Source organism: Alcanivorax sp. 24, from assembly GCF_004360225.1.
Lineage (GTDB): Bacteria > Pseudomonadota > Gammaproteobacteria > Pseudomonadales > Alcanivoracaceae > Alloalcanivorax > Alloalcanivorax xiamenensis.
In genome coordinates, this window is record NZ_SNUA01000019.1 from 1 (window position 1) to 55,984 (window position 55,984).

A 55,984-nucleotide genomic window follows, 5' to 3' on the forward strand; every position below is an offset into this window, starting at 1 on the left:
AAAACCCAGGCCTTGGTCATACTCGCCCGCAAACTCGCTCGTATCGCCTTTGCCCTGATGAAGCACAAAACCCTCTATCAATCGGAGGGCCAAATCGCTTGATCTCCAACATAGAATCTCCCACAGCAGCTTCGTAGCGTGATCCATGGGCGCCAGCCTGCTGGCGAAGGGAGCGTTAGAGCTTGCAAGACACCATCGAAGCTCCCACAACGGCTTCGTGGAACCTTCCGAGGACAATGCCCGGGCAGGGAGTCCAGGGAACAGACCCTTGACATCTAATGCCTTCTTCATCAAATATTCAATAAATCAATTGAATATTATTTTCATTAAGCAGGAATCACTGCCATGACCGATATCCTTGAATTCGTCATCCGTACGCTGCTGATCGGGGTCGGGGCCACCGCGATAACAGATGGTTATGCCCTGGCTGCGCGGCGCTTTCTTGGTTTGCCGGCGCCAAACTGGAGACTGGTGGGGCGTTGGGTGGGGCATCTGCCTCGCGGTCAATGGGTCCACGACAACATCGCCACGGCCACTCCCATCAGTGGCGAAACGAGACTCGGCTGGCTTACCCACTATCTCATAGGCATTGGTTTCGCAGGGCTGCTGCTGGCACTGACGGGGTTAGCCTGGGCCAGAGAGCCATCCCTATGGCCGGCGTTACTGTTCGGAGTGTGTTCCGTGGCGGCGCCTCTGTTGATTCTGCAGCCGGGCATGGGCGCCGGCGTGGCGGCCTCGAAGACCCCCAACCCGAATCAGGCCCGTCTCCGCAGTCTGGTCAACCACACGGTATTCGGAATCGGTCTGTTTCTGGCCGCCCGGCTGGGGCTTCTGCTTTGGCCCTCTCCCTAGCCCCCGCCTGCTACCCGAGCGACGTTTTACCTTTGTTGCCTTTACCTCACACGATAGGCGATTCTAGGGTGAATAAAGACTGATAGAGGAAAGGATCCGCCCATGAAAGCACTCAGCATCATCATTCTGATCCTGGATATTTTCGCCATCGTGAAGATCCTGCAATCCGGCGCCGAGGTGCCACAAAAGGCTTTGTGGATCGCGCTGGTGGTCATCGTGCCGGTGCTTGGCCTGATTCTCTGGGCCCTGCTGGGACCGGGCTCTCCGGTGAAACAGTGACCCGGCCGTGATCAGCCTCCCAATCCCAGATTCAGCAACAGCTGATTATCCCGGCTAAGCAACCAGAACATCACGCTGGCCAGAGACACCATTTGAAACTGCATGTGTTGCCGCCGTCCCCGTATCCAGGCTTCCGGCCAGTGTTCGCGGATAGCGGCCACCTTCTCCATCAGAAACAGCAACATCACGGCGACGATCATCAGCAGCGCGGCGACCAGCGCCGGCACGAACGGCGTGGCGCTGGCCAGTAACCACAACAGCAGTACCGCCGGTGTCAGCGTCGCTTCCCCCCTTTGAACCTCCGCCCCCAGATACAATCCCGGGGGCAGCAACAGGAAAATCGCCACCAGCAGGGGCACCAGCGGTAACCAGCCGTGCGCCACCGCTGGTGCCGGCAGCCAGATTGCGGTGGCCACCGCCACCACCAGCAGGCCATGCAGGAATTGCAGACGAATCAGGGTAACCAGATGGGCGGGCAGTTCCGCATCCCGGGGCAGACGCATGGGGGTTCCTCTCAGCCTCTCAGAGATAGGGTTCCAGCATATGGGCCAGAGCATTACGCACGTTGCGCCAGGCTGCCATGGCCTGGAAGTCGGTATCGTCCATGCGCCTGGCGCCGGCGATCCGGCCGTCGATCAGGGTATTGACCTGTTCCGACAGCGGGCCATCGTAGCATTCCAGATCGAACTCGAAGTTCAGCCGCAAACTGCGCGCATCCCAGTTCCCCGAGCCAAGCTGTACCCAATGGCCGTCGACCGTCATCACTTTACTGTGATCGAACGGCGGGGCCGAAAGATACAGATGCGCGCCACCGCGCACCAGCCATTTCAGCGCGTGAATGCTGGCCCACTGCACAAGACGCAGATTGTTCTTGCGCGGCACCACCAGTTCCACCTTGACGCCTTTGAGCAAGGCCAGCTGCAACGCCGCCATCAAGGTCTGGTCCGGCACGAAATAAGGCGTGACGATGCGGATTTCCCGCTCCGCCGAGCCAATGGCGGCGAGCAGGGTCAGACGGCGTTTGTCGAAGTCCGCGTCCGGACCTGCGCTGATACCACGGGCACGCACCGTCCCCGGCGCCGGTTGCCCCTGATATTCCACCGTCAGGTTCTCGCCACAGGTGAACATCCAGTCCGCCGCGAAGGTACGCAGCAGATGCGCCACCACCGGCCCTTCCAGACGGGCATGCAAGTCGTGGGTCCGGGCCGGCTCCCGCACATAACCGGCACGCACATTCATGCCGCCGGTAAAGCCCAGGGTATGATCGACGATCATCAATTTACGGTGATTTCGCAGGTTCATGTAAGGCATGCGCCACGGCGCCACCGAGTGCAGGAACCGCTCCACCCGTACTCCTCCCTTGCGTAAACGGCGGGTCACCGAGGGCAAGGAGTACAAGGCGCCGACGCCATCCAGCAAGACTCTCACCTGCACGCCACGGGCGGCGGCCCGTGTCAGTGCCTCCACCAAGGGCTTGCCGGCCGCATCGTTGCCGAAGATATAGGTGGCCATGAAGACACTGTGCTGTGCTTCCTCCACCGCCTGTGCCATCAAATGCAGGGCCTCGCGGGCCTCATGCATGGTGATGCGATTGCCGGCGGTCAAAGGCAACCGCGTAAGGCGCCCCACCAGCCGCGACAGCACACGCAATTGCGGTGCCTGCACCGTGTCCTCGGCAACCGATTCCGTGCTCTGCAGAGTATCAATGCCGCCGCCGGTAAGCTGCCGGGCTCGGCGCTGGATACGATTGACCCCGAGCAGCAGGTACAACAAGGCGCCCAGGAACGGCACCAGCCAGACCAGGCCGGTCCAGGCCGCGGCGGCACGGGCGTCCCGTTTGTGCTGGGCCACATGGACGGTCACCCACACCGCCAACCCCACGCCCACCGGCGCGACAATCGCCAGCCAGAACGCTTCCAGCCAGGCCGAGGCCTGCTCCACCCACAGCAAAGCCGTATGTATAAAGTCGTTCACCTCATCGCCTCGCCCAGAGCCTGTTCACGATCTTTACGCCACCGCGCCGGGCAAACATAGCATATTGCCTTACTCGAGGCTTGCGGCCGTAATTTTGCTCTTTTATTTTCAATAACTTACAATCGTCATCCGTTTTTCACCCTCCGCGTCCAACAGGCGCACCGGGTCGGAATCTTCCGCCCATTTGAAGTGCCATCATCGCCCGGTCATCCGTGTCGGCGATCATCGGCGAACTCCAGGATCGGCCTCGCCGGTCACTCTGAAAGCAGAAACCTGCTGGTCCCTTGACCAGTGTACCGACCCCTTTGCGGCGTCGGCACGGCATGAGGAACACAAGCATGCAAGAAACCAACACCGTGATACCGCTGCGCGAGCATCACGACACCGACTTCGGCGAACCCCGTCGCTTCAAGGTGTATACCGCCCGCCAGTTGGACAAGATCGAGCCGCTCCAGCGGTTGGACGAGGAAGCCCGTTTCGCCATGGACGTGGTCGCCAGCGTCCTGCCCTTTCGGGTCAATGAGTATGTCATCGAGGAACTGATCGATTGGGACAAAGTGCCCGACGACCCGATCTATCAGCTCACCTTCCCGCAGAAGGGCATGCTCGCGCCGGAACACTTTGACCGGGTGGCGGCAGCCATGCGAGGCGGCGACAAGGACACCCTGGACCAGGCCATCGCCGAAGTCCGCGAGGCGCTCAATCCGCACCCCGCCGGGCAGATGGAACATAACATCCCGGAAGTGGACGGCGAACGCATCAACGGTCTGCAGCACAAGTACGATGAAACCGTGCTGTTCTTCCCCAGCCAGGGCCAGGTGTGCCACAGCTATTGCACGTTCTGCTTCCGCTGGGCTCAGTTCATCGGCGACAACGATCTGAAGATCGCCGCCAAGGAAGCCGGGCAACTGAAGAAGTACATCCAGGCGCACCCGGAAATCACCGATGTGCTGATCACCGGCGGCGATCCGCTGGTGATGAAGACCAAGAACCTGCGCGCCCACATCGAACCGCTGCTGGAACTGGAGCAACTGCGCACCATCCGCATCGGTTCCAAGGCGTTGACGTTCTGGCCATACCGGTTTGTCTCCGACAACGACGCCGCCGACCTGCTGGACCTGTTCCGCGAAGTGACAGCTTCCGGTAAGCATCTGGCCTTGATGGCGCACTATAACCACTGGAAGGAACTGGAGCCGCCCATCGCCCGGGAGGCGATCCGCCGGGTTCGTGCCACCGGTGCCCAGATCCGGGCCCAGGGTCCGCTGCTGGCGCACATCAATGACGATGCCGATGACTGGGCGCGCCTGTGGCAAACCCAGGTGGAACTGGGCGTGGTGCCCTATTACATGTTCGTGGAACGGGACACCGGCGCCCGTCATTACTTCGAGGTGCCGCTGGCCAAGGCCTGGCAAATTTACCGGGGCGCCATGAAACAGGTGTCCGGCCTGGCCCGCACCGCCCGCGGACCGAGCATGTCCAGCCACCCGGGCAAGGTGGAGATTCAGGGAGTAACGGAAATTCACGGCGAGAAAGTGTTCGTGCTACGTTTCATCCAGGGCCGCAATCCGGATTGGGTGCAACGGCCGTTCTTCGCCAAATACAACAACGAGGCCACCTGGCTGAACCATCTGGAACCGGCCTTCGGCGAAGAGAAATTCTTCTTCGAGGACGAACTGGCGGCGATGGAGAGCTGAGCTTCTCAAACATCTCGGTCCGGGGACCGATGAGTCCCACGAATTTGGCAGTCCCCAGCGCTTGAACGCCTATGCACTGGCAAGCCAGCTTCCCACGGAAGGGCCACGAAGCCGCTGTGGGAAGCCTGCTTGCTCGCGAATCGGCGTGCGGACATGCTGGCGTGACTTGTCTGTCACAACAACGCCGCCAGCCGCGCCAGGCCCTTCTCCACCCGATTGTCCCAACGCACCGCGCAATTCAACCGCAGGCAGGATGAGAACTTGTTGCCAGTGGAAAACAACGCCCCCGGCGCGAAGCTCACCCCCTCCCGCAAGGCCTGTTCCGCCAATTCAGTGGTATCGGTCTGCCCCGGCAGTTCCACCCACAGCACGAAACCGCCCGCCGGGCGGCTGATCCGGGTCCCCTCCGGAAATAGCTGTTCCACCCTCGACGTCATGCGCGCCACCGCCTTGGCGTGCTCACCACGCAATTGCCGCAGGAAGCGGTCGTAATGGCCGCGCTCCAGATAGCGCGCCATCGCCAACTGCGAGGCCGTCGCCACCGACACCGTATTAATGAACTGCAAATACTCGGCACGCCTTTGCTGATCGCCGGGCACCAACCAGCCCACCCTCAATCCCGCGGACAATGTCTTCGAGGATGACGCGCAGTAATACACCAGCCCGTCCCGATCCCAGCTTTTCACCGGCCGCGGACGCGGCCCGGACAAGGGCAAATCACCGTAGATATCGTCTTCCACCAGAGGCACCCGATATTGGCGCAATAATGACAGCAACGCCTGCTTGTCCTGATCGGCAAGACACGACCCCAATGGGTTGGCGAAATTGGTGACCAGCACACAGGCCTTCACCGGCCAGCGCTCCAGCGCCTGTGACAACGCCTCCAGGGAAATCCCCCGCCGCGGGTCGGCGGGGATCTCCAGCGCTTTCAGCCCCAGTGACTCCAATACCTGCAACAACCCGTAATAGGTGGGTGATTCCACCACCACGGTATCGCCGGGCTTGGTCAGCAGTTTCAACGCAATGGTCACCGCCTCCTGGCAACTGTTGGTAATCAGCACCTGATCCGGCGACACCGGACATTGCAACGCCACCAGACGACGGGCAATGGCCTGACGCAATTCCAGAGCGCCCGGAGGAAATTCATAGCCGACACAGCGGCGCCGCTGCTCCCGCAGCACCGAATGGAAGGCTCGCTCGATCGCCGCCACCGGCATGAAATCCGGGTCCGGAACCGCCGCCCCGAAATTCACTAGCGACGGATCATTGACCGCCTGGATCAGCTCCAACACCCGATCTTGACCACTCACCGCCCTCGGTCCCGCGCTGGCACGGCGCATACGCGGCGCATCGAAACGCGCCGGGGGTCGCGACACGTAGTAACCGGATCGGGGACGCGCTTCCAGCACACCGCGTTGTTCCAGTTCACGACAAGCGCTCACCGCCGTGGCCACGCTGACATTGTGCTGGTGGCTCAGTCTTCGCACTCCCGGAAGGCGCTGCCCGACATCGTAGACGCGCTTCTCAATCAGCGTCTGCAACTGGTCGGCCAGTTGGTGATAGAGGGTCATGACAGCAGTCTCCAATTCAGGCGGCGTGCTCCACCAGGGAGCCTCCGAAAAACGCTCCGCCGTCCATGGCAGCCCCCCTGCGGGCCGTCGCCACCACGACGTCAAAAATCGTTCCTGACGATTTTTTTGGGCTCCCTGGCACAGATGGCCCAGCCCGAAACTGTACCGGTTCAAATTGTCATTTTTATATCTGTATCCCTGCCTGACGCAAGCTTAATCTGACCTTTCTTGGCACCTGCTTTAAAGAGGTCACATGGGATATTGGGAAACACTGCTGCCTTTGGCCGGATTCGTGACGGTGATGACCGGCACCCCCGGCCCCAACAACCTGATGCTGATGGCTTCCGGCGCCAACGCCGGATTCCGCCGCTCGCTGCCACACATCATGGGCATCCTGGTGGGCTGCCAGATTCTGCTGTTCTGTGTGGCGCTGGGACTCGGGCAGCTACTGAGCCGCTTTCCGCAACTGTCTCTGACGTTGCGTATTCTCGGCGTGCTCTTTTTGCTCTATCTGGCCTGGCAACTGGTACGGCACCGCCATACGCCACTGCGCGGCGATCACCGTGGCGCGCCCCTGACGTTCTGGCAGGCCGCGTTGTTCCAATGGGTCAACCCCAAGGCCTGGATGATGATGGTTACCGCCGTGGCCACCTATACCGATCCGGTGCATTTCTCCGCCAGCCTGGCTCTGGTGGCCTTGTGCTTCTTCTTTCTCGGCCTGCCACTGATTTCCCTGTGGAATCTCGGCGGCGTGGCCTTGCAGGGTTGGCTGCAGCACGGACGACGGCTGGGCCACTTCAATCTGGCCATGGCGGCCCTGTTGTTATTGTCGCTTTACCCCACGTTCATGCCGTGATGCCAGGGCCGCGCTGACGTACACTGACGTGATCGTCGAATCAGTCCTGGGAACCTGGCATGCAAAACGGCCTGATGGTGCTGCACAGCAACCGTCTGGAGACACTTACCGACCTGCTTATAGAGTGGCTGGAGCGCTATCCGCTAATGCCGCTGGAAACGGAAACGGTGCTGGTGCAATCCAACGGCATGGCGCAATGGCTCAAGCTCAAGCTGGCCGGGCCCGATGCCCTGGGAATCGCCGCCGGCACCCGTTTCCAAATGCCCGCCCGCTTTCTTTGGAATGCCTACCGTACCGTGCTCGGCGAAGAGCGGGTGCCGCGCACTTCACCGTTCGACAAGTCACGGCTGCTGTGGCGGCTCTATCGGCTGCTGCCGATGCTGCTGGACGATGATCGCTTCGGCCCCCTGCGCCATTTTCTCGCCGACGACGCCGACGGCCGAAAACGCCACCAATTGGCGGAACGGCTGGCCGATCTGTACGACGCCTATCAAGTCTACCGGGCGGACTGGCTGGAGGACTGGGAGCAGGGCCAGGACCGGCTGCGACGTTCCGATGAGCGTGCCCAGTTTGATGATTTTCCGGAAAGCCAGCGCTGGCAGGCGCATCTGTGGCGAGCCGTACTGGCGGACATGGACGAGACACAAACCGCTCTCAGCCGCAGCGCCATTCATAGCGCCTTCGTCTCCGCTCTGCGCAACGGTGAATGTCCGCCGGGGTTGCCGCGCCGGCTGGTGATTTTTGGTATCAGCGCCCTGCCGCAGCAAGGATTGGAGGCACTGGCCGCCCTCAGCAACCATTGTCAGATCCTGATGCTGGTACAGAATCCCTGCCGCCATTACTGGGCGGACATCGTCGAGGACCGGCATCTGCTGCGCCGGCAATTGGATCATCGCAAACGGCACCTGAGCGCTCTGCCGGAAAATCGCATCAATCCTTTGCTTGCCGCCTGGGGCAAGCAGGGCCGGGACTTTATCGGCTTGCTGTACGATCACGACGACCCGGACAGCTACCGCGCCGCCTTCCACAATCAAATCGATTTGTTCGAAGACAGCGAACCGGAGACGCTGCTGCAACAGTTGCAGCATGACATTCTCGAACTGGAACCGTTGCCTGAACGCGAGCTGCGCCCGGCCCTGCGCCCGGATCACTCACTGCAATTCCGCATCGCCCACAGTGCTCAACGGGAAGTGGAGATTCTTCAGGACGCGCTGCTGGAGCGGTTTGCCGACGACCCGGACTTGAAGCCGCGCGATGTCATCGTCATGGTGCCGGACATCGAGGCCTACGCCCCGCACATCGATGCCGTGTTCGGCCGTCTGGACACCAGCGACCCCCGCTACCTGCCCTACACGCTCAGCGACCGCAGTGCCGGCGCCGCCTCACCTCTGGCCCAGGCGGTGGAGACGGTGCTGCATCTGCCGCAATGGCGCTTCACCGCCTCCGATATTCTCGATCTGCTCGATGTGCCGGCGGTACGCCGTCGCTTCGGCATTGAAGAAAGCGCTCTGCCGCAGTTGACGCAATGGATCGAGCAGGCCCGCATCCGCTGGGGACTGGACGCGGAGCAGCGGCGCAGCCTGGATGTTCCCGGTTTCGAACAGAACAGCTGGGCGTTTGGTCTGAAACGGATGCTGGCTGGTTATTTGCTCGGTGACGCCCCGGCCTGGCGTGGCATCGAGCCCCTGGACGAAGTCGCCGGCCTGGGCGCGGAACTGGCCGGGCGGCTGGCACGCCTGCTGGACACCTTGCAACAACATTGGCGGGCAGTGCGCGAACCCACCGATGTTCAGCAATGGCAAGCCCGTTTCAGTGCCCTGCTGGACGATCTGTTCGAGCCGGACAGCGCCGAGGATCAGGCCCTGGACGCCGGACTGCGGGACGCTCTCAGCGATTGGCGGGCGGCCTGTGAGGAGGCCGACTTCGCCGGCGCCCTGCCGCTGACCGTGGCGCGCCGGCCGCTGCTGGATGCGCTTAACGCCGAGAGTCTGTCACAGCGCTTCATGGCCGGGCGCATCAATTTCTGTACGCTGATGCCGATGCGGGCCATTCCCTTCCGGCACGTCTGCCTGCTGGGCATGAAGGACGGCGACTATCCCCGCCAGCAACAACCAATGGACTTCGACCTGATGCGGCAATGGGGCCGCTACCGCCCCGGCGACCGCTCACGCCGCGACGATGACCGCTATCTGTTTCTGGAGGCCCTGCTCAGTGCCCGCGACGGCCTGTACATCAGTTGGACCGGCCGTAATGTCCGTGACAACAGCGAGCGGCCGCCTTCCGTGCTGGTGGCGCAACTGCGCGACTATCTCAATCAGCGCTGGCACAGCGTCGACGATGATGTGGCCGGCGTCCTGACCGTGCAGCATCCGCTGCAACCTTTCAGTCGCCGTTACTTTGATGCCGATGACAACCTGACCACCTACGCCGACGAATGGCGCCCGCTGCACGCCGACGAAGAAACCACGTGGGAAAACAATCCCTTGCCGCTGCCCCCGCTGGAGAACAACGAACCGATCAGTTGCGCGGCGCTCGGGCGTTTTCTCAAGCAGCCGGTGGCGCATTTTTTCGAACAAAGATTGAAAGCCTTGCTCCGGCAGGACAGTCATAGTCTCGACGATACCGAACCATTCAGTATGCACGGGCTGGAGCGCTGGCAGTTGCAGGACCAGTTGTTGAACGAAGCGCTGCGCGCCGGGCCGGATCTGGCCGGCGAGGCCATGCGCTCCACTCTGGAACGCCTGGCCGGCAGCGGCGCCTTGCCGTTGGCGCCCTTCACCGAGGGCAGCCGCGCCACCCTGCTGATGCCGTTACAACGCCCTCTGCAGCAGTACTTTCGGCTACTGGCACAAAGCGGTGCCCTGCGCCCGCAGCAGGAAATTCAGCTCGACGCCGGTGGCCTGCCACTGGAGGACTGGCTGGTGGACCTGCGCGGCGAGTCCGGTCAGCCGCAGCGTCTGGTACTGAAAACCAGTCGCCTGGAAGGCGCCCTGGAAAAACTCACCACTGACTGGGTGATCCACCTTGCCGCCTGCGCTGGCGGCCATGCCCTGACCACACGGATTCAAGGGCAGGACGGCCTCTACAGCCTCGCGCCTGTTGACCCGGCCACCGCGCAGGAGCAGCTCAACGCCATTGGCCGGGCCTGGCAACAGGCGCTGTGCGAACCGCTCCCCATTGCCTGCGCCACCGCCTTCGCCTGGCTGGCCGGCGAGGAAAAAGACAGAGCCGAGGCCGAGGCCCGCAAGGTCTTCGAGCCCGGTTTCAACAGCGAAGGCGAGCAGTTCCGGGAGCCCGCCATCGCCCGCGCCTGGCCGGATTTTGACACCCTGATGGCGGTCCGGCATGACGATCAACCGGCCTTTTGCTACTGGACCGGGCAGCTCTATGCGCCGCTTTATCAGCAAGCTCAATGGACCGAACAGGGAGGGCCAATTGCATGAGCCCGCCACGCCCTCTGCCGTTGACGTTCCCTTTGCACGGCACCCGACTGATCGAAGCCAGCGCCGGCACCGGTAAGACCTTCACCCTGGCGGCCCTGTATCTGCGACTGGTGCTGGGACACGGCGACCAGGCCGCGTTCCGCGAGCCCTTGCTGCCACCGGAAATCCTGGTAGTGACCTTCACCGAAGCCGCCACCGAGGAATTGCGGGAGCGCATCCGCGATCGGTTGGCGGAAGCGGCACGGGTATTCGCCGATCCCCAGGCCCATAAGCCCGATGTCATTCTGCAGGGTTTGCTGGACGACTACGCCGACGACGAGCAGCGCCACCATTGCGCGCAACGGCTGAACGCCGCCGCCCAGTGGATGGATGAAGCCGCCATCTACACCATTCACGGTTTCTGCAATCGCATGCTCAAACAGCACGCGTTCGATTCCGGCAGTCTGTTCAGCCTGGAACTGCAGGAGGACGCCAGCGACGAACAGCAGCTCGCCGCCTGCGACTACTGGCGCAATGTCATTGCTCGCTTTCCGGTAAGCGCCGCCAACGTGCTGCAGGCCAACAAGCTGGGCCACCCGGAAGCTCTGCTGGCGCAATGCCGGCCGCTGCTGGGGCTCAGTGGCACCGACCCGGACACTCTGCCAGACAGCGTGCAACGCTGGCTCGATGATACCGGCCCGCAAGCGGAGCTGGAGCAGCACGCCCGCGAAACCCTTGGCATGGAGCTGCCGGCGCTGGTCGAATGGGTGCACAACGCCCGCGACAACAAATGGCTCAATGGCAACAGTTACCGCGCCAACAGCCTGCCGGGCATGCTGCTGCTTCTGGAACGCTACGCCGCCGGTGAAGTGCTGAACGACAAGAACTACGACACTCTGGCACGCTTCTCCACAACGGGCATGAAGCTGACAAAAAAAGGCGAGGAACATCGTCCCGGCTTCGCCTTCTGTGATCAATTGGATCAAGTATTGGCGCAACGGGAACAGGCAGCGCTGCCGCGCACCGACCTGCTTGCCCACGCCGCCGCCTGGATCGGCAAACGGGTGGAGCGGATGCGCCGGCAAACCGCCACCATGGGCTTTGACGATATGCTGAGCCGCCTCCATGGCGCCCTGCATGGCGACAACGGGGCCCGGCTGGCCCAAGTGATTCGCGATCAGTTCCCGGTGGCGCTGATCGACGAATTCCAGGACACCGACCCCACCCAGTACGGCATTTTTTCAGCGTTGTATCAGCATCGGGATGACACCGGCTGGTTCATGATCGGCGATCCCAAGCAGGCGATCTACGCCTTCCGCGGCGCCGACGTGTTCACCTACCTGCAGGCCCGTCGCGCCACCGAGGGCCATCACTATACCCTGGGCCGGAACTTCCGTTCAGCGACGCCGATGGTGGCGGCGGTGAATCGCTTGTTCGAATACAGCCAGGACGCCCACGGCGATGTCTTCATGATGGACAACGCCATTCCCTTCGAGGCGGTGGAGGCCCAGGGACGCAAGGATACGCTGCTGGTGGACGGCGAAACGAAATCCGGCGTCACGCTCTGGGTGGAAGACAGTGACAAAGCCATCTCCTCCGGTGTGTATCGGGAAAATCAGGCGGCCCGTTGCGCTACCGAGATCGCCCACTTGCTCAACGGCGCCGAACAGGGCGTCACCGGTTTCCGCCAGGACCAGCGCTTCACGCCCTTGCGCCCCCGTGATGTTGCCGTGCTGGTGCGCGATCGTACCGAGGCCAGAGCCATCCGCGACGCCCTGCTCGCCCGGGGCGTGCGCAGCGTTTACCTGTCCGACCAGGACTCCGTGTTCGCGCAACCGGAAGCCCAGGATCTTTTGTTGATTCTGCGCGCCTGCGCCAGCCCGGAATCCGATGTGCGCGTGCGCAGCGCCCTGGCCTCCGGCACCCTGTCATTGCCCTACCAGGAACTGGACCGTATCAATCGGGATGAGGTGCGCTGGGAAGCCATGGTCAATCGCTTCCACGGCTATCGCGAACAATGGCGGCAACAGGGTGTGTTGCCAATGTTCCGGGGACTGCTTATGGACTTCTCGGTGCCGGCACGGTTGCAGCGCAGTCTCGACGGGGAGCGCGCCTTTACCAATCTGTTGCACCTTGCCGAGCTGCTGCAACAGGCCGCCACCCAGTTGGACGGCGAGCAAGCCTTGATCCGCTATCTGGAGGACACCGTCAACGATCAGCGCGGCAGCAACAACGACAGCATTCTGCGCCTGGAAAGCGACGATGACCGGGTCAAGGTGATCACCATTCATAAGTCCAAGGGCCTGGAATACCCGGTGGTCTATCTGCCCTTCATTTGCAGTTTCCGCGCGGCGGAAAAGAGCAAGCCGCCCCTGCGTTATCACCGTAAGGGGCAGGACAACGCCCATCTCGTCGTCTCACTGGAACCGGACGACGACATCGAACGTCTCGCCGATCACGAGCGTCTGGCCGAGGACATGCGTTTGCTCTACGTGGCGCTGACCCGGGCCTGCCACTCCTGTACTCTGGGTCTGGCGCCCTACGCCAAAGGCCGGGCCCAGCAAAACCAGTTGCCGCGCAGCGCCATTGGCCGGCTGTTGTTCGGCCCCCAGGGCGTGGCCAACGACCGGCTGCTGGCCGAACTGGGGCCTTTGAGCAACGACGCCATCACGGTCATACCCGCGCCGCCAGGCAATGACGAGATCTATCAGCCGGCCAATACGACGTCCCGCCTGCGCCCGCGGACGGCCTTTCCCGAACGTCCGCGCACGCCCTGGTGGATCGCCAGCTACAGTGCCCTGCGGCAAGTGGAGGAACCGCTCGCTCCCGCCGACGCCCGCGCCGATCAATTGGCGGAAGCCGAACCGGAAGTCACCGTGGACACCGTCACCACCGGGGTGCACGCGTTTCCCCGCGGTGCCCTGCCCGGCACGCTGCTGCATGATTTACTGGAGCACGCCGCCAATCAGGGTTTTCAAGCCTGTCTGGACGCCCCGGAAGAAATGGACACAAGAGTCAGCCAGCAACTGGAAGCCCGCCACTGGCAGGAACACGACGCCATTCTGAAGCAGTGGTGGCGACGGACACTGACCACCGCCTTGCCGCTCCAACAGGATCGAATACGCTTGGCGGACCTGGACCGGCCCGTGGCGGAAATGGAATTTCTGTTCCCCGCCGAACAGGTGCCAGTGACACGGCTGGATGCGCTGATCCGCGAACATCTCTATCCCGGACGGCCACGGCCGCGTCTGGAAGCCGATACCCTGAACGGCATGCTCAAAGGTTTCATGGATCTGGTGTTCGAGCACCAGGGCCGCTATTACGTGCTGGACTATAAATCCAACTGGCTCGGCCCGGACGACGACGCCTATGGCGGCGACGCTTTGATCGAGGCGTTGCTGGAGCATCGTTACGAAGTGCAGTACGCACTGTATCTGCTGGCACTGCACCGTTTACTGCACAGCCGTCTCGGTGACGACTATCATCCGGACACCCATCTGGGGGGCGCCGTTTACGTCTTTCTACGCGGTCTCGGCGCGCCCTCCGCCGGCACCGTGTTCAGCGCCGCGCCAACCGCTCTGGTGGAGGCTCTGGACCGGCTGTTCCAAGGAGACGCTCATGCGCAATGATGGACAAGGTGATCTGTTCGCCGCCGTCGACTGGCAAAGCGCCCTGGAACAGTTGCGCGATCAGGGTCAACTGCGTGATCTGGACGTGGCCGTGGCCCGCTTTCTCTATCAGCAGGCTCCCACCACCGATCCAGCGGTATTGACGATCGCCGCGCTCACCAGCGCGCAGCTGGCGGCGGGGCACCTGTGTCTGGACCTGGACGAGCCGGAGTTGAGCCAGCGGCTATGGCCGGCGGGCATGCCGGACAGTCTGGCGCCCTTACTGCCGCCGGACCCGCAACAATGGCATGCACTGCTGCAGGCCAGTGAGCTGGTCGGCGAAGGCTCCGGTCAGCCCTTGGTGCTGGACGGCTCCCGTCTCTACCTGCATCGCAACTGGATCCAGGAGGTCAAGGTCGCTGACTCGTTGCTGGCAAGACTGCGGCAGGAAACCGCCACCACTGCGGGGACCACTCTGGCAAAGCTGTTCACTAACGGCGATGACGAGGTGGACTGGCAGCAGGTGGCCTGCGCTCTGGCCACCCGTGCCCGCTTGACCGTGATTACCGGCGGACCCGGCACCGGCAAGACCACCACCGTGGTGCGTCTGCTGGGGTTGCTGCAAAGCCTGGCATTGGAACAGGGCCGCGCGCTGCGTATTCGTCTGGCCGCCCCCACCGGCAAGGCCGCCACCCGGCTGACCCAGTCCATTGGTGATCAGGTGGCGCGGCTGCCACTGGCGGAAGCCGTGCGCGCGGCCATTCCCACCGAGGTCAGTACCCTGCACCGACTGCTCGGCACCCGTCCTGACAGCCGTCGCTTTCGCCATCACCGCCACAATCCGCTGCACGCGGATCTGGTGGTGGTGGACGAAGCCAGCATGATCGACATGGAAATGATGGCCAACCTGCTCGACGCGTTGGATCCCCATACCCGGCTGGTGCTGCTTGGCGACAAGGACCAATTGGCCAGCGTGGAGGCCGGCGCGGTTCTCGGCGACCTTTGCCGTGATGCCGATCAGGGCGGCTACGACGACGCCACGGTGGATTTCATTCAACAAAACTGCGGCATCGACCTGACCGCCTGGCGCGACGGTGGTGGCCCATTGGCACAGCAGACCGCCATGCTTAGGCGCAACTGGCGCTTCCGTGACAGTCCCGGCATCGGCGCACTGGCCCAGGCGGTGAATCAAGGTGATAACCGGAGTGTCGCCAGAGCCTTTCAACACCACGCGGATCAACTGCAACGGCTGGACCTGCGCCGTGATCCTCACTATCTGCACCGTTTCCTGATCGACGGCACCGAGGCTCATCCAGGCTTGGAAGCGCTGCTGCTGGAAGCTGCCAATACGCCGGACCGTGACGATCTGGACCCTTGGGCCACCCAGTTGCTCGCCCGGCTGACCGAGCGGCAGCTTCTGAGCGGTCTGCGCGGCGGACCTTTTGGTGTCACGGAACTGAATCAGCAATTGACCCGGCAACTGCACCGGCAAGGTCTCGCGGACGAGCACGAATGGTATCCGGGGCGGCCGGTGATGCTGACCCACAACGATTATCAGCTTGGTCTGATGAACGGTGATGTTGGCCTGACCCTGGCCCACCCGGACGGGCTGAGAGTAGCGTTCCCGTTGCCTGATGGCCGCATCAAGTGGGTATTGCCGAGCCGGCTGGGCGGCGTGGAAACGGTCTACGCGATGACCGTGCACAAATCCCAGGGCTCGGAATTCCGCCATACCCTGCTGATCCTGCCGGACCGACCGCATCCTCTGCTGACCCGGGAATTGGTCTACACCGCGGTGACCCGGGCGCGGCAAACCTTCACCCTGCTCGAATGTGGTTCAGGCACAGTGCTGAACCAGGCCGTCAGCCGGCGCACCTGGCGCGCTTCTGGACTGTGGCAGCGACTGAACAGGGAGCATGGAGGCCTTCCGGGGCTCTAACAACAGGGGCTACGAAGCCGCTGTGGGAGCTTGCTTGCAAGCGAATCTTGGGGCCCGGAAGCCCATTCGCTTGCAGGCAAGCTCCCACAGCGGCCTCAGAATTTATGTCTCCAAGGCCAGAAGAACACCTGCGCTTGCCGGTTCCCTCTCATCCGCGATGAACAAAAAAAGGGCGGCTTACGCCGGACATCCCTGTCCGTTCAGACTCTTACTCCTTGAACTGCGGTTCGGACTGCTCGGTGTCGACGAAGATCTCCGCGCGGCGGTTCTTCGCCCGGCCTTCGCGGGTGTCGTTGGACTCCGCTGGACGGGTTTCACCGAAACCCTTGGTGGTGATCTTGGAAGAATCCACCTGGAAGTCCCGGATCAAACGATCTTTCACCGCCTGGGCACGACGCTCGGACAGGCCCTGGTTATAGTTTTCCGGACCGGTGCTGTCGGCGTGGCCTTCCACGCGGATGGAACCGCTTTCGCCTTTGTTCAGGTTATCCGCGGCCTGGCGCACTTCGTCATTGAACTGGGCGCCGATGTCCGCTTTATCAAAGCCGAAGTAGATCACGTTCATGCTTTGATCACTGACCATGCCGTACTTCTGGCAACCACGCTCATCCACCACGGCACCGGCCGGGGTATCCGGACAGGCATCACGATCATCCGGCACACCGTCGCCATCCTGGTCGCCAATCACCGGTTCCGGCTCCGGTTCCGGTGCTGCGTGAGCAGTGCTCACACCGAACAGAACGTTCACCGCGGCGTAGACCTGGCCGGTCCAGAAATCCCGATCCGCCGCGTAGGCCTGACGGGTCCCCAGATCCAGCAGGATACGATCGACAAAGGCGCGTTGGATACCGACTTCCACACCAGTCATGAAGGCATGTTGCTTGTCGCCTTTATCGCCGGTGGCGTTATCGTTAAGGCTTTCCAATACCAAGTCGCCCATGTTGAAACCGGCATAGGGTTCAAAACCCAGGAAGCTGGTGCCGTTCATGTGGTAACGCAGGCTGGCGAAATAGCTTTGCACATCCCAGCGGGCGCCGGAATCGTAATCGCTTTCCACATCACCATCGGATTCCTCGTACCAGGCCTGGATGGACCAGTTGGGATTGAAGCGCCAGCCAAGCTGACCACCATAGAACCAGTTGTCTTCGCCGCCATCGACATCTTCACCGAAGGCTTCGTTGTCGTAAAAGAAATAATGGCTGGCGTTGGCGCCGATGTAACCGTATGTATCCGGCACGTTCTCGGCGAATGCAGGGGCGGCAATCATCATCGGTGAGACGAACGCCGCTGCGAGCAATTTTTCTTTCATGGCAAGCTCCTATCGGTACAAATCGATTCGATCCACAATGGGACCAATGTAGAGCCGCCAGCGTCTTCTGAGGATAGATAAACGTAAATATTGTGGAATAGGGGAACTTTTTTTACCTCATCTAACATTCCCTAAGCGTTCGGTTTTAAATGACCTTCCGTGGAGAAGGTCATTTTTTACCAGCAAAAAAATGAAAGCTCATCCGAATGACCTAGGAATTATTTTTTTATCCACTGTCCGTCCGGCGTTTTGATGTATTCCCCTCCAGAGGTTTTCTCGATCGCCTTCTGACCGGCCAGATTCGCCACCTGCTCCAGGGTGATACCGTTCTGGCGCGCAATGCGTTCGTAGGCCTGTCGCCGTTTTTCGTTGACCTCCGAGGCCAGTTGAACCGCTTCCGGTGTTGCCTTCACCACGCCCAGATAGCCATTGGGCTGCTCACCCACCAGCCCCTGGGTTTTGGCCTGGTCCAGTTCCAGCGCAAAGGCGCTCCCCGCCATTGTCAGCGCCGCCACCATAAGCGCGATTTTGATTATCTTCATCATTCCCTGCCTCCTTAACACACTCTTCCCGGCAAGCGTTAAAACAGATCGCCGTTCTGTTCGAACAACGCATCGATATCTTTCTCCACCTTCAACCGGATCTCATGATCAATCTTCACATTCAGGTTGATGGTGATCGGTTCCTTGGGCGCTTCCAGTGCCACCCGGGGCGTACAAGCCATCAACGGCAACACCAGTACCGTCAGTAACAGGCTCCGCCCTCCCCGATTGATTTTCATTGTGCACTCTCCACCGGCGTCCGTTTCATGATCTCATCGGTGATCTGATCACCGATGCGTAAGCTGCGCAACAGGTCCCTGACATTTTCCTTGTGCGTGTAGTTAAAGACCACCGGCAGCCGATTTTGTTGCGGATTGATGCCCTCGATGGTGACCGCGGCATCCAGCCAACCACTGTCTTCCATATCCAGTTGTGCAAAAAAGCGACTGATCAGCAGCGGATTCAACGAATCCAGTGCCAGCCCCACCGCCTGATTGGATTGCGCCATGGCCTGGACCGCCGAGGTCATTGGAACTTCCAGGGACAAAGGGCCTTCGTTGGACAAGCGCCCGCCCCGCACCGCCACGCTGTTGCGCGACAAACGCAGCGGCAGATAGCCGCCCACCGTACCGGACAACGATACCGCCGGCTCATTCTGCAACGCCGCCACCTGGTTGAGGTCAATACCCGTCACCACCACCGTCTGCCACTGATCCGACGGCCACTGCAGCTGCGGCGCCAGCACTTCACTACCGAGCACTTCGGCTCGGATATCGCTGAAACGCCAAACGTCCAGATCCGATTGGCCGCTCAGATGGATATTGGTGATCGGGGCCCCCACGTCCACCGACGCCAGTGAAATCGGTTCTCGCGTTCTCAGATCAGCCTTGCCATCTTGCCAGTCCAGCGCCAGTCGCGCGTTCAGTCCACGGGCCAGGACGCTGCCCCAATCCATGTCCGCGTCGGAAACGTTGGCTTTAACCCCGAAAGAAACCATCTGGTCCCAAAGCCAATCGCCGTCCGCCACCAACTGCCCGGATTGCAAGGTGAAGCCAAGCCCCCGACTCAGTTCCGGCCGCAACGCCGAAGCCAACGACAGCTCCCCGGCATAACCGCCGCCAAAGGGGCGGGCACTGACCGCCAGCGATGCTTCCCAATCCTTCACCGCCAACTCCGCCCGGGCGCGCTGGCCGTTCAGATCCACCGTGCCGGTGAGCACCGGCAATTCCCAACGTTCCGCCGCCAGCCCCTCTCCCCGCAGAGCCAGTTGCCCATGAACACCGCCATCCTGATAACGCAGCGGCGTCCGCGCGCTCAACGACAACGGCTTCAACAGCGTCTTGCCCCGCACCGCCTGCGCCACGGAAATCGCCGCGCCTCTGGCCAGGGTGAGCACACCATCGCGCCACTGCCAGCGCCCATCAAGGTGCGCCATGCCACCCTGGTCCAGGTAATCAGCCGCGTCCACATCGGCATCCAGGCTGCCGGCCCAACCTCCGTGGTCATCCCTGCGCCCGCTCATCCTGGCCTGGAACGGCAGACGCTGATAACGTCCCTTGAGTGACGCCTGCACCGGCCAGTATGGTGGCTTCAATTCCGTCACCGGCGCCGTGGCCTCCACGCTCAGATCCGCGTTTTCGAGCCGTACCTTAAGCGGCTCCCCGCTGACGCCATCCACGCCCGCCCGGCCGCGCCAGCCACCGCTCAGACGATACCCTTGCCACTGCCCCGCCAGGGACATCGCCCCTTGCCAATGCACGCCTTCCGGCTTCCACAGCAACAGGCTGTTGCTGGTGGTCAGAGTGGCGCCCTGGTACTGCACGGACAGTGGCAGTGCTACTTCTCCGTCAGCGGCCAACGGCACCGTCACCGATTCCCGCAAATTCAATCGCGTCTGTTCCGGCAGAGTCAGCTCGAACGGTGCCACCAGCAGTTGCGTTTCCTGCCACTGAAAATCGACCGTGCCATCCAGGCCTTCGGACAGTGTCAAACGCCCCTCGCCTGTTCCCAGCCTCTGATCGTCACTGGCCAGGGTCAGCAGCGCTTGCCCTTGCGGTCCCCGAGCCTCCAGCCGCCCCTTGGCCTGTTTGATCAAGCCATCGAAAGTCCCGCTGGCGGTCAGCCCTTCCCCCGGCAATAACCGCCATCCCGCCGGTAGCGCCAGCGGGTCGGACAGCGTCAGTGACACCCGCCAGTGAGGTTGCTCCACGATGACCGTGGCATTCAGATTGGCTCGATAGTCCTCACCGGCCATACCCAGCTCGCTGCCGGTCAGCGCCAATTCGGCCCGGACCGGCTGTTCGGGAAGCCATTGTCCTGAGCCACCAAGTTCCACCACACCGATGGCGCGACTGTCCAGATCCGACACCGGGATTTGTCCATGCACCTGCCAGGCACCACTGTCCTGCCGGTAATCACCGAACACTTCGCCATTGCGGAACCCGGCCCGCCCTTGCCAGTGCCCCCTTTTCTGCGTCAGATCAAGAGATAACGGCGGATAGTCCCGCCACTGCAGCGCCCACACTTTGACGTGTAACGCCGGCAGATCGGGTAATTCGGAAAGTGGCTCGGAAGCGGCATCGGAATCACATTGGCGAATCGACACGCTGTCCGCGGTGACCGTGATGGGCCGCAGCGAGGAAAGACGTAATCCCCGCAGCGATAAGGGGCGGCATTCGCCTTGTTGTTGCCACAGCGCGGTGATGACCAACCCCTGACGCCAGCCAACGCCCTGCCAGCGCCAGCCCAGACTCCAGGCGATCACGAACGGCAACAGCAGCAACAACACCAGAACCACCAGTGTTGCCACCACCCCGATGCGACGCCGCGACCAAGCTGCCATGAATGTCCTTGTCGGAAACGAACCTAATCCACGCCAAGCATGGCGCGTCCTTGTCAGGAAATATAGAGGTCAAACCGTGGTAAAAGTGCCGTGGACGGCGGGCACGAAAAAAGGTTCATCGCGGTTTAGCGGGCCACGGCGCTTCAATCATGGGCACGGGTCTGTAACGGAAGGGCTAGCAAGCCGCTATGTTCGCCAGCAAGCGGGTCTCCCACGGATCATGCCACGAAGCCGCTGTGGGAAGCTTGCTGGCAAGCGAATCGCCAACGGCCCAGGACATTCGCGGCCAAGCGGAGCGCCGCCGGGGCCGCTTCCCACAGCGGTGCTGTAGCCCCCTCTGAATGGAGGTCTTCGAGGTAACCGAGGAATACGGGAGCCCCCGCCGGAGCGACCCTTCCCGCTAAAGCGATGAACCACAAAAAAGCCCCGGTGAAAATCACCAGGGCTTTTTTCTCTCGTTTGGTCGGGACGGGAGGATTCGAACCTCTTTCATTGCTGCTCACCAAACCACAGCCCCACATAACCTTTTGTTTTAAAAAGAAATCATCCAACTGCAAAGCTCAAGGCGCCACACTGTATCTATGTGGTGTCGTCACTTCGTCGACACTTTGTTATGCTCTCCTTTCAAGCCAGGACGGTTAAGGATTGATCAACACGGAGGTAAGCATGTCGCGCCCGATTATCGTTTTGGGTGACAAGACCGACCATGGAGGCACCGTTATCAGCGCCTCCACTACAATGGACATCGATGGCAAAGGGGTAGCCCGCGTGGGTGACAAAGTCATCTGCCCGAAGCACGGTCCGTCCCCCATCATCACCACTATCGCCACCGGCGATCCCACCAATATCGTTGATGGCCAGCCCGTCGCTCGTCATGGCGACAAAACCGCCTGCGGCGCCACGCTGATTTCCAGCCAAGCTACGTCAGTGGTGGACTCAGGAGCCTCCGCTCGGGGTAGCGATTTGGGCAGTGTGGCGGCCGGACTGGCAACTCTGGTCGGTCAGTCCAATGCCTTGATCACAGCTTCCACTAATGCGGCCTCTGCCGTCGGCTCCATACTCTCCGGCCAGACACAATCTGGCTCCGCGACAGGTCAATCATACCCCCGTGTCGAAGAGGCGGAAGAAGAGGAGGAAACTGGTGAGTCGGAAATGGGGCCTAATGGACCGTTGGACCACGTGTATGAAGAGATCATCCGCGTCATGGAAATGGAATTGGAGAAACAGCGAGCCGTGTTGGGTGCTGCGGATCTGGCGGAAGAAGCAGACGTATTGCTAAGTGTTGTGGAACTGGCCCGGCCCCGCGCAATCATTCGAATTGTTAAGGCTGCTGGCGCGGAGGCTATCGAAAGCGCTTTAGGAAAAGGGACGAGTGCGTTACGTGACGCAAGTGTAAATGCTGTGGGCACAGACCTCGACATAGCTAAAATGCATTTACGTAAATCAATAAAACGTTTAGAGGAGCAGATCGAAGAGGCTCGCCGAATACTGGAAAGGCGCAACTCTGGTGAGGAGAAGTTCACCGAGTTTCAAGCTGCTCAGGAACGAGAAGCATTGGAGAAATACATTGAAGATGCAGCCAATCAGTATTTCAGAAAAAGCAGAAACGAAGCTTCGTTTTCGGAAAGCCAATACAAGGCTCTCCAAGGCACCCATAGCGAGGCCTATGATGAACTGGAAAGATACCAGAATAATTACATGTCCGGAAATACTGAATATGACAGAGATACTCACTTCTTACTGAGAAAAAAAGAAGCAGATGCGAACATCGAAGCGAGAAACTCAGCCGAACGCCGCAACACAAATGAACGCATGCATCGTTCGATGAAAGCGGTATCAGCAAAGTACCGACAGGGAGAGAGTATTGATTTTTCTGGCGTGCCTTTAGATGAGCAGATAACGACGCTAGAGGCCATGAAGGAGATCCTTTTGTCTTCCTACAAAAACTCCCCAGATGGCAATTCACCATTTAATCAAAGATAAGCATCAAGGATAAAAAATGGCCAAAGAAAATTTTTATCTTATTTTCTCTCTCCTGGCTTTAACTTCTGTTTCTTGTGCCTCAGAAACAGTACCCTCGAGGGAAGAATATGGATGCTTATCCGGTGATCTCATCACCAAGGAATTGAAAACTGATGGTGAGGTTTCGGGGCAATTAAAGGTTTCTAATGCTTGCCTAAATCATGATCCGGATAGCAAAACACCAGGACAAACGATGCCTGGAAGCATAAACATGGTATTTTGCTTGCCGGGACTAGCCCCCTGTGGCCAAGCCAGCCAGGAGCAGAAGATTTATCTTAACGTTGTGTTGCCCAAAATGAATTTCGCAACCTCTCTGGTAAAGGGAACAAAAGAAAAGGATCGCCTTATTGGCCAGGAAGGTGGCCTCGATTTCTATCAAAATGAACAGACCGGCGTTATCAGCCGCATCCCTAGCAATGGAGATATTTATAGCGTCTCATGCTGGGGAAGCAACAATGAAATATGTGACTCAGTAGGATTAACAGCACATAACATTCAATATTCCGCTCGAACCTACAACCCGCCGGAGTCTATTGATTGGCAAGCTCTCCATGACAACATCCGTGACTTCATGGAAACTGCGGCGAATATTAAAAGCCCCCTTCATCATTAGAATGAAGAGAACTACTTTTTGCTTCTTTCGAATGACAATCAAGGGATAGTGGTGCACCAGGAGGGGCTTGAACCTTATGGCGCTATGGTTCTGACCACCACATCACCACACAACTCATTGATTTTCATCGAATTTACAAATGATCACTAGCACTGTCTTGCCCTCACTCACACGGAAGCCTCGACACCATTTCGACACTACAGGCCTTAGTGGGCATGTTGATCAAAGTGGAGCGAAAGCCCCAGCGCACGGGTGATCTTCAGCATCGTATCAAAGCCGGGATTGCCTTCCGGTGAAAGTGCTTTATAGAGTCCAGCACGGGTCATACCTGTCTCGTCGGCCAGGCGTGACATATTCTGAGCACGTGCGATGTCACTGAGCGCCGCTCGGATGAGAGAACCATCCCCTGGATCTTCTTCGATACAGGCGTTGAGATAGAGGATCATGTCTTCCCGGTCCTCCAGATGATCGGAGGCATCCCAAGGTTTCAATTTGTGCTCGGTCATAGCTCCTCCTGATATCGGTCAGCCAGCGCCTTCGCGGCCTTAATGTCCTTGCTCTGCGTGCTCTTGTCACCGCCAACAAGGAGAATGATCACCTCTAACCCCCGGATGGTTAAGTACACCCGGTAGCCCGGCCCGGTGTGAATGCGTAGCTCGCTGACGCCCCCACCGACAGACTTGATATCCCCTAGGTTTCCTAGTGCTACTCGCCGGATTCGCGCATTGACTCGGGCCTTACCTTGCTTGTCACGAAGATGGCGAAGCCAACGTTCAAATTCCGCCGTCATTAGAATTGTCTTCATACTCAATGTATACCACGGTATACAAAAAAATCAAGAGCCATAATGCAGTTAGCCGATAGGTCTTCTCCGCAAAAGAGAAGATACGAGTAATTGGATCCTCTCAGATGCATTTGAGGTAGAGCTGTTAGCTCAGAATTTGCAATAAGTTTCATTCACTGCAAACATTGTGACGTATGTCGCATATTTTGAGGAGATAGTCATGCAGGACGCCTTTTGTCGCATTGATGGCCAAAATTGGAGTGCGGATCGCTTTGCGGCTCTTCCAGTCAGTCAGCTTGAGGCGATGCGCCGACAACTTGCCTGCATTTCATGTGGCCGTGATGCTTGGTTCCGCAAAGAAAGTAAGCATGGCCACCCAGCTCATTTTTGTGCCCATCATGAAGACTCTTGCCAATTACGAGCCATTTATACCGTCACGACAGACCCACGGGATGCCGTCACAGAGGAGGCGGAAGAGATCAGCGCAGGAGGAGGAATCCTTGTCGACTTAGATGACGAGAAAGGAGGAGAAATTACTGTAAACCCTGTCGCCCCCCCTCCAAGCAATACAGGAACAGGCGGTAGAACCCACGTTTTACCAGGAGACAGGCAAAGTTCAGAAACTTACACTCTGAAGAGAGTATTGCACCGCCTCGTCACAAGTCAGGCCTTTAGAGAATCTAGCCGAATAATCACTTTCTTTCGAGATGGAGAAGTTTTTATTAGTGGTCCAATAAAGGAAGTGTTTATACCTTTTGAAAGAGCTCATGAGGCACCAGAACATGCCCGATATTTTTTTTGGGGCAATATTGCCAGCTATGGAGTCACTCAAGATGGAAAGCTCTGGCTGAACTCATCCGAAAATCACAATGAGAGTGTTAGTGTTGCGATATTTGATGACATTCTTCAAGCATTTATAGCTTTCTTTGAAATCCATGACTTGGAGGAGCTAGTCGGAGCTCACGTACTTGTCAGTGGCCACTGCCAGACGTCTAAAAGAACAAAAAAGTCAACAATTTGGTGTGGCGCCATTCGAAATATAATCCTACGACGGTATAATGAACGCATTAAAAAAGGCTAGCCAATGTTTCCATCCAAGAGAACGTTTTACATCAACCATGCTAGTCTCAGCACATCAATCGAACAGGAAAACGAACACCTCCACAGGAGGCCGTTTACATCTGAAGTTCTACGTGTAATTTTTTTTTAGATCAGACGCAAGCCTTTGAGGAACGAGATATACATTGCCTTTTGCTCTTGTACAGGCGACATATAGCTTATTCAATGTGGTTGGGCTCATACCTTTCAACCCCCCTTCCTTGTAAAGCTTTTCTGTTTTATTATTAAGAAAGACACAAACATCTGTGTAGCAATCCAATCCCTTAGTTGCCCCCCAATTCTGGGACGGGGAAATATAATTATAACTTTTTTCATAAAAAAGTTTTACAACCTTTCTATCAGAGAGCAACTCATTTACATCCTTCTTCTTTTCCATGTATACAACCTCCCCCTTATTAACATCGTGTGAGTATATTTTTATTCCCATTTCCTTAAAAACAAAATCGCACACATTTTCTGGGCAACGGTAGCTCTTTGATAGAGTATCTTCATCAATACAAAGACCAGTTTTTTTTAGTTTTTCCTTATATTTCTCATAATTTTTATACAAATTCCCATTAACATTTCCGTCCGAACTCGTATCAAAGGTATGTTGATAAAAATCACCGACCAAACAAATTTCGCTATTAATATCCATTAGGCTGCAAAGAAAATTGAAGTCATGCCCAGCAAAATCCTGAACTTCATCGACATAAAAGCAATCAAAAAATTTATCAATCCTTTCAACAACATCCGGAAAGTAATTTCTTACGTCTAACAGCTTCGCAAGTCTATTGTGATATATACGACCATCTTTCGTAAAATAGCGCATCCTATCTCCGATCTTCAGCTTTGACGTATGAGGAGGTGGCTTATCCCAACATATTCCGTTGAACCTTATCGATCGGCCGGCGACAGGCTTAAAACAAAAGCTGTTCAAAAAGGAAAAATAAGTATAGACCCTAACACCTTTTGGCATTTGACCTATTTTTTCCACGATTCTAGAAATAATATTCTCATAGTTATTAACTGTATAAGTAACAATAAGAGCTTTTGAATCAATTTCAATTTTATCAATGAGCAAAGAGGTTTTTCCTGAGCCAGCAACTGAGAATATTACTCTTTTATCCATTTGACAGCTCGCTCTATATAATTAGGAACCTTTATTGAAGAACCAATTTCTTTTAACATTTTATATGCTGCCTCTGTCTTATTTGACAACATGTAATCTTTGACCGATAAGCTCCGCCTTCCTTCTCCGAATATCTCATCGCACCTTTCCCTGTTATCTTCGTAGACTGCAATTTCCAAAGTGCTTCTGGAATTATCGGAATCATAGAAAACGTTTATATCTTTCTCATTAGCATAATCAGAAAATCCGTCGACACAATTTATCTTAAAATTTTTATCATTATCTCTTATTACTGCCACTCTTATGCCAAGCCGCAATGCAATGTCCAGATACCGTTTAAAGCTAGTACCCCCTACAGAAATCAAGTGGACGCCGTCTTCCTCCATAGACGTGCCATTTACCTTCTCATACATCACATCAGACAGTATGTACTCCGCATTACCTTCAACTAAAATTACTTTTTTTGAAAGACAGAACTCAAGAACGTTATTAACTGGTGACTTAATAAAAAAATCAGCCGTATCAGAAGGAATTCCATTGAACAACAAAGCTTTTCCTGATGAAGCACTTAATAAAATTGATTTTCTTAGATCTAACTTTGAGGCAATAAAACTGCTATGTGTTGATATGAAAATCTGGCCTGCGGATGAATTTCTTATTTTTTCAACTAGCTTCTTCATATTGCCGTGACTTAAATGATTTTCAGGTTCTTCTAAAAGTAAAGTATCTAAGGGTTTCCCTTGCTTGACGCGCTGGAGAGCAAACTCAGTCTTAATCAAACACTGCCGGCCTTTCCCTTTATTTTCTAAGGCGATACCATCTTCTATTATGGTTAGATCTGCCTGAAGATTTGACTTCAGCCCAGAACCAACAGAGAACTCAAAATTTTCTATTTTTTTATTCACCTCAGACAGAAAATTTTCCTTAAACTCTTCTTTATTCTTTCTATATTCATTTTCAAGTCTTGCCCTTTGGGCTGACTCTGAGTTTGACTCAAATATTGTCTTTATGTAACTCTTTGTAGCATATTCATTATTTATTTCTGTGCCATCTATAAATAAGTAGTTGAAATACTTTCTGTACGAACTATAGCTCTCTCCAGAAAACGTAAAAAATCCCACTTTATAAAATTCAAATGGGAAATTTGAGCCTCCCTTTTTCAATATTGAATCGATGTCTTTACTATGGTCAACGTCTGGCTCACAAACCAAATGCAGTCCGCATGCATTTTTATTTCCCTGATTAAACCTTCCATAAAGCTCAGGAAAATCAGAGCAATCTTTAATGTATAGATCAATCTCGATTTTTGGCATAAGACTTATTATTTTATTTCCTGCCATGAATTTACTTATCGCATTCTTATTAAAAAGACTTTCCAAGCCAATATTAGCTATCTTTGCTTGGCTTCCACTAACAACGATCTCAATAGCTTTTAATATGGAGCTTTTCCCAGATTCATTGTCACCAACAAGAATATTAAGGTCATCAGAAAATAAGATCTCCTCATCTTCAAACTTTTTGAAATTTCTCAACCAAATCTTCTCGATTATCTTCACACTTTCCTCCTTTCACCCCTTCGTCATTTAAATTTCCAAAAGAAACGACATTTCATATAAAAAGGAGCACATTCTCTACCTAAGTTTTATTTCATTTCAGTTTAGCTCGATAGCGGATTGACAATAAGTCATGTACTCGTCATCTTATCCCGCGCCGGCATTAAACTGCTGGCCGGGTTTGGCGACCCGACAAGGTATGAGCCGCGTGCTTCGGCATTCGTGGCGGGCTACGCGTGGGAGACCTTCGGGTCTGCCGTCACCTTGTCGGTTCGCCAACCTGCGCGTAGTTCCGCCTCCACCAATACTAGGGGGCCTCAACTTGAGGACACGACATGCAGGAAGAGCATATTAAAGAATTACGGGATACTCTCGATCTCACCGTAGAACACTTAAACTACATACAAGCCTTGTTCTTCGCGGTCAATCGCGTTTTAGACACAGGCAAAGACACCCCTCCCTATGTTGAACAAGCCAAGCTGCTTAGCCGCTTGGGACGCTTTCATTCCATTATGTGGCGGGACTTGTTTTACTCAGACCGGGAGAAGATCAAAACACTCCATTGATCTCCCCCGGATACAAGCTGACACCGGCCCAAGGGCACCGCCGAAAGCGACGTTAGAACCAGATACTTGATGGACTAGGCGGCCTTCCAAGACAAACCGCTCCCCTATTCATCTGGCTTACTCAAACACCCGGCGGCCCGGATCGGAATAGTCAGTACCCCTATGAGGGAGGTTCTTGGCTACTATCAAGTTGCTTACCAGCACTTGGCTCTGCTTCAGCTTCGTTTTCGAGACTCATATGGCCTTTCTCGATCTTCGCCAGGGCAGCGACCCGAGAGCGAATCTCCTCTAGCGACACATCGTCGGGAAGCGTTTTCACCAGCGCTGCGACCTTTTCCTTTGCGGTCATACATCACTCCCTTTAGCGGTATACACGGCGGCGCTTACCGCGGCTGTCCAAGGCGCGATCCGTGCCTTTACGCATATTGATCAGCTTTCGACCTTGCGCCAAGGCACTTTCACGGGCCTTGCCGGTCATTTCGTAGGCGTGTTTATAGCTACCAGGTGGTTTGTGGCACTCGGCGTAACGCTTCGCGCGCTCGTAGTCGCTGCAGATTGGTTTGTACTTAGCGATCCGGTACTCCAATCCACTATCTGCCCAAGCGGTATTACTTACAGTGTGGATTAGACCGGCAATGAAGACGGCAGATATGATTGTGCATCTCATGCCCTTCCCCCCTTTTGTGTGGTTTAAGTTTGCGCTCCTGCAAACGTGACCCAGCTCGTTTTTTGTTATTCCCCCCTTTTCTTGAACCAGGCTTTAGCGGCCCTCTGCGTAAGCTCTATCCCTCTCCTCGTTGCTTAAGCGTCGCGTTTGCTTCGTCGTATTCCGGGCTGGTCTGCCCTACTTCCGGCATGACCTCGCCAGTCATCAGCCACCAGCGATAGCGCGGAAAGACTTTCCCCAGGATCTCAACCTCTTGAGCCCGGATCTGAGCTTGGCCGTGTTTGATGTTTTGCCAGCGTTTGTAATTGCTGTCTCCTGCCTCGGCCAAATCTGTAAGCCGTGCAAATGCCAGCAATTGCATACACCTATCTATTAGACCTGATTCCATAGGAATAAATCATCGCTCAGATGCTTAACTATTAGATAAAAAACACCTACTATTTAGGTCTAATATTTAGACATTGCATAGAGTGGTGCACAGTGATGATACCGGAATTGGGGGACGCCATCAGCAATCGGCCGGAGTGGCCGCCGATGATGGCATGGAGCGAGTTTGCGGAGTGGATTCGGCAAGAGCCGGATGTAGTCCGGGGTTGGGTGGATAAAGGCTATTTGCCGACGGTGAAAGTCGGTCGCCGCCGCATGATCAACGTTGTTCTGCTGGTCGAGCAACTGCGGGAGAGCGAGGTATGAGCAAGCGCACGAGTAAACACCGCCAGCGGCAGCTGATCTGCACCACCACTCACGACCGGGACAGCGGCGAAACCATGGTCAAGGTGGAAGGCCTGTTCGACGGTGAACGCACCTTCCAGGCGGAAAAGACCTTCGACGATCCGGTTAAAGCCTGCTCCTGCGCCGTGGACTACTGGCTGAGGGTGTTCCTGTGATTTGCGCCACCTACAAACGCCGAGGCCGCCGCTACCGCTATCAACGCATAGCCGACAAGGCCGTTTCCCTGAGCATCGCTCAAATCTCCCTGCTGCGCCGGGCCGGTGTCCGCCTGCTCGGCCTCATCATTACCACCGGAGAAACGCTCCGTGTCCATGCTCGTAATGCTGTGGGCGTTGTGGATTACGCCGAGTTCCCTGCTGACCGCGCCGACGACGCCAAAGCCTTTGTCTACGGGGCCGCTCGTAACCACTCCCCGCAACTGTCCCTGTTTCAGGGGGTGCTATGAGTACACCTGCGATGGCGCCGCGCCGCCCTACTCCCGCACCTACCGTTTCTGACAGCCAGGCCGCCGCTTTTGCCGTCCTGGGCACCGCCCCACGGGCCGCCCCGCTGTCCCGCTCCGTCACCGTCATCCTCGATCGCGAACTTTTGGGGCGGTATGGATTAGCAGGCGCAAGGCTCGCCCTGGCGACGCTCGCGCTTGGCCTTGCGCCTGCTAATCCATGCCGCACCGTTCGCACCGGATCGAGGGTGTCGGTGAGGGAGCGGGTCAGCCCCCCGCTCTTGATCCTGATTCCGAGAGAGCGGTTTTGCCCTTCAAGAAAAGCGCCTTTGCCGACTTGTCGGCGCCTTTCTTCTTTTCTGTTTGAGGTCAGTTTATGAGCCGTTGGGGCCGCTTTTTGTGTGACGAGTGCGGTGATTTTTTCCCGGATTCCATGATGTCCGAGGAAGAGAACGTTTGTTACGGCTGCTTCGATGTGCCGGAGCATGACGACACCGACGACGGCAACGAACGTGACTATGACGATGATGACGATTTTGAAGATCCCTTCGCGGATTGAGGGGCGTTGCCAAGCGGAGCGCGGAGGGCCTTGGCCCGGAGGTGCGAGGGATCGTTACCGGCAGGCCGGTACCGCGTACCGGTGAACTTAGTCCGCCCTGTGGGCCATCTCCGATGACCCGCACGGCTGACTTAGTGAATAGAGCCCGGTCCCCCTGGGGACGCACACGGCTTTTTTGATTGGGGGTTAACCATGCACGTAAAGGAATGGGCCAAAAAACACGATGAACAGCCCTTGCTGGGCGCCTTACACGACCTGGAAAAAACGGTCCGCAAGCAGTGGGTTATGGAAATGGTCTTCGCCGACAAGGCGCGTTGCCTGGGCTACGTCAGCGCCCTGTTCTGGCACGACCTGATTACCGGCCCGGAGCACGAACGGTTTTGCCAGGACATTCTAGCCCTGGCCCGACAGGGGAAACCTCATGCGGTTTCATCGTAACGCCAGCGCCCCCACGCCGGAAAGCCGGAGTGAGTGCGGCCTGTACCGCACTCGCACCCTACGCCCTGCCCTGCTCGTGGCGGAACGCCGCTGGCACCCCGGCGAGAAACCCCGGCACCTGTACGCCCCCTGGCGCTTTCTCGGCTTCGCCAAGGACGAACGCCAGGCGCGCCATCTGTGCCGCCAAGCCCGACAGCCGATCACCGACGCCCGCGCCATCCTGCGCGACCTCGGGCTGACCGCCCTGGCAAACGATTCCCGATGTTCACCACATCCACAAAAGCAAACCGCCCCCAACAACGGGCGCCAACACCTAACCACTGGAGATCAACACCATGCAATTTGAAATGACCCTCACCGTCCTGGGTATCAACCGTATGAACATTGAAGGCCGCACCTTCTGTTCTGTCCACACCGGGCAAATGCCCGTGGGCGATGCCGCGAACGATTGCCGGGGCTACGAAGTCACCAAGATGGGCGCCGAGCCCGCCGTCTTCGACCAGATCGCCGCTGACTTCCAACCCGGCGAGGACGTGCACTTCATCGCCCAACTTAAAAAAGCCGGTGGCGGCAAAAGCCAGCCTTACCTGATCGGCGTGGTGCCAAAAACCACGCCCCCGGCCTCTCAGGCCACTAAGAACACCGGCACGGCCAAGGCCGACAGCAAGTAACGGGCCGCTTAAAAAATGGAAATGATCGTGTGCAGCGGGCAATGGCAACAGGCGCAGGACGGCGCGGTGTATTGCCTGGGCACACTGGAAATGGCGAGCGTTGGCCCCTTCGGGTTACCGGCGCTCACCTACGGGGAGGCCAACGCCATCCTCGGCGCCGTGGCGGGTCTGTACGCCACGGTGTGGTGCCTGCGGACGCTGGCTTGGTACATCAAGACCAATACCGACTAGGCACCGGTACGACAAACCCTAAACCACTTGAAAGAAGGAATGTGCTATGAAACGCGCAATGCAAAAACACCGCCGTGGGGGCGGTGCCACTCTGGTCCGCGTGGGCCGCACCGGTCTGATCAGCGGCGGTATCGCCAGTGCCGCCGCGCTCGGCACCACCACCGCGCACGCGGCCATCGATGTCAGCGGCGTCACGCAGGAAATCAACGACAACCAGGCCAGCGCCACCGAAATCGGCCTCGCGGTCATTTCGTTCCTGGGGCTGATCCTGGCGTTCTTCCTGCTGCGCCGCGCCGTGCGCTAACCCCTCCACCACCGGGGCCTTCGGGCCCCTTTTTCAATGTCGGCACTTTGCTTTTCAGAGTGAGCCGGGCAACGGGTCATTCTGAAAAGCAAAAAGAGGATCGCACCATGGGAACCGAGTGGGATATAGGGCCGTGGCTTTACTTATGCGTCAGCCTGTCCGCCATGTACATGCTGTTTCAATCATGAGCCCCCGTTTCATCCTTGCATTCGCCTTGGGTCTGTTGGCACTGCTGTTCAGCCCCGCCGCGCTGGCCGCCTATGGCGACGATTACGTCGCGTACCAGACGAAAACATGGCCTTGGGATCAAGCCGGATCAGGCACCGCCTGCCGTGCCTTCTATGACAGCTTGCCGGAACGGAGCCGCGATTCAGCAAACCGGTGCCGGTTGGTGGAAGTGAACCATCAGCCCCAGTACTACGAACAAAAATACTGTTCAGGCAGCTATCCAATCTTTGGCCTCGCCCCGGATGGGGTCATGCAAGTCTGTCTTCCGGAGCCGCCCGCCGCCTGCGATATCAACAAATACCCCAATGGTCACCTTGAGGAAGAGTTGCTTTTTGAAGGCGGCCCGCCCGGCGAACTGTTTTGTTATGAGAGCTGCCGCTTTACCTATGATGGCCCCACCTCACCCAGCGTTCCGTGGATCTACGCCAACGGCACCAAGATCTATTGGGTGAACGGCATCAGCTCCGGGCAGACCTGCCAGGCGGATGAGATCCCCGATACCTGGGTGGACAACGGCACGGCGATCCCGGACCGCTGGGACGCGGAGGACACGCCGTTCGGGCAGTTTCTCGACGCCGAAGGCTGCTATACCGGTATTGGCAACGACCGCTTTTGTCAGGTGGAGGCTGGGGGCTGCCCCAACTCCGTCACGGCCCCCGACGGCAAACGCTATTGCCTCATGCCAGATGACGACGACGAAGACCCGGACGACCCCACCGATCCGGGCGACCCTGGCGATCCCGGTGATCCCGACGACCCCGACAATCCCGATGAACCGGAAGAGCCAGAGGTCTACTGCGATGAGAACGGCGGCTGGAATGGCAGTTCCTATTGCAATGCGGGCGATGACGGCCACTGGGGCCCCGGCTGTGGCTGGGACTGCGGCGGTGATGACGGTGGCGGGGGCAATGATGGGGACGGGGACGATGGCGGCGATAACGGTGGAGGCGGTGACGACGGCGGCGGCAATGGCGGCGGTGGTGGCGACTCTGGTGGTGATGGCGGCGGCGACTCTGGGGACGATGGAGACTCTGGAGGGGATGGCGATGGCGACGGGGATCAGGACGAGGGCGACGACGGCGAGGGCGACGGCGAAGGCGGTGGCATGGGGCCCGGCACCTGTGATGTGGACGGCCAGGAGGCCCCCGAGTGCACCGAGGATCAGGACAGTGTGCAATGCGCCATAGCGTTAAACACCTGGTACCTCAATTGCCGCGACAAACTTTGGAAAGAGGATACAGAAGGCACGGACGAGTACCTGGCCGGGGATAGCCTGCTCAATGACAGCGAAAAAAACACCGTCCGCGAGCAGGAAATCGATATCAGCGACCGGCTGTCCGACCTGGACGACAGCGGCGCGGGCCTGGGCGGCTCGGCCTCCTGCCCGTCCGATCTGAAAGTGGACCTGGGCCGGCTCGGCACCCTCACCATCCCGATGACCTTCCTGTGCAAGCTGGCCACCACCATCAACCCCTTGGTGCAAGCCCTCGGCTGGCTGGTGGCCGCGCTGATCGTCCTGGAACGTTTTTCCGATAACTGACAACGGATGGAGTGCTGCCATGCCCGCGTTTCTCGCCCCCATTGCGGTCTTTCTGGCCCAAATCATTGGCCCGCTCACCAGCCGGGTGCTGCTGGCCCTGGGGATCGGTGTCATTTCCCTGACCGGGGTGCAGTCCGGCATTAACGCCCTGCTGAACAAGGTCACCAGCCACTTCGGCGGCGTGGCCGGGGACGTGGCGTCGCTGATCACCCTGGCCGGTTTTGACGTGTTCTTCAGCCTGGTGATTTCCGCCTATGTGGGCGTGATCAGCATGAAGACGCTGTATGGCGCCTATAAGCGCTTTGGTTTCGGTATGGGGGGAGACGGATAAATGTTCTGGCTGATTACCGGCAAGCCGGGCTGTGGCAAGACCAGCCACGCCATTGATTTTGTGCTCCATGACAAGCGCTTTGCCGTGGAGGGCAGCGAGACCCGCCGCCCCGTCTACTACCGGGGCATTCGGGATCTGGCGGTGGAATGGCACGAACTCACCGACAGCGAGACCGAGAACTGGCCCGAGCACCTGCCGGATGGAGCGGTGCTGGTGGTGGACGAAGCGCAACAAATCTGGCCGGTACGGCCCTCCAGCAAACCCGTTCCCGCAGGACTCACGGCACTGGAAACCCACCGGCACCACGGCTGGGACATTATCTTCATCAGCCAGGATCCGTCCTTACTCGACACCCACGCCCGGAAGATCTGCAACGAACAATTCCACTACTCCCGGCCCTTCGGCGCGCCCTTCGTCATCGAGTACCACTCGGGGTCCGGCTATGTGAACCCGGCCAGCCGCACCGACCTGGCGTCCTGCATCCAGAAGAAAAAGAAACTCCCCAAACGGGTGTGGCACCTCTACAAGAGCGCGGAGATCCACACCCATAAATTCCGGTTACCCAAGCTGGTCTACATCGTCGGGCTGCTGGCCTGCCTGGTGGTGTTCTTCGTGTACCGGTTCGTGACCGGCCTGGGCATCAGTGACGACACCAGCGTCATCACCGGGGAAGGCCCCGTGGCGGAACAGTCGATGCCCGCCCCGCCCCCCACAGGCAACCCGGCAAACAGGATTGGCCGGTATGTGGCGGCGGTACCGGCCTCCTGGTCTGACTTGGTGACACCGGAGATCCCCGGCCTGCCCTACACCGCCCCCCTCTATAACGACATCGCGCGCCAGCCCACCACGGCCCCGGTGATCCACGGTTGCATGGCCTTCGAGAACGACCAGAGCGATTGCCGGTGTTACACCCAGCAAGGCACCCGCATTGCCGACATGCCGCACGCCCTGTGCCTCAAGGCGCTTAAGGACGGCGTGTTCAATCACCTGGCCCGCAACGACAGCGATGCCACCGGGCGCGGCGCGGCCCGGCGGGATGAGGGCGCCTCCGGCGTGCCATCTGGCGGGGCGCGCCGCGCCCCCAGCGAAAAGACGTCCCTGTAACACGTCTTACAACTCGATTTCATCGAGCACACTAGACCACATTAAGAGGTGAATCATGGCGAAGGCCCCGAAACACTGCATAGCCTTGGACGACGATTTGCAGGAAAGCCCCTGGGGCCGACTCTTTGTCGATGACAGCACCGGGGACACCTTCGACCTGCGCGGGGTGAATGTCGTCCACTTCGGCACGGATACCGTGCGTCAGCTTTACCGGGGACAGCTGCAACCGCATATCCTGGCCCTGTTCGAGGAACCGGGTATCGTCGATTTCGCCGGCAAGCGCTGGTCCGCCGGACGGATCGGCCGGGACTCCGGGTATCAGTACCGCCTCCAGAACGCCGATTTAGGTGTGATCCTGCTGATCAAGTCCTTTCATGCCAAGGACGACGCTATCGGTACTCACCTCAAAATCGAGGTGTCCCCCCACTGCATCCAGGCCCACAGCCCGCGCGAGCTGCAAACCCTCATGGATGACCTGGCCGACCAGGTGCTGACGCACGCCACAGCCCATCAGGCCGCCGTTCACATCGCGATGGACGTGCAAGGCTGGGCACCACCCCAGGATTTCCAACCGCACCTACACTGCCGATCCCGTCGAGTCCGGCAATATGACGGTGTGGATAGCATCGAATGGGCCTCATCAAGCGCGACGTATGGCCGTGGGGAGTCCTGGCTGTTCGGCTCCCCCTGCGGCATCCAATTGGCCGTGTACGACAAAACCAAGGAAGCCGTCGCCAAGGATAAACTCGACTACTGGCGCAGCGTGTGGAGCCAGGCCGACGGCTACCAGGAAGAACGCCAGGTGTTTCGGATCGAGTTCCGGTTCCACCACTCCATCGTCGAGCAGTTCTCGCAAGGCTCTGTCGATTACCAGACCGGCGCCGTGGTCGATTTCCACGACTATGCCAGCCTCCATGATCACCTGGACGCCCTGTGGCGCTATGGCTGCGACGCCTACCGCTACCTCCGCCGTCCGGGCCTGTATGACCCGTTCTGGACCGTGGTAAGCCGTCAGGCCCTCCCCCTGGACCCGCAGCCGGTGAAATACAAGCGGTATCACAAGACCGCCTCCGGATTCAGCGGAAAAAATGTGGAGTTGCTACTCGGCAATTTCATCAGCTGCGCCGCCCGCCACCGATTGTCCGCCTGCCAGGCGTGGAAGGCCCTTGAGTCCCTGCCTTTCTTCGACGTCATCAAGGAACACTACTGTGCCAAGGGCAAAAACACCTACGACCTGCGGCGACACATAAGACAACTACTGGAAGAACGAATAGTCCGCTGGGGGCAAGCCATATGATCAAGCAACTGCCGGATGGCCGCTGGCTGGTCGATGTTGAGCCGGTCAAAGGACATCGGCGCCGAAAGCGCTTTAACACCAAGGGGGAAGCCAAACGGTTCGAGGCGCATATCAGGACCACGCTTCGGGACACGGCACCATGGGAGTTACCGCGCAAGGACAACCGTAGCTTATGGGATCTGGCACAGCGGTGGTACGACCTCCACGGCAAAACACTAAAGGCCGGGAAAAAACGCCTTCCACTTCTGAAAATGGCGTCGGATGCGCTCGCCTGCCCTGCCGACCGCGTGAAGCCGTTAAGGTTTCTGGAGTACCGTAATCGCCGCTTGGAAAACGGGACTCATCCCAAGACACTGAATAATGAACTTGGCTTCATCAATGCAGTATACAACAAGCTCCACCGGCTGGGGGATATCAGTTACCCCAATCCCCTGTCCACCGTGGACCCGCTCAAGGTAGAACAGCGGGAATTGTCCTGGCTCACGCTGCCGCAAATAGCGCTGTTGCTTTCCAAAACCGACGAGAGCCCCAATCCGCACCTTTCCATGGTGACCAAGGTTTGCCTGTCCATCGGTGCCCGTTGGGGAGAAGTGCAGTATTTAAGGGTGTCTCAGCTGCGTTCCGGGATGATTACCCTGAGCCTGACCAAATCCGGCAAGGTCCGATCCATTCCCATATCCGATGATTTCGAAAAAGAGTTGCGGGCCCATCTCCAGGCACACGGGAATCTGGCGGCCACGTTGAAGGGGTTTCGGGTAGCGCTCCGCAAGTCCGGCATTGAACTCCCGAGGGGGCAGGCAAGCCACGTGCTGCGGCATACCTTCGCGGCGCACTTCGTGATGAACGGGGGAAACATTCTTACGCTACAGAAGATACTTGGCCACGCGTCCATCAACATGACGCTGCGTTATGCCCACCTGGCGCCGGATCATCTGCGAGAGGCCATCTCGCTTAACCCGTTTTCGACACTTCATCGACAGTAGGCACAAACAAAAAAGCCTTGCCCGGAAAATCTCTTTCCAGAACAAGGCTTTATGTCGACCTAATTTGGTCGGGACGGGAGGATTCGAACCTCCGACCCCTTGCACCCCATGCAAGTGCGCTACCAGACTGCGCTACGCCCCGAGAGTGGTTGCTTGCTCGGCAGAGAGGGCTCTGCGTCGAAGCGGCGGGAATCATAACGGATTCGTGACGCGGATGGAACCCGAAAAACCGCTGCCCGGCGTTGGTTGGGTGGGATTTGGCCAGCCCCCGCTCAGGCCTTCAGCGCGTCCAGCACTTCCTCCAGCTCCACCCTCATTTGCCGGATCAGCTGATGGTAGCGAGTGGCGCTTTCGGAGTTGGCGTCGCCGGAGAGCTGCTGACGGGCACCGCCAATAGTGAAGCCCTGCTCGTACAGCAAGCTGCGGATCTGACGGATGGTGAGCACGTCCTGGCGCTGGTAATAGCGGCGGTTGCCGCGCCGCTTCACCGGTTTCAGTTGCGGAAACTCCTGCTCCCAGTAACGCAGCACATGCGGCTTCACATCGCACAACTCGCTGACCTCACCGATGGTGAAGTAGCGTTTGCCGGGGATGGCGGGAAGCTCGTCGTTATTACTGGGTTCCAGCATGGTAATCTTCCACACGCTGCTTGAGTTTCTGACCGGGCCGGAAGGTCACCACCCGCCGTGCGGTAATGGGGATTTCCTCACCGGTCTTGGGATTACGACCGGGCCGTTCACTTTTATCACGCAGTTCGAAGTTGCCGAAGCCGGACAGTTTCACCGGGCGATTGTTCTCCAGCGCTTCACGCAACTCCTGGAAAAACATCTCCACCAATTCCTTGGCTTCCCGTTTATTCAGTCCCAATTCTTCGTGCAGTCGCTCCGCCATGCCGGCCTTGGTCAGCGCGCTCATATCTGCCTCGGTTTAGACCCTGAGATTGGCGTTAAATCGTTGTTTTAACTGGGATACTACCGCTTCGACCAGGGCATTGACCTGATCGTCCCTAAGAGTGCTGGAAGCGTCCTGGAAGGTCAAGGTCATGGCCAGGCTTTTGTAACCGCTGTCAATATGTTCGCCCTGGTAGACGTCGAATACCTGCACGTCACGCAGGCGTTCGTCGCAGGTCTCCCGCACCAGTGCCATCATGTCACCGGCCGCCACTTCGCTGGCGACCACGAAGGCCAGGTCCCGTTGTACACGCGGGAATTCCGACACCGGCTGGAACCGTGGCAAATGCCCGGTCACCAGCGGCTCCAGAATCAGTTCGAACAGATAAAGGTCGGTGGGCAGATCCAGTTGACCGGCCAAACGCGGATGAATGCGCCCCAGATAGCCGACGGTCTCGCCCTCCCGCTCCAGCCGCGCGCACTGCCCCGGATGCAACGCCGGGTGCGTGGCGGCGACAAAGCGATAGTCCTCGGCGCCAGACAACGCCAGCAGGGATTCCACATCCCCTTTCAGGTCATAGAAATCCACTGCCCGCGGCTTGTTCTGCCAATGGGCCGGTGCCGCGCTGCCGTAGAGCAGTCCCGCCACCATCGGTTGCTGCGCAAGCTCCCGCTCGCCAGGGACGAAACGCAAACCGGTTTCGAACAGGCGCAGACGATCGATCTGCCGGTTCAGGTTACGCTGGGCAGTGGTCAGCAGGCCCGCCATCAGAGTGGTGCGCATCACGCCCAGATCGGCTGAAATCGGATTCAGCAACGCCAGGGGCTGGTGATCCGGATCCACCTTGGCCAGGATTTCCGGTGCCACGAAACTGTAGGTGATCGCTTCCATGTAACCACGGTCACGCAGCGCATCGGACAGCCGGCGCAGCGGTACCTTGTGTTCGTACTGCGTGTTGCCCGCGGGCGTACCCGCCGGTACCCGGTTGGGCAAACGGTCGTAGCCGTGAATCCGCGCCAGTTCCTCGATCAGGTCCTGCTCGATGGCCATATCGAAACGCCAGCTCGGCGCGGTGATTTGCCAGTGCCCTTCCCCCTGCTCGTTCACTTCCATGCCGAGCCGCCGCAGGATATCGACAATCTCATCGTGCTGTAGAGCACTGCCCAGCAACCGGGTGGCGTGGTCGGCACGCAGTTCGATGGCAGCGGGTACCGGCAAGGACGCCGTGTCTTCACTACCGCTCACCGGGCCGGGGCGGCCACCGGCGATGTCGAGGATCAAAGCCGTGGCGCGCTCGATGGCGAGGGCTTGCAACGCCGGATCCACGCCGCGTTCGAAGCGGTGGGAAGAGTCCGTGTGGAGGCCGTAGGAGCGGGCCTTGCCAACAACGGCCAGCGGACTGAAGAAAGCGCATTCCAGGAACAGGTCCCGGGTGTCGGCGGATACCGCGCTGGGGCGCCCCCCCATGATACCGGCCAACGCCAGCGGCCCTTGCCCATCGGCGATCACCAGGGTGTCGTCACGCAGGTCCAGGGTTTGTTCGTCCAGGGTTTCCAATTGCTCACCGGCCTGTGCCCGGCGTACACGGATGCCGTCGCTAAGACGGTTAAGATCAAACGCGTGCAGCGGCTGCCCCAGTTCCAGCAGGACGTAGTTGGTCACGTCCACCACCGGATCGATGGAGCGCAGACCGGCCCGGCGCAACCGCTCCACCATCCACAACGGCGTCGGCGCGGCGACGTTGACGTCCCGGATCACCCGGCCCAGGTAGCGGGGACAGGCTTCGGTATCTTCCACGATCACCGGAAAAACGTCGTCGATCCCGGGCGCCACCGGCTCGATAACCGGTTCGTTCAGCGGCACCCGGTTAAGCACGCCCACTTCCCGCGCCACGCCGCGCAGACTCAGACAGTCCGCCCGGTTGGGGGTCAGGTCCACCTCGATGATGGTGTCATTGAGCCCGAGATAGTCACGGATATCGGTGCCCACCGGCGCGTCTTCCGGCAATTCCAGCAGGCCATCGATGAGATCTTCCATGCCCAGTTCGGATGCACCGCAAAGCATGCCCTCGGAAGGCTGACCACGCAGCTTGGCTTTCTTGATCTTGAAGTCGCCGGGCAATACCGCGCCGATGCGGGCGAACGGCGCCTTCAGGCCTTCGCGGGCATTGGGCGCGCCGCACACCACCGGAAACACCTCCGTGCCATCGTCCACTTCGCACAAGCGCAACTTGTCGGCGTCCGGATGCGGCTGGCAGCTTTTGATTCTGCCCACCACCACACCGCTAAAGGCCGGCACCACCGGCTCCACGGCGTCCACTTCCAGACCCGCCATGGTCAATTGGTGCACCAGCGTGTCGGTATCGATGTCGGGATTAGCCCATTCCCGTAACCAGGCTTCGTTGAAACGCATTCTCGGTGTTCCTTAAATTCGGTTCGCGACCACTCGGCCTACGCTGCGGTATCCGGTGGTGGCGCGCTCAGGCGAATTGCGAGAGCACGCGCACATCGTTTTCGAAAAACAGACGCAGATCGTTGACGCCATAGCGCAACATGGCCAGGCGTTCGATCCCCATGCCAAAGGCGAAGCCGGTGTAGCGCTCGGGATCCACGCCGCCGTGCTCCAGCACTTTCGGGTGCACCATGCCGCAGCCCATGATCTCCAACCAGCCGCTGTGAGAGCATACCCGACAGCCCTTACCACCACAGCTCACGCAGCCCACGTCCACTTCGGCGCTGGGCTCGGTGAAGGGGAAGTAGCTGGGGCGGAAGCGCACCGGCAGATCATCCACTTCAAACACGAATTTGAGGAACTCCGCCACCGTGCCCTTGAGGTCGGCGAAGGTAATACCCTCGTCCACCAACAACCCTTCCACCTGGTGGAACATGGGGGTATGGGTCAGATCGGAGTCGCACCGGTAAACACGGCCTGGGGCAATGATCCGGAACGGCGGTTTGCCTGCCTTCATCACCCGTACTTGCACCGGCGAGGTATGGGTACGCAGCAGACGTCCGTCACCGAAGTAAAAGGTGTCGTGCATGGCCCGTGCGGGGTGATGGTCGGGAATATTGAGCGCCTCGAAGTTGTGGTAGTCGTCCTCCACTTCCGGGCCCTCGGCGATGTCGAAACCAAGCCGCAGGAAGAAATCTTCCATGCGCCGGCGCATACGCGTCACCGGATGCAGGGCACCGGGCATTTCGCCACGGCCAGGCAAGGTCACGTCCAGCGCTTCCTCGGCGAGACGGGCGTTGAGTACCTGCTCCTGCAGCAGAGCCTTGCGCTCTTCGATGGCGTCCTGGACCCGCTGCTTACCCTCGTTGATCAGGGCTCCGGCCTTGGGACGTTCTTCCGGTCCCAAACCGCCCAGACTCTTGAGCAGAGCACTGATTTCCCCTTTCTTGCCCAGATAGCGGACCCGCACCTCGTCCAGAGCGCGGGCGTCGCCGGCCTCGGCCACCTGAGCCAACGCTTCGCTGACCAGGGTTTCCAGGTTCTCCATCATAAAGCCATATCCATCAGTGGTTGCTGATTTCCCCCGCCACGCCCCTGGCCCGCGGGTCGATCCCGGCGCGACCCGGCGGCCGCGCAAACAAAAACGGGGGAAGAGCGCGAGCTCTTCCCCCGTCGAGAGTGCCTTGTCGTTACGCTTCTGATTACAAGAGTAACGTCACAGGTGCTCAGGCGGCGAGGCTCGCTTTGGCTTTCTCAGCCAAAGCGCCAAACGCACCCAGATCCCGCACGGCCAGATCGGCCAGCACTTTACGGTCGATGTCGATGGACGCCTTTTTCAGGCCGTCGATCAAGCGGCTGTAGGACAGGCCGTTGACACGGGCGGCGGCGTTGATACGCACGATCCACAGACGACGGAACTGACGCTTGCGAACCTTACGGTCACGGTAAGCGTACTGGCCCGCTTTGGTCACCGCCTGTACCGCTACGCGGAACACACGGCTGCGCGCGCCATAGTAGCCTTTGGCTTGCTTAAGGATTTTCTTGTGCCGGCGACGGGCCTGCACACCACGTTTAACTCGAGCCATTGTTCAGATCTCCAAAAACCAGTTGCGATACTGAGCTGTTGGCTCAGCTATAGGGCATCATGCGTTTAACCAGGGCCACATCACTTTCGTGGACTTCCTGCTTCGGACGCAGCTGACGAATCCGCTTGGAAGACTTCTTCGTCAGAATGTGGTTTTTGAATGCCTGCTTGCGCTTGAAACCGGAGGCGGTTTTCTTGAAACGCTTTGCAGCCCCGCGGTTTGTCTTGATTTTAGGCATGGTTACCTTCTCGTTGCTGAGTGCTTGATTACCTTAAGCAACCCGAATCCGGATCACTTCTTCTTTTTGCCCGGGCCGAGCACCATGATCATCTGGCGCCCTTCCATGTTCGGGCGTTGCTCGACGGAACCGTATTCCGCCAAATCCTCTTCAATCCGTGCCAGCAGCTCACGACCGAGCTCCTGGTGCGCCATTTCCCGACCTCGGAAACGGACAGTGACCTTGGCCTTGTCTCCAGCCTCGAGGAAGCGCTTCAGGTTACGCAGCTTCACCTCGTAGTCGCCGGAATCCGTGCCAGGCCGGAATTTGATTTCCTTGACCTGAGTCTGGCGTTGCTTCTTGCGAGACTCCTTGGCCTTCTGTTTTTGCTCAAACAGATGCTTGCCGTAATCCATCAAACGGCATACGGGCGGTTCCGCACCAGGGGAGATTTCCACCAGATCCAGTTCTTTTTCAGTGGCTTTCTGCAGCGCTTCCGTCAAGGAAACGATGCCAAGCTGCTCACCATTGTCGTCGATCAGCCGTACTTCGCTGGCCTGGATTTGCTGATTGATGTTGGCACGCTGCTCGCGTCCCTTGCCTCCACGCTTAATGTCGCGAACCTCCACTTAGTGAATCGAAATGAGGCGAACCTCGCCCGCTTTGACGGGTAGCGGGGCATTGTATGCCACGCAACGACACCCGGACAACCCCGACGCCGGACATCGAATCTCAAAACGGGAATATTTGGTAGGCACGAGTGGATTCGAACCACCGACCCCCACCATGTCAAGGTGGTGCTCTAACCAACTGAGCTACGTGCCTGCAGAGGGGCGCAATTTTAGGGATACGCGAGCCCCCTGGCAAGCCCTGGCGACGGCTTTCTTGACCGGACCGGGTAATCAGGTCGTTCGCCATCCCGGCCCCGGCCACCTTGCCCCTATACTGGCGGGACATCCTTGATGGGCATTCCCGGCAAATCCGCCCCCACCAAGAAGGTCTGGCCGGGACGATCCACTGCTCGCCAACACCGGAACCCGACACCATGAGCGACCCTGCCTGGATAGATACCATGTTGATCAAGCTGGGACTGGCTCTGCTTCTCGGCCTGCTGGTGGGTATTCAAAGAGGCTGGCGGGATCGCGATCAAGCGCCGGGGCAACGGGTCGCGGGCGTGCGCACCCATGCCCTGGTCGGCCTGCTGGGCGGGGTCTGCGCGGCCCTCTCCGACCACGCCGCGGGTCTGGTTCTGGCGGTGGGCTTCGCCACCGTGGCGCTGGGCGGGGCTTTCGCGTTCGGAATACGCGCCTATCGCGTCAGCGATTACAGCATCACCGGACTGATCGGGTTGCTGCTGACCTTCACCGTGGGAGCCCTGGCCATGCTGCAACCTCCGGAGATCGCCGCCGCCGTGGCGGTGATCACCACCATCGTGCTGGACAACAAGCGGGAGGCGCACGATTTACTGCGCAAACTGCAAGAGCAGGAACTGGATGCCGGTCTCAAGCTGTTGCTGATCTCGGTGGTGGTCCTGCCGCTACTGCCCAATCAGGGCTACGGCCCGGGCGGGATGATCAATCCCTACGAGGTCTGGTGGATGGTGGTGTTGATCGCCTCGATCTCTTTTGTCGGCTACTTCGCGGTGCGGGTGGGAGGAACCGAACGCGGCCTGCTGTTCACCAGTGTCTTTGCCGGCCTCAGTTCCTCCACCGCGCTGACCCTGCATTTCGCCCGCCTGTCCCGGAGGTCACCGGTGCTGTCCCCGCTCCTGGCGGCGGGCATCCTGCTGGCCTGCGACACCATGTTTCCGCGCATCCTGATCTACTGTCTGCTGATCAATCGGCAACTGCTGCCGGCTCTGGCGCCGCCGGTACTGGTAATGGCCGGGCTGCTTTATCTGCCGGTCCTGATCATCTGGTTGCGCCATCGCGCTGAAACCAACGTTGAACAGCCGGCGCTGAAGCAAAACCCGCTGGACCTGAAATCGGCCCTGTTTTTCGGTTTGCTGCTGCTGATCATCATGGCGCTCGGCACCCTGCTCCAGGAGTGGCTGGGGGATGCCGGTATCTATCTGCTCGCCGCCACGTCCGGCATCACCGACGTCGACGCCATCACCCTGTCCCTGACCCGGTTGTCCCGCCAGGGGCTGACCACCGATACCGCCGTGCTCGCCATTGTGCTGGCGACGGTGGTGAATAATCTGATGAAAACCGGCATGGCCCTGACCATCGGCGACCATGTCCTGGGCCGTTCGGTGCTGGTCCCGATGTCGGTGTCCCTGGGCGCCGGCCTGTTCACCGCCTGGTTGCTATAGAGGACCGACCGGCGACGCTCAGCGGCGGCGGGCGCTCCAGGCGGCCTCGATCTGGCGGGCGCGGGTGATGGAATCCTGCACCAGTGCGCTCTGGTGCTCGGCGAACTCGCGGATGATTTCCAGCGCGGAGCGCACATCACGGCGAAAGATGGTCTCCACCAGCGCCTTGAAGAAGGACAGGCATTCCTTCATCTCGTCGTGGTCCAGGTGCAAGGCCATGAACCAGGTACGCTGCAACGCCGGCTGCAGGTTACCCAGCACCGATTCCACATAGCTATTGCGGGCGAATGGATAGGCTTGCTCCAGGAAACGGAAGCACAGGGTGAAAAAACGCTCGACGTTACGCTCGCCGGCGGCCAGTTGCAGCTCGTGAATCAGTTCGATAAACGGATCCAGGTCTTCCTCGCGCAGGGACTTGATGGCCTTGCGAATCACCAGCCCGAGCAGCACCTGCACCAGTTCGTACAGTCCCTGCACCCCGACTTCCGTCAGTTCCCGCACCACCGCGCCCCGCCGCGGCAGGATTTCAATCAAATGCCGGCGCTCCAGGATCAGCAGCGCCTCGCGCACCGACCCCCGGCTCACTTCCAATTCGCCGGCGACACGCAGCTCCTGGATCCGGTCCCCAGCCAGCATTTCCCCACGGATAATCTGGCCGGCCAGGTGTCCTGCGATCTGCTCGGCAAGGCTTTGGTTGGCTTTAAAAGTCACGATCGTCGCATTGTTTAACAATTTGGAAGCATTGTCGGACTATACAACAGGAGTTCAAGCAACACAGCGCCTGGTTTACGTAACGGTTTGCAATTATCAGCATTCCACCCGGTGACAAGCTCATCCAGGTCTGGTTAGCTCAAGGGCAGGTTCCCGAGCAGACAGGGACACTATAGGAGGACGGGTCCGTGGACACCGTGTCGATGCATCAGGCTCTGATTACTGAATTACCGCTGGTGGATGCCTTGTTCGACCAGTATGCGGGGCGCTTTGGCCGTGACCAGACCGCCTACCGCAACCATGTCTATCGCCTGGTCAACCTGGTGGCACTGCAGCAACCCTTGACGGACGACACCCTGGAGAAACTGCAGGTCGCCGCCTTCTTCCACGACGCCGGCATCTGGTTGGCCGGCACCTTCAATTATCTGCAGCCTTCCGCCCGCCTGGCCTGCCACTATCTTCACGAGACCGGTCGCGGAGCCTGGAGCGCGGAGGTTCAGGACATGATCCTGGATCACCATAAACTCAGTGCCTGCGAACCCGGCAAAACGCCGCTGGTGGAGGCATTCCGCCGCGCCGACTGGATCGATCTGTCCCGGGGACTGCTGCGCTTTACCGTACCGCGCCCGGCTCTGCGCGCGGTGCTGTGCCGTTTCCCCAACGCCGGCTTTCATCGCCGGTTGCTGACGCTGTTCCTGCGCCAGATGGCCACCGAGCCCTGGCGGCCTCTGCCGATGCTGCGGCGATAGGCCGACTTGCAAAGAATCGCGGCTGCTGAGCCACTGCTGTCCCACAATTGTGGAACAGTCTGCTTACACGCAACACGCTGGCACTCCGGTTCGCTGCCAAGGCAGCTTCCCACGGCGGCTCTGTAGCTTCTTCCGTGGGAAGCTGCCTTGGCAGCGAATACGGCTCTGCAAGGCTGCTCAAGCGAGCTAAGGCGCGTTGCGGAACAGCAGTAGCTCACGAGCCGCGATTCCCTACCTCCCCGAGGACATTCGGTCCAAGGACACAATGCCCAAGGACACTCTGCCCAGGTTCCGGCACCCACCCTTCTTGCTAGCCTTTAGAGGACTTTTGAACGGGGGCGGCGACGCACCCGATCCTTTGCCCGTTGGGCCGGGGTAGCAACCCCATTGCCGCCGGAAGGAGTACGCTCATGTCTGACGCCCTGGCGCTGGACCTTGCCCGTCTGCAGTTTGCCTTCACCATCTCGTTTCATATTATTTTTCCCGCCATCACCATCGGCCTGGCCAGCTACCTGGCGGTACTCGAAGGGCTTTGGCTGTATCGAAAGAACACCGTCTACCGTGATCTTTACCATTTCTGGAGCAAGATATTCGCCGTCAATTTCGGCATGGGCGTGGTCTCCGGTCTGGTCATGGCTTACCAGTTCGGTACCAATTGGAGCTTCTTTTCCGAGTTCGCCGGCAGCATTACCGGCCCGCTTCTGACCTATGAAGTGCTGACCGCGTTCTTCCTGGAGGCGGGTTTCCTCGGCATCATGCTGTTCGGCTGGAACCGGGTGGGCCCCGGTCTGCATTTCTTTTCCACCGTGGTGGTGGCCATCGGCACTCTGATTTCCACGTTCTGGATCCTGGCTTCCAACAGCTGGATGCAAACGCCCCAGGGGCACGAGATCATCGACGGCGTGGTGGTGCCGGTGAACTGGTTCGAGGTCATCTTCAATCCCTCCTTCCCCTACCGTCTGCTGCACATGAGCGTGGCCGCCTTCCTCGCCACGGCCCTGTTCGTCGGCGCGTCCGCCGCCTGGCACCTGCTGCGTCGGCGCGACAATCCGGCGGTGAAAAAAATGTTCTCCATGGCCATGTGGATGCTGATCGTGGTGGCACCGATCCAGGCGCTGATCGGCGATGCCCATGGATTGAACACGCTGGAACATCAACCGGCCAAGGTGGCCGCCATGGAGGGTCATTGGGGCGGAGACGAACACAACGCCGCGGAAGGGGTACCGATGATTCTATTCGGCTGGCCGGACATGGAAGCGGAAACCACCCGCTTCGCCGTGGAGATTCCGCGACTGGCCAGCCTCATCCTGACACACAGCTGGGACGGCACCATCGCCGGCTTGAAGGATTTTCCCGCGGAGGACCGCCCCAACGTGCCGCTGGTGTTCTGGTCGTTCCGGGTAATGGTCGGCCTCGGGTTGCTGATGATCGCGCTTGGGGGCTACGCCCTGTGGCAGCGCTGGCGCGGGCGCCTCCATGACCACCCCTGGCTGCTGCGCTTCGCGCTGGTAATGGGCCCCGCCGGTCTGATCGCCATTCTGGCCGGGTGGTATACCACCGAAGTGGGCCGCCAGCCCTGGGTAGTGTACGGGTTGCTCCGCACCGCCGACGCGGTATCGCCCCATCCACCAGGGCAACTGGCGCTGTCCTTGTCGCTGTTCGTGGTGGTCTATCTGTTCGTGTTCGGCGCCGGTATCGCCTACGTGCTGCGATTGGTGCGCAAGGGGCCGGTGATCAGCGAAGGAGAACGGGAAGCCCATGGCGGCCCCGGTCAATATCGCCAGCCGATGCGCCCGCTGTCCGCCGTGGAGGACGACGACGGCGATGCCGGGCATCCACAACCGCACACCAGGAGCTGAACCATGGGTATCGATCTTCCTTTACTGTGGGCGCTGATCATCGGCTTCGGGGTGATGATGTATGTGATCATGGACGGCTTCGATCTTGGTATCGGCATCCTCTATCCGTTCCTGCCGGACAAACACGACCGCGACGTCGCCATGAACACGGTGGCACCAGTCTGGGACGGTAACGAGACCTGGCTGGTACTGGGCGGAGCGGGTCTGTTCGCCGCCTTTCCGATGGTCTATTCGGTGGTCCTCACCGCGCTCTACCTGCCGTTGATTTTCATGCTGCTGGGGCTGATTTTCCGGGGCATCGCCTTTGAGTTCCGCTTCAAGGCCCGGGAGAGCGAGCGGCCGGTCTGGGACAAGGCGTTCATCGGCGGCTCGCTGACCGCCACTTTCTTTCAGGGAGTGGTACTGGGTGCCTTCATCAACGGGCTGCCGGTGGAAAACGGGGTCCATACCGGCGGCGCCTTCGACTGGTTCGCGCCCTTCCCGTTGTTCACCGGGGTGGGTCTGGTATTCGCCTATGCCCTGCTGGGCAGCACCTGGCTGATCATGAAAACAGAGGGCCGGCTACAGAGCCGCATGCGCCGTCTGACTCATCCGCTGACCTGGGTGATGCTGGCCCTGATTACCGTTATCAGCGTGTGGACACCGATCGCGCACCCGCACATCGCCGAACGCTGGTTCAGCTTCCCAAACGTGTTCTGGTTCTCGCCAATCCCGTTGCTGGTGGTGTTATGCGCCACGCTCATGCTCAAAGGGCTGAAACAGGGCGCGCAGGTTTCGCCGTTCCTCTACACCCTGGTATTGATCTTTCTCGGCTACAGCGGCCTGGCGGTCAGTGGCTGGCCCCACATCCTGCCACCGGACTTGACGCTGTGGGAAGCGGCCGCGCCACCACAAAGCCTCGGTTTCACTCTGGTGGGTGCGCTGTTCATTATCCCCTTCATCCTGATGTACACAGCCCTGGCTTACTACGTGTTCCGTGGCAAAGTCCGGCCTGAGGACGGGTACCACTGATGACAACCCGACAGCTGGAACACTCTCAAACAGCCAAAGCCACCCCGCCACCCTCCTGGGGCAAACGGTTGGGATGGATGGCACTGATCTGGAGCGCCAGTGTGCTGGCACTCGGTTCCGCCGCCGGTCTGATGCGTTTATTCATGAATGCGCTGGGACTGCATGGCGGCTGACATTGATCAGGGTTTATCCACCGGCGAGTTACTCACAGAATCTGTGGATAACACTGTGCACAGACTGTCATCAACTGTCGCCAGGCCCCATTTACCCTGACATTTCGACAGAATGACGAAAAAGTATCCATAAAATTAAATTCTTTTAAAATCAACAAGTTAAATATCGAACCAAGAAAAAACAACGACTTGCGCCCGGCAGCTTCAGCGCATTGTGAAACTTTCGTTACCTTGTGCAAAACCGTAACGCCGAGCGCACTGATATAGCGCCGCAAGCGGGCCCCGGCAGGGGGCAAGGAAGAGAGAACAGCCGGGGCGTTGGAGACATGAATGGGTGCCGTATTGGCGAGCGAGCTCGCTTCCCACAGAGGGGCCACGAAGCCGCTGTGGGAAGCTGGCTTGCCAGCGAATGCGTGTTAGCGTGCCGGCACGTTGCGCCGCAAGCGGGCCAAAGGCTTAGTCGTACTGGAAGGTGATACCAAGGCGGTGACCGACTTCTTCATAGGCCTCCACCACATTGCCCAACCCCTGACGGAAGCGGTCCTTGTCCATTTTCTCGCGAGTGTCCTTGTCCCACAGGCGGCAACCGTCCGGGGAAAACTCGTCGCCCAGCACCACCTCACCGTGGAACAGACCAAACTCCAGCTTGTAGTCCACCAGCAGCATGTTGGCGTCCAGGAACAGCTGCTTGAGCACATCGTTCACCTTGAAGGTCAGTTCCTTCATTTTTTCCAGGTGCTCGGGTTCGGCCCAGCCGAAGCTGCGAACGTGATATTCGTTGATCATCGGATCACCGAGGGCGTCGTCCTTGAGAAACAGCTCGAAGGTGGGGGGATTCAGTTCCTTGCCCTCCTCCACGCCCAGGCGGCGGACGATGGAACCGGCGGCGATGTTACGCACCACGCATTCCAGCGGGATCATGTCCAGTTTCTTCACCACGCATTCGTTGTTGGACAGCAGCTTCTCGAAGTGTGTGGGAATACCGGCGGCCTGGAGTTTTTCCATGATGGCGGCGTTGAACTGGTTGTTCACCGCGCCTTTACGATCCAGCGCCTCTTTCTTCTTGCCGTCAAAAGCAGAGGTGTCGTTGCGAAACACGATCACCAGCTTGTCGGCGTCGTCGGTGGTGTATACGGACTTGGCCTTGCCGGCGTAGAGTTCGTCACGTTTTTCCATGGGGTACCTGCTTTGACCTCGTGATCCTGCGCTAGGAAACATCCAGCCAGTCAAACCCGTCGGTCTGGCTGGCCACCTGAATTCTCTCCCGGCCCTGCTCCATCACCTGGTGAATTTCCCATAGAGCATGATCGGGAGTGTTATTTTGCTCGCTCAAGTGCGACAACACGAGATGCTGCAAGCGATCCACGTTGCACTGGGCCAGCAGTGCCGCCGCCTGCTGATTGCTCAAGTGTCCCAGTTGCCCCCCGACCCGGCGTTTCAGCGAGGGCGGATAAGGGCCATTGGCGAGCAGTTCCGGCTCATGGTTGCATTCCAGCACCAGCGCGTCGCATTCCGCATAGGCCTGCAGCACGTGAGGGGTTACCGAGCCCAGATCGGTGAGCACGCCCACCTCCCGCTGTCGCCAGGAGAACCGGTACTGGCACGGTTCACGGGCATCATGTGGCACGGTCACCGGCATCACCGCCAGGGCGCCGATCTGGAAGGATCGCCCGGGCCGTACTTCGTGCCAGTCACAGCGATGGAGATCCGCTGCCTTGCCGGCCACCGCCCGGGCGGTGCCAAAAGTGCTGTATACCGGGATCCGGTGGCGACGGGCCAAAGCGCCCACGCCACGAATGTGGTCGCCATGCTCGTGAGTGACCAGAATGGCGCCGAGATCGTCACCGCCCAGACCTCGCTCGGCCAGGCGGCGCTCGGCTTCCTTGGCACTGAAACCGCAATCCACCAGCACCAGGCAATCGCCGGCCCACACCAGGGTGCCGTTGCCTTTGCTGCCACTGCCCAGGGAAGCCAGGCGCACCACGGCCTTCCGTCGGCGCCCTAGCGCCGGGCGCCCGGGCCGATGCGCTGCAACTCGCCGTACAGACCCTCCAACACCGCCAGACTTGCGGCTTTATCCGCCAGCGCGGTGCCTTCGGCGTTCATCAGAGCCACCTGGATACCATTGGTGGTATGGCTGAGCTTGAGCTGCGCCTCCGCCGGCTGCAACTGGTAACGTTCCGGCACGGTGAGAAAGAACACGCCCTGGTCACGGTTACGGTCGGTGACGCGCAGGTCGGTCTGCGTCAGCGCCTGCCCCACGCTTTCCCAGGCTTCCGCGTAACGGTCCGGCATCATGATGATCGGATAGCCGGTGCCGTCCTTCGCCAGCACCGCCTTGGCACCGGCCCGGGACGCCGGCACCGGCGCCTGATCTTCCGCATCCGGCACCGCACCGACCAGATCCGGCGGTTTCGGCGCCTGGAAACTCCTCTCGCCGTCTTCGGCGGTCAGCCGCTGATCCGCGTCCGGCACTTCATAAAGCGGAGATTGGCCGATGAACACCCAGCCATCCGGAACCGTCATCGGCTCCACCACCTCGGCTTCGCGATACTTCAGACTTTGGTTAGGAATCAAACCACAACCGGCCACCATACCCGTGGTGGCCAGCGCTACAACAGTAAGCCAACGCTGCATCATGCCTCCAGGAGCCCGCTACGACGCAGCGTTTCACGCAAACGCGGCTGAGCGGCCTCCGACAATGGAACCAGGGGCAACCGGATTCCCCGGTCGATCATCCCCATCTCGTAAAGCGCCCATTTCACCGGAATCGGGTTCGCTTCGATAAACAGATCACGATTCAGGGGCTCGAGTTCCGCGTTCAGTGCACGAGCGCCATCGGCATCACCGCTCAGCGCCGCGTCACAGAGCCGCGCCATCTTCGCCGGCGCCACATTGGCGGTGACGGAAATATTGCCATCGCCGCCGGCCAGCATCAGTTCGCAAGCCGTGGCGTCGTCCCCGGAATAAACCATGAAATCCGGACCGCAGCGTTCACGGATCTCCCGTGCCCGCTCCAGATTACCGGTGGCTTCCTTGATGCCGACAATATTGGGCACCCGGGACAGGCGCTCCACCGTCTCCGGCAACAGATCACAGGAGGTGCGCCCGGGGACGTTGTACAGGATCTGGGGAATATCCACCGCCCGCGCCACGGCCAGGAAGTGCTGATACAGGCCTTCCTGGGGGGGCTTGTTGTAGTACGGGGTCACCAGAAGGCAGGCATCGGCGCCGTCACGTTTGGCGTCACGGGTCAGGCGAATGGCTTCCTCGGTATTGTTGGCCCCGGTACCGGCAATCACCGGAATCCGTTTATTGGCCACGGCCACCACCTCACGAATCACACTGTCGTGCTCCTCGAAACCGAGGGTAGCGGATTCACCAGTGGTGCCCACCGCCACGATGGCGTGGGTGCCCTGCTCGACGTGCCAGTCGACCAGGTTGCGCAACCGCTCCCAGTCCACTGAGCCGTCTTCCCGCATCGGGGTGACCAGCGCCACAATACTGCCGCGAATCATGCCGTCATCTCCTGCCCTGGCCCGTTGAGGGCCGGTTCGTCATTCAGAGCCTGTTCCTAGCGCACAGACGATCGGGAACCGTGGTTCCCCAAACCGCGTATGGTACCCCTCCGCGCTTGGCCTGAACAATATCAATTCGCCGGAAAAGGCATCGGCACGGGGCATTCACGGAACATTCCCGGAGCATCGAAGCGAGGTTTCGGTCCCCGACCAGTAGCGTTAAGCTACTGCCTTCCCGCTTGCCGACGCCCCACCGACGTTAGCAAGTTTTTACGCTTGCGAGGATCCCATCATGGCCACTGAGTCACTGATCGTCATTTCCGCCCTTGGCTCCGACCGGCCGGGCATCGTCCATGCCCTGTCCAAAACCGTGCTGGAGTACGGCGGCAATATTCTGGACTCGCGCATGACCCTGCTGGGCGGCGAGTTCGCCGTGCTGATGCTGGTGGCGGCGGAAGAGGACGCCCTGGCGCGCCTGGAACAGGACCGCACCACCCTGGAAAACAAACTGGACCTGGCACTGACGCTGAAGCGGACCCGCACCAGCGGCGCGGAACAGCAGGCGTTGCCCTACGAGGTCGAGGTGGTGGCCATGGACCACCCGGGCATCGTCCACGAAATCGCCGAATTTTTCTCCGGACGCGGCATCAACATCGCCGACCTGACCACCGGCACCTATGCCGCGCCCCATACCGGCACCGCCATGTTTCGCCTGCATCTGGCACTGAGCATCCCCACCGAACATTCGGTGGCGCGCCTGCGCGAGGCCTTCCTGGATTTCTGCGAAGGCCGCAACCTGGACGCCACCATGACCCCGAAACGATAAGAACCTGTTTACGATCGAAGAGGACACCCCATGACCGTAGAACTGGACAAGCCGGTCCCCGACTTTTCCGCTCCGGCCACCAGCGACACCACCTTCACCCTTGGCGACTGGAAAGGCAAAACACTGGTGCTGTATTTCTACCCGAAAGACAGTACCCCCGGTTGCACCACCGAGGGCCAGAACTTCCGCGATCAGTACGCCGCTTTCCAGAAGGCCGGCTGTGAAGTGTTCGGCATCTCCAAGGATTCCCTGCGCCGCCATGAGAACTTCAAGGCCAAGCAGGCGTTTCCGTTCGAGCTGATCAGCGACGAGGACGAAACCGTCTGCCGGTTGTTCGATGTGATCAAACTGAAGAAGATGTACGGCAAGGAATTCGAAGGCATCGAGCGCAGCACCTTCCTGATCGATGCCGAGGGCGTACTGCGCAAGGAATGGCGCAAGGTCAAGGTGAAGAACCATGTGGACGAGGTGCTGGCAGCGGCCCAAGCGCTTTAGCTCATGAAGACATCGCGGTCCGTGGAGCACTCCTCGGACCGCTGGTGTCCCGCAATTCGCTGGCGCGCTTACACGCAACCCCCCGGCACGCCAAACCCGAGGCCCGCTTGCCGGCCTTGGGCACATGAATCCAGAGCAATCCCGTCATGCCGGACTTGATCCGGCATCTCCTTTTTTGTAGGGCGCATGACTTCGTAGAAAGGAGATCCCGGGTCAGGCCCGGGATAACCGCGTATTTTCAAAGCGTGTAAGCGTGCCAGCGTGTTGCATGTAAGCGGGTCACCCCCAAACCATAGGACACCAGTGCTCCACGGACCCGCGATTGCGCCCCTTCATTCCGCGGCCGGTAATTCCTGTGGCTTTTCCTTCTCCTCGCGCGGCCAGGCGTTGAGCACCGCTTTCAGCAAAGTGGCCAGAGGAATGGCGAAGAACACGCCCCACAGCCCCCAGATCCCGCCGAAGAACAGAATCGCGACGATGATTGCCACCGGATGCAGATTCACGGCTTCGGAAAACAGTAATGGCACCAATATATTGCCGTCCAGGAACTGAATGACCCCGTATATCACCATCACCAGGGCAAAGTCCCCGCTCCAGCCGAACTGGGCGTAGCCCACCGCCGCCACCGGCAAGGTCACCAGGGTCGCGCCCACATAGGGGACGATGACCGACAAACCCACCATTACCGCCAGCAGCAGCGCGTAATTAAGATCCAGCAGCAGGAAGGCAACGAAACTGGTCCCCCCCACCACCAGAATTTCGATGGCCTTGCCGCGCACGTAATTGGCGATCTGGCCGTCCATCTCCCGCCATACCCGGCCCAGCACGTTGCGGCGGGAAGGCAGCAGACCGAGCAACCAGGACACCAGCGCCCGCCGATCCTTGAGGAAAAAGAACACCAGCAGCGGCACCAACACCAGAAACACCAGGATCTCCAGCAGATTGGGAATCGATGACAATGACAAGGACAGCACCGCCTGCCCGAACTGGGCCAGTTCCC

Annotated in this window: 58 protein-coding genes and 2 tRNA genes (1 of these 60 cut by a window edge); 32 read left to right on the forward strand and 28 right to left on the reverse strand. The window is 59.1% G+C overall.

Annotated elements, in window-relative coordinates; translation table 11 throughout:
* Window positions 1-345 precede the first annotated feature (345 nt).
* Together E0L37_RS18855 and E0L37_RS18860 are read left to right on the forward strand one after the other, a co-directional pair.
* Entirely contained in the window at window positions 346-852 is a 507-nt protein-coding gene (locus E0L37_RS18855; RefSeq protein WP_133493211.1) for a DUF2938 domain-containing protein, read from the forward strand.
* A 102-nt stretch (window positions 853-954) separates the two neighbouring features.
* Window positions 955-1,131, forward strand: coding sequence for a PLDc N-terminal domain-containing protein (locus tag E0L37_RS18860; RefSeq protein WP_133493212.1), 177 nt, complete (start codon window positions 955-957; stop codon window positions 1,129-1,131).
* 11 nt (window positions 1,132-1,142) lie between these two features.
* Here E0L37_RS18860 and E0L37_RS18865 read toward each other — a convergent pair whose 3' ends face one another.
* Together E0L37_RS18865 and E0L37_RS18870 are read right to left on the reverse strand one after the other, a co-directional pair.
* On the reverse strand, window positions 1,143-1,634 hold the full coding sequence (locus tag E0L37_RS18865) for a hypothetical protein (RefSeq protein ID WP_133493213.1): 492 nt from the start codon (window positions 1,632-1,634) through the stop codon (window positions 1,143-1,145).
* 19 nt (window positions 1,635-1,653) lie between these two features.
* Complete coding sequence (locus tag E0L37_RS18870) at window positions 1,654-3,105, reverse strand: phosphatidylserine/phosphatidylglycerophosphate/cardiolipin synthase family protein (protein WP_133493214.1); 1,452 nt, start codon at window positions 3,103-3,105, stop codon at window positions 1,654-1,656.
* 338 nt (window positions 3,106-3,443) lie between these two features.
* On the opposite strand from E0L37_RS18870, the gene E0L37_RS18875 reads away from it, so the two are divergent.
* On the forward strand, window positions 3,444-4,799 hold the full coding sequence (locus tag E0L37_RS18875) for a KamA family radical SAM protein (protein ID WP_133493215.1): 1,356 nt from the start codon (window positions 3,444-3,446) through the stop codon (window positions 4,797-4,799).
* A gap of 173 nt (window positions 4,800-4,972) precedes the next feature.
* Here the strand turns inward: E0L37_RS18875 and E0L37_RS18880 are convergent, their stop codons facing one another.
* Window positions 4,973-6,370: a PLP-dependent aminotransferase family protein gene (locus E0L37_RS18880; protein WP_133493216.1), complete on the reverse strand. Its 1,398-nt coding sequence runs from the start codon at window positions 6,368-6,370 to the stop codon at window positions 4,973-4,975.
* Between the two features lie 253 nt (window positions 6,371-6,623).
* On the opposite strand from E0L37_RS18880, the gene E0L37_RS18885 reads away from it, so the two are divergent.
* Genes E0L37_RS18885 through recD form a run of 4 tightly spaced genes read left to right on the forward strand, consistent with a single transcriptional unit; the run spans window position 6,624 to window position 16,195 of the window.
* Window positions 6,624-7,226, forward strand: coding sequence for a LysE family translocator (locus E0L37_RS18885; protein ID WP_133493217.1), 603 nt, complete (start codon window positions 6,624-6,626; stop codon window positions 7,224-7,226).
* A 59-nt stretch (window positions 7,227-7,285) separates the two neighbouring features.
* Window positions 7,286-10,669: an exodeoxyribonuclease V subunit gamma gene (gene recC / locus E0L37_RS18890; RefSeq protein ID WP_133493218.1), complete on the forward strand. Its 3,384-nt coding sequence runs from the start codon at window positions 7,286-7,288 to the stop codon at window positions 10,667-10,669.
* A complete protein-coding gene (recB, locus tag E0L37_RS18895) occupies window positions 10,666-14,277 on the forward strand; it encodes an exodeoxyribonuclease V subunit beta (protein ID WP_133493219.1) in 3,612 nt (1,203 codons plus the stop codon). Before recC ends, recB begins: the two co-directional genes overlap by 4 nt.
* Window positions 14,267-16,195: an exodeoxyribonuclease V subunit alpha gene (gene recD, locus E0L37_RS18900; protein WP_133493220.1), complete on the forward strand. Its 1,929-nt coding sequence runs from the start codon at window positions 14,267-14,269 to the stop codon at window positions 16,193-16,195. The genes recB and recD overlap by 11 nt, the downstream gene beginning before the upstream one ends.
* Before the next feature lie 208 nt (window positions 16,196-16,403).
* Here recD and E0L37_RS18905 read toward each other — a convergent pair whose 3' ends face one another.
* From E0L37_RS18905 to E0L37_RS18920, 4 genes are all read right to left on the reverse strand, one after another.
* On the reverse strand, window positions 16,404-17,504 hold the full coding sequence (locus tag E0L37_RS18905; RefSeq protein ID WP_133493221.1) for an OmpA family protein: 1,101 nt from the start codon (window positions 17,502-17,504) through the stop codon (window positions 16,404-16,406).
* A gap of 218 nt (window positions 17,505-17,722) precedes the next feature.
* Window positions 17,723-18,049 (reverse strand): YdbL family protein, encoded by a 327-nt coding sequence (locus E0L37_RS18910; protein ID WP_236564019.1) that lies wholly within the window; start codon window positions 18,047-18,049, stop codon window positions 17,723-17,725.
* A 35-nt stretch (window positions 18,050-18,084) separates the two neighbouring features.
* Window positions 18,085-18,285 carry a YnbE family lipoprotein gene (locus E0L37_RS18915; protein WP_133493222.1) on the reverse strand — a complete coding sequence of 67 codons (201 nt, stop codon included), beginning with the start codon at window positions 18,283-18,285 and terminating at the stop codon, window positions 18,085-18,087.
* Entirely contained in the window at window positions 18,282-20,888 is a 2,607-nt protein-coding gene (locus E0L37_RS18920) for a YdbH domain-containing protein (RefSeq protein ID WP_133493223.1), read from the reverse strand. Before E0L37_RS18920 ends, E0L37_RS18915 begins: the two co-directional genes overlap by 4 nt.
* A 666-nt stretch (window positions 20,889-21,554) precedes the next feature.
* On the opposite strand from E0L37_RS18920, the gene E0L37_RS18925 reads away from it, so the two are divergent.
* Complete coding sequence (locus tag E0L37_RS18925) at window positions 21,555-22,871, forward strand: PAAR domain-containing protein (protein ID WP_133493224.1); 1,317 nt, start codon at window positions 21,555-21,557, stop codon at window positions 22,869-22,871.
* A 16-nt stretch (window positions 22,872-22,887) separates the two neighbouring features.
* Window positions 22,888-23,523, forward strand: a complete 636-nt coding sequence (locus tag E0L37_RS18930; protein ID WP_133493225.1) for a hypothetical protein — start codon at window positions 22,888-22,890, stop codon at window positions 23,521-23,523.
* Between the two features lie 206 nt (window positions 23,524-23,729).
* Here the strand turns inward: E0L37_RS18930 and E0L37_RS18935 are convergent, their stop codons facing one another.
* Together E0L37_RS18935 and E0L37_RS18940 are read right to left on the reverse strand one after the other, a co-directional pair.
* Complete coding sequence (locus E0L37_RS18935; RefSeq protein ID WP_063139984.1) at window positions 23,730-24,029, reverse strand: addiction module antidote protein; 300 nt, start codon at window positions 24,027-24,029, stop codon at window positions 23,730-23,732.
* On the reverse strand, window positions 24,026-24,328 hold the full coding sequence (locus E0L37_RS18940; protein ID WP_133493226.1) for a type II toxin-antitoxin system RelE/ParE family toxin: 303 nt from the start codon (window positions 24,326-24,328) through the stop codon (window positions 24,026-24,028). The genes E0L37_RS18935 and E0L37_RS18940 overlap by 4 nt, the downstream gene beginning before the upstream one ends.
* A 199-nt stretch (window positions 24,329-24,527) precedes the next feature.
* Between E0L37_RS18940 and E0L37_RS18945 the strand changes: the two genes are divergently transcribed.
* The gene (locus E0L37_RS18945) at window positions 24,528-25,388 is read left to right on the forward strand and encodes a hypothetical protein (RefSeq protein WP_133493227.1); all 861 of its coding nucleotides are present in this window, start codon (window positions 24,528-24,530) and stop codon (window positions 25,386-25,388) included.
* 108 nt (window positions 25,389-25,496) lie between these two features.
* On the opposite strand, the gene E0L37_RS18950 is transcribed toward E0L37_RS18945, so the two are convergent.
* Complete coding sequence (locus E0L37_RS18950) at window positions 25,497-26,537, reverse strand: DNA helicase UvrD (protein ID WP_133493228.1); 1,041 nt, start codon at window positions 26,535-26,537, stop codon at window positions 25,497-25,499.
* Window positions 26,522-28,093, reverse strand: a complete 1,572-nt coding sequence (locus E0L37_RS18955; protein ID WP_133493229.1) for an ATP-dependent endonuclease — start codon at window positions 28,091-28,093, stop codon at window positions 26,522-26,524. Before E0L37_RS18955 ends, E0L37_RS18950 begins: the two co-directional genes overlap by 16 nt.
* Window positions 28,094-28,425: 332 nt before the next feature.
* On the opposite strand from E0L37_RS18955, the gene E0L37_RS18960 reads away from it, so the two are divergent.
* Entirely contained in the window at window positions 28,426-28,656 is a 231-nt protein-coding gene (locus tag E0L37_RS18960) for a hypothetical protein (protein ID WP_133493230.1), read from the forward strand.
* A gap of 160 nt (window positions 28,657-28,816) precedes the next feature.
* On the opposite strand, the gene E0L37_RS18965 is transcribed toward E0L37_RS18960, so the two are convergent.
* The gene (locus E0L37_RS18965; protein WP_133493231.1) at window positions 28,817-29,005 is read right to left on the reverse strand and encodes a hypothetical protein; all 189 of its coding nucleotides are present in this window, start codon (window positions 29,003-29,005) and stop codon (window positions 28,817-28,819) included.
* A gap of 433 nt (window positions 29,006-29,438) precedes the next feature.
* The gene (locus E0L37_RS18970) at window positions 29,439-29,684 is read right to left on the reverse strand and encodes a hypothetical protein (protein ID WP_205655653.1); all 246 of its coding nucleotides are present in this window, start codon (window positions 29,682-29,684) and stop codon (window positions 29,439-29,441) included.
* A 122-nt stretch (window positions 29,685-29,806) separates the two neighbouring features.
* On the opposite strand from E0L37_RS18970, the gene E0L37_RS18975 reads away from it, so the two are divergent.
* The 14 genes from E0L37_RS18975 (at window position 29,807) to E0L37_RS19050 (ending at window position 38,183) form a co-directional block, all read left to right on the forward strand.
* Window positions 29,807-30,016 (forward strand): hypothetical protein, encoded by a 210-nt coding sequence (locus tag E0L37_RS18975; RefSeq protein WP_063139977.1) that lies wholly within the window; start codon window positions 29,807-29,809, stop codon window positions 30,014-30,016.
* A complete protein-coding gene (locus tag E0L37_RS18980; RefSeq protein ID WP_133493233.1) occupies window positions 30,013-30,210 on the forward strand; it encodes a hypothetical protein in 198 nt (65 codons plus the stop codon). The genes E0L37_RS18975 and E0L37_RS18980 overlap by 4 nt, the downstream gene beginning before the upstream one ends.
* Complete coding sequence (locus tag E0L37_RS18985) at window positions 30,207-30,500, forward strand: hypothetical protein (protein WP_133493234.1); 294 nt, start codon at window positions 30,207-30,209, stop codon at window positions 30,498-30,500. The genes E0L37_RS18980 and E0L37_RS18985 overlap by 4 nt, the downstream gene beginning before the upstream one ends.
* Before the next feature lie 373 nt (window positions 30,501-30,873).
* Window positions 30,874-31,056, forward strand: a complete 183-nt coding sequence (locus E0L37_RS18990; RefSeq protein WP_133493235.1) for a hypothetical protein — start codon at window positions 30,874-30,876, stop codon at window positions 31,054-31,056.
* Between the two features lie 192 nt (window positions 31,057-31,248).
* Window positions 31,249-31,494 carry a hypothetical protein gene (locus E0L37_RS18995; RefSeq protein ID WP_133493236.1) on the forward strand — a complete coding sequence of 82 codons (246 nt, stop codon included), beginning with the start codon at window positions 31,249-31,251 and terminating at the stop codon, window positions 31,492-31,494.
* Window positions 31,478-31,840, forward strand: a complete 363-nt coding sequence (locus E0L37_RS19000; protein ID WP_133493237.1) for a hypothetical protein — start codon at window positions 31,478-31,480, stop codon at window positions 31,838-31,840. The genes E0L37_RS18995 and E0L37_RS19000 overlap by 17 nt, the downstream gene beginning before the upstream one ends.
* A complete protein-coding gene (locus tag E0L37_RS19005; protein WP_133493238.1) occupies window positions 31,830-32,165 on the forward strand; it encodes a hypothetical protein in 336 nt (111 codons plus the stop codon). The genes E0L37_RS19000 and E0L37_RS19005 overlap by 11 nt, the downstream gene beginning before the upstream one ends.
* A 27-nt stretch (window positions 32,166-32,192) precedes the next feature.
* Window positions 32,193-32,396, forward strand: coding sequence for a hypothetical protein (locus tag E0L37_RS19010; protein WP_133493239.1), 204 nt, complete (start codon window positions 32,193-32,195; stop codon window positions 32,394-32,396).
* Between the two features lie 46 nt (window positions 32,397-32,442).
* Complete coding sequence (locus tag E0L37_RS19015) at window positions 32,443-32,700, forward strand: major capsid protein (protein WP_133493240.1); 258 nt, start codon at window positions 32,443-32,445, stop codon at window positions 32,698-32,700.
* Between the two features lie 184 nt (window positions 32,701-32,884).
* Window positions 32,885-34,468 carry a virulence factor TspB C-terminal domain-related protein gene (locus E0L37_RS21580; protein WP_166643101.1) on the forward strand — a complete coding sequence of 528 codons (1,584 nt, stop codon included), beginning with the start codon at window positions 32,885-32,887 and terminating at the stop codon, window positions 34,466-34,468.
* 19 nt (window positions 34,469-34,487) lie between these two features.
* Window positions 34,488-34,799, forward strand: coding sequence for a DUF2523 family protein (locus E0L37_RS19035; protein WP_063139966.1), 312 nt, complete (start codon window positions 34,488-34,490; stop codon window positions 34,797-34,799).
* Window positions 34,800-35,903 (forward strand): zonular occludens toxin domain-containing protein, encoded by a 1,104-nt coding sequence (locus E0L37_RS19040; RefSeq protein ID WP_133493242.1) that lies wholly within the window; start codon window positions 34,800-34,802, stop codon window positions 35,901-35,903.
* Window positions 35,904-35,958: 55 nt separating this feature from the next.
* Window positions 35,959-37,200: a hypothetical protein gene (locus E0L37_RS19045; RefSeq protein WP_133493243.1), complete on the forward strand. Its 1,242-nt coding sequence runs from the start codon at window positions 35,959-35,961 to the stop codon at window positions 37,198-37,200.
* Window positions 37,197-38,183, forward strand: coding sequence for a tyrosine-type recombinase/integrase (locus tag E0L37_RS19050; protein ID WP_133493244.1), 987 nt, complete (start codon window positions 37,197-37,199; stop codon window positions 38,181-38,183). The genes E0L37_RS19045 and E0L37_RS19050 overlap by 4 nt, the downstream gene beginning before the upstream one ends.
* 65 nt (window positions 38,184-38,248) lie before the next feature.
* On the opposite strand, the gene E0L37_RS19055 is transcribed toward E0L37_RS19050, so the two are convergent.
* From E0L37_RS19055 to E0L37_RS19095, 9 genes are all read right to left on the reverse strand, one after another.
* Window positions 38,249-38,325 (reverse strand) — tRNA-Pro (locus E0L37_RS19055).
* A 130-nt stretch (window positions 38,326-38,455) separates the two neighbouring features.
* On the reverse strand, window positions 38,456-38,812 hold the full coding sequence (locus E0L37_RS19060) for a MerR family transcriptional regulator (protein ID WP_014995526.1): 357 nt from the start codon (window positions 38,810-38,812) through the stop codon (window positions 38,456-38,458).
* Window positions 38,796-39,098, reverse strand: a complete 303-nt coding sequence (gene ihfA / locus E0L37_RS19065) for an integration host factor subunit alpha (RefSeq protein ID WP_014995527.1) — start codon at window positions 39,096-39,098, stop codon at window positions 38,796-38,798. The genes E0L37_RS19060 and ihfA overlap by 17 nt, the downstream gene beginning before the upstream one ends.
* A 12-nt stretch (window positions 39,099-39,110) precedes the next feature.
* On the reverse strand, window positions 39,111-41,486 hold the full coding sequence (gene pheT / locus E0L37_RS19070; protein ID WP_133493245.1) for a phenylalanine--tRNA ligase subunit beta: 2,376 nt from the start codon (window positions 41,484-41,486) through the stop codon (window positions 39,111-39,113).
* Window positions 41,487-41,553: 67 nt separating this feature from the next.
* Window positions 41,554-42,573 carry a phenylalanine--tRNA ligase subunit alpha gene (pheS, locus tag E0L37_RS19075; RefSeq protein ID WP_133493280.1) on the reverse strand — a complete coding sequence of 340 codons (1,020 nt, stop codon included), beginning with the start codon at window positions 42,571-42,573 and terminating at the stop codon, window positions 41,554-41,556.
* Between the two features lie 178 nt (window positions 42,574-42,751).
* Complete coding sequence (gene rplT / locus E0L37_RS19080; protein WP_022996118.1) at window positions 42,752-43,111, reverse strand: 50S ribosomal protein L20; 360 nt, start codon at window positions 43,109-43,111, stop codon at window positions 42,752-42,754.
* Window positions 43,112-43,154: 43 nt separating this feature from the next.
* Window positions 43,155-43,349: a 50S ribosomal protein L35 gene (gene rpmI, locus E0L37_RS19085; protein ID WP_014995531.1), complete on the reverse strand. Its 195-nt coding sequence runs from the start codon at window positions 43,347-43,349 to the stop codon at window positions 43,155-43,157.
* 53 nt (window positions 43,350-43,402) lie between these two features.
* Window positions 43,403-43,957 carry a translation initiation factor IF-3 gene (gene infC, locus E0L37_RS19090; RefSeq protein ID WP_133493246.1) on the reverse strand — a complete coding sequence of 185 codons (555 nt, stop codon included), beginning with the start codon at window positions 43,955-43,957 and terminating at the stop codon, window positions 43,403-43,405.
* Between the two features lie 119 nt (window positions 43,958-44,076).
* Window positions 44,077-44,153: transfer RNA gene (locus E0L37_RS19095), tRNA-Val, on the reverse strand.
* A 220-nt stretch (window positions 44,154-44,373) separates the two neighbouring features.
* Here E0L37_RS19095 and E0L37_RS19100 point away from each other — a divergent pair.
* Complete coding sequence (locus E0L37_RS19100; protein ID WP_133493247.1) at window positions 44,374-45,642, forward strand: MgtC/SapB family protein; 1,269 nt, start codon at window positions 44,374-44,376, stop codon at window positions 45,640-45,642.
* Window positions 45,643-45,660: 18 nt separating this feature from the next.
* On the opposite strand, the gene E0L37_RS19105 is transcribed toward E0L37_RS19100, so the two are convergent.
* Window positions 45,661-46,353 carry a GntR family transcriptional regulator gene (locus E0L37_RS19105; protein WP_133493248.1) on the reverse strand — a complete coding sequence of 231 codons (693 nt, stop codon included), beginning with the start codon at window positions 46,351-46,353 and terminating at the stop codon, window positions 45,661-45,663.
* 188 nt (window positions 46,354-46,541) lie between these two features.
* On the opposite strand from E0L37_RS19105, the gene E0L37_RS19110 reads away from it, so the two are divergent.
* The 4 genes from E0L37_RS19110 to E0L37_RS19125 all read left to right on the forward strand — a co-directional run bounded on the left by E0L37_RS19110 (window position 46,542) and on the right by E0L37_RS19125 (window position 50,145).
* Window positions 46,542-47,102, forward strand: a complete 561-nt coding sequence (locus tag E0L37_RS19110) for a hypothetical protein (protein WP_133493249.1) — start codon at window positions 46,542-46,544, stop codon at window positions 47,100-47,102.
* A gap of 410 nt (window positions 47,103-47,512) precedes the next feature.
* The gene (locus E0L37_RS19115; protein WP_133493250.1) at window positions 47,513-48,961 is read left to right on the forward strand and encodes a cytochrome ubiquinol oxidase subunit I; all 1,449 of its coding nucleotides are present in this window, start codon (window positions 47,513-47,515) and stop codon (window positions 48,959-48,961) included.
* Between the two features lie 3 nt (window positions 48,962-48,964).
* Complete coding sequence (gene cydB, locus E0L37_RS19120; protein WP_133493251.1) at window positions 48,965-49,972, forward strand: cytochrome d ubiquinol oxidase subunit II; 1,008 nt, start codon at window positions 48,965-48,967, stop codon at window positions 49,970-49,972.
* On the forward strand, window positions 49,972-50,145 hold the full coding sequence (locus E0L37_RS19125) for a DUF2474 domain-containing protein (protein WP_133493252.1): 174 nt from the start codon (window positions 49,972-49,974) through the stop codon (window positions 50,143-50,145). Before cydB ends, E0L37_RS19125 begins: the two co-directional genes overlap by 1 nt.
* A 456-nt stretch (window positions 50,146-50,601) precedes the next feature.
* Here E0L37_RS19125 and purC read toward each other — a convergent pair whose 3' ends face one another.
* Genes purC through dapA form a run of 4 tightly spaced genes read right to left on the reverse strand, consistent with a single transcriptional unit; the run spans window position 50,602 to window position 53,663 of the window.
* Window positions 50,602-51,321, reverse strand: a complete 720-nt coding sequence (purC, locus tag E0L37_RS19130; RefSeq protein WP_133493253.1) for a phosphoribosylaminoimidazolesuccinocarboxamide synthase — start codon at window positions 51,319-51,321, stop codon at window positions 50,602-50,604.
* Between the two features lie 31 nt (window positions 51,322-51,352).
* Complete coding sequence (locus E0L37_RS19135; RefSeq protein WP_133493254.1) at window positions 51,353-52,126, reverse strand: MBL fold metallo-hydrolase; 774 nt, start codon at window positions 52,124-52,126, stop codon at window positions 51,353-51,355.
* 20 nt (window positions 52,127-52,146) lie between these two features.
* Complete coding sequence (bamC, locus tag E0L37_RS19140) at window positions 52,147-52,782, reverse strand: outer membrane protein assembly factor BamC (RefSeq protein WP_133493255.1); 636 nt, start codon at window positions 52,780-52,782, stop codon at window positions 52,147-52,149.
* Window positions 52,782-53,663 (reverse strand): 4-hydroxy-tetrahydrodipicolinate synthase, encoded by an 882-nt coding sequence (gene dapA / locus E0L37_RS19145; protein WP_133493256.1) that lies wholly within the window; start codon window positions 53,661-53,663, stop codon window positions 52,782-52,784. Before dapA ends, bamC begins: the two co-directional genes overlap by 1 nt.
* A gap of 292 nt (window positions 53,664-53,955) precedes the next feature.
* On the opposite strand from dapA, the gene E0L37_RS19150 reads away from it, so the two are divergent.
* Together E0L37_RS19150 and E0L37_RS19155 are read left to right on the forward strand one after the other, a co-directional pair.
* Window positions 53,956-54,489: a glycine cleavage system protein R gene (locus E0L37_RS19150; protein ID WP_133493257.1), complete on the forward strand. Its 534-nt coding sequence runs from the start codon at window positions 53,956-53,958 to the stop codon at window positions 54,487-54,489.
* Window positions 54,490-54,519: 30 nt separating this feature from the next.
* Window positions 54,520-54,984 (forward strand): peroxiredoxin, encoded by a 465-nt coding sequence (locus E0L37_RS19155; RefSeq protein WP_133493258.1) that lies wholly within the window; start codon window positions 54,520-54,522, stop codon window positions 54,982-54,984.
* Window positions 54,985-55,316: 332 nt separating this feature from the next.
* On the opposite strand, the gene E0L37_RS19160 is transcribed toward E0L37_RS19155, so the two are convergent.
* A protein-coding gene (locus E0L37_RS19160; RefSeq protein ID WP_133493259.1) for an AI-2E family transporter crosses the window boundary here: on the reverse strand, window positions 55,317-55,984 show its 3' portion. Its footprint extends 418 nt past the window's final position; only the last 668 of its 1,086 coding nucleotides appear in the window; its start codon lies off the right edge, out of view; it ends in the stop codon at window positions 55,317-55,319.

Coding starts and splice junctions, on each gene's coding strand:
- bamC (WP_133493255.1), bottom strand. CDS start 52,782: ATGCAGCGTTGGCTTACTGTTGTAGCGCTGGCCACCACGGGTATGGTG.
- E0L37_RS18930 (WP_133493225.1), top strand. CDS start 22,888: ATGGCCAAAGAAAATTTTTATCTTATTTTCTCTCTCCTGGCTTTAACT.
- E0L37_RS18995 (WP_133493236.1), top strand. CDS start 31,249: ATGCACGTAAAGGAATGGGCCAAAAAACACGATGAACAGCCCTTGCTG.
- E0L37_RS18885 (WP_133493217.1), top strand. CDS start 6,624: ATGGGATATTGGGAAACACTGCTGCCTTTGGCCGGATTCGTGACGGTG.
- recD (WP_133493220.1), top strand. CDS start 14,267: ATGCGCAATGATGGACAAGGTGATCTGTTCGCCGCCGTCGACTGGCAA.
- recB (WP_133493219.1), top strand. CDS start 10,666: ATGAGCCCGCCACGCCCTCTGCCGTTGACGTTCCCTTTGCACGGCACC.
- E0L37_RS18940 (WP_133493226.1), bottom strand. CDS start 24,328: ATGAAGACAATTCTAATGACGGCGGAATTTGAACGTTGGCTTCGCCAT.
- E0L37_RS19155 (WP_133493258.1), top strand. CDS start 54,520: ATGACCGTAGAACTGGACAAGCCGGTCCCCGACTTTTCCGCTCCGGCC.
- E0L37_RS18935 (WP_063139984.1), bottom strand. CDS start 24,029: ATGACCGAGCACAAATTGAAACCTTGGGATGCCTCCGATCATCTGGAG.
- E0L37_RS18975 (WP_063139977.1), top strand. CDS start 29,807: ATGATACCGGAATTGGGGGACGCCATCAGCAATCGGCCGGAGTGGCCG.
- purC (WP_133493253.1), bottom strand. CDS start 51,321: ATGGAAAAACGTGACGAACTCTACGCCGGCAAGGCCAAGTCCGTATAC.
- rplT (WP_022996118.1), bottom strand. CDS start 43,111: ATGGCTCGAGTTAAACGTGGTGTGCAGGCCCGTCGCCGGCACAAGAAA.
- pheT (WP_133493245.1), bottom strand. CDS start 41,486: ATGCGTTTCAACGAAGCCTGGTTACGGGAATGGGCTAATCCCGACATC.
- E0L37_RS18860 (WP_133493212.1), top strand. CDS start 955: ATGAAAGCACTCAGCATCATCATTCTGATCCTGGATATTTTCGCCATC.
- E0L37_RS18905 (WP_133493221.1), bottom strand. CDS start 17,504: ATGAAAGAAAAATTGCTCGCAGCGGCGTTCGTCTCACCGATGATGATT.
- E0L37_RS18880 (WP_133493216.1), bottom strand. CDS start 6,370: ATGACCCTCTATCACCAACTGGCCGACCAGTTGCAGACGCTGATTGAG.
- E0L37_RS18855 (WP_133493211.1), top strand. CDS start 346: ATGACCGATATCCTTGAATTCGTCATCCGTACGCTGCTGATCGGGGTC.
- E0L37_RS18920 (WP_133493223.1), bottom strand. CDS start 20,888: ATGGCAGCTTGGTCGCGGCGTCGCATCGGGGTGGTGGCAACACTGGTG.
- cydB (WP_133493251.1), top strand. CDS start 48,965: ATGGGTATCGATCTTCCTTTACTGTGGGCGCTGATCATCGGCTTCGGG.
- E0L37_RS18950 (WP_133493228.1), bottom strand. CDS start 26,537: ATGGATAAAAGAGTAATATTCTCAGTTGCTGGCTCAGGAAAAACCTCT.
- E0L37_RS19150 (WP_133493257.1), top strand. CDS start 53,956: ATGGCCACTGAGTCACTGATCGTCATTTCCGCCCTTGGCTCCGACCGG.
- E0L37_RS18925 (WP_133493224.1), top strand. CDS start 21,555: ATGTCGCGCCCGATTATCGTTTTGGGTGACAAGACCGACCATGGAGGC.
- E0L37_RS18945 (WP_133493227.1), top strand. CDS start 24,528: ATGCAGGACGCCTTTTGTCGCATTGATGGCCAAAATTGGAGTGCGGAT.
- E0L37_RS18875 (WP_133493215.1), top strand. CDS start 3,444: ATGCAAGAAACCAACACCGTGATACCGCTGCGCGAGCATCACGACACC.
- E0L37_RS18960 (WP_133493230.1), top strand. CDS start 28,426: ATGCAGGAAGAGCATATTAAAGAATTACGGGATACTCTCGATCTCACC.
- E0L37_RS18965 (WP_133493231.1), bottom strand. CDS start 29,005: ATGACCGCAAAGGAAAAGGTCGCAGCGCTGGTGAAAACGCTTCCCGAC.
- ihfA (WP_014995527.1), bottom strand. CDS start 39,098: ATGAGCGCGCTGACCAAGGCCGGCATGGCGGAGCGACTGCACGAAGAA.
- rpmI (WP_014995531.1), bottom strand. CDS start 43,349: ATGCCTAAAATCAAGACAAACCGCGGGGCTGCAAAGCGTTTCAAGAAA.
- E0L37_RS19125 (WP_133493252.1), top strand. CDS start 49,972: ATGACAACCCGACAGCTGGAACACTCTCAAACAGCCAAAGCCACCCCG.
- recC (WP_133493218.1), top strand. CDS start 7,286: ATGCAAAACGGCCTGATGGTGCTGCACAGCAACCGTCTGGAGACACTT.
- E0L37_RS18910 (WP_236564019.1), bottom strand. CDS start 18,049: ATGATGAAGATAATCAAAATCGCGCTTATGGTGGCGGCGCTGACAATG.
- E0L37_RS18970 (WP_205655653.1), bottom strand. CDS start 29,684: ATGCAATTGCTGGCATTTGCACGGCTTACAGATTTGGCCGAGGCAGGA.
- E0L37_RS19115 (WP_133493250.1), top strand. CDS start 47,513: ATGTCTGACGCCCTGGCGCTGGACCTTGCCCGTCTGCAGTTTGCCTTC.
- E0L37_RS19050 (WP_133493244.1), top strand. CDS start 37,197: ATGATCAAGCAACTGCCGGATGGCCGCTGGCTGGTCGATGTTGAGCCG.
- E0L37_RS19040 (WP_133493242.1), top strand. CDS start 34,800: ATGTTCTGGCTGATTACCGGCAAGCCGGGCTGTGGCAAGACCAGCCAC.
- E0L37_RS19060 (WP_014995526.1), bottom strand. CDS start 38,812: ATGCTGGAACCCAGTAATAACGACGAGCTTCCCGCCATCCCCGGCAAA.
- E0L37_RS18865 (WP_133493213.1), bottom strand. CDS start 1,634: ATGCGTCTGCCCCGGGATGCGGAACTGCCCGCCCATCTGGTTACCCTG.
- dapA (WP_133493256.1), bottom strand. CDS start 53,663: ATGATTCGCGGCAGTATTGTGGCGCTGGTCACCCCGATGCGGGAAGAC.
- E0L37_RS19045 (WP_133493243.1), top strand. CDS start 35,959: ATGGCGAAGGCCCCGAAACACTGCATAGCCTTGGACGACGATTTGCAG.
- pheS (WP_133493280.1), bottom strand. CDS start 42,573: ATGGAGAACCTGGAAACCCTGGTCAGCGAAGCGTTGGCTCAGGTGGCC.
- E0L37_RS18915 (WP_133493222.1), bottom strand. CDS start 18,285: ATGAAAATCAATCGGGGAGGGCGGAGCCTGTTACTGACGGTACTGGTG.
- E0L37_RS19100 (WP_133493247.1), top strand. CDS start 44,374: ATGAGCGACCCTGCCTGGATAGATACCATGTTGATCAAGCTGGGACTG.
- E0L37_RS19015 (WP_133493240.1), top strand. CDS start 32,443: ATGAAACGCGCAATGCAAAAACACCGCCGTGGGGGCGGTGCCACTCTG.
- E0L37_RS18980 (WP_133493233.1), top strand. CDS start 30,013: ATGAGCAAGCGCACGAGTAAACACCGCCAGCGGCAGCTGATCTGCACC.
- E0L37_RS19000 (WP_133493237.1), top strand. CDS start 31,478: ATGCGGTTTCATCGTAACGCCAGCGCCCCCACGCCGGAAAGCCGGAGT.
- E0L37_RS18990 (WP_133493235.1), top strand. CDS start 30,874: ATGAGCCGTTGGGGCCGCTTTTTGTGTGACGAGTGCGGTGATTTTTTC.
- E0L37_RS19035 (WP_063139966.1), top strand. CDS start 34,488: ATGCCCGCGTTTCTCGCCCCCATTGCGGTCTTTCTGGCCCAAATCATT.
- E0L37_RS21580 (WP_166643101.1), top strand. CDS start 32,885: ATGAGCCCCCGTTTCATCCTTGCATTCGCCTTGGGTCTGTTGGCACTG.
- E0L37_RS19005 (WP_133493238.1), top strand. CDS start 31,830: ATGCAATTTGAAATGACCCTCACCGTCCTGGGTATCAACCGTATGAAC.